Annotated in this window: 50 protein-coding genes, 1 tRNA gene and 1 pseudogene (1 of these 52 running past the window's edge); 10 read left to right on the top strand and 42 right to left on the bottom strand. The window is 56.5% G+C overall.

Features of this window, described 5'->3' with window-relative positions:
• The 11 genes from FYJ63_RS00265 to FYJ63_RS00215 all read right to left on the bottom strand — a co-directional run.
• Window positions 1-675 carry the 5' portion of a carbohydrate ABC transporter permease gene (locus FYJ63_RS00265; protein ID WP_154542634.1) on the bottom strand. 318 nt of this gene lie to the left of the window's left edge, so only the first 675 of its 993 coding nucleotides appear in the window; its start codon is at window positions 673-675; the stop codon falls past the left edge of the window.
• A gap of 77 nt (window positions 676-752) precedes the next feature.
• Entirely contained in the window at window positions 753-2,114 is a 1,362-nt protein-coding gene (locus FYJ63_RS00260) for a carbohydrate ABC transporter substrate-binding protein (RefSeq protein WP_154542632.1), read from the bottom strand.
• Between the two features lie 100 nt (window positions 2,115-2,214).
• Window positions 2,215-4,470, bottom strand: coding sequence for a 1,3-beta-galactosyl-N-acetylhexosamine phosphorylase (gene gnpA, locus FYJ63_RS00255; protein ID WP_154542630.1), 2,256 nt, complete (start codon window positions 4,468-4,470; stop codon window positions 2,215-2,217).
• Between the two features lie 121 nt (window positions 4,471-4,591).
• Entirely contained in the window at window positions 4,592-4,747 is a 156-nt protein-coding gene (locus FYJ63_RS00250) for a copper homeostasis protein CutC (RefSeq protein WP_277027519.1), read from the bottom strand.
• A 77-nt stretch (window positions 4,748-4,824) separates the two neighbouring features.
• The gene (locus FYJ63_RS00245) at window positions 4,825-5,532 is read right to left on the bottom strand and encodes an N-acetylmannosamine-6-phosphate 2-epimerase (protein ID WP_154542628.1); all 708 of its coding nucleotides are present in this window, start codon (window positions 5,530-5,532) and stop codon (window positions 4,825-4,827) included.
• 59 nt (window positions 5,533-5,591) lie between these two features.
• Window positions 5,592-6,524, bottom strand: coding sequence for an ROK family protein (locus FYJ63_RS00240; protein ID WP_154542626.1), 933 nt, complete (start codon window positions 6,522-6,524; stop codon window positions 5,592-5,594).
• A 54-nt stretch (window positions 6,525-6,578) separates the two neighbouring features.
• The gene (locus FYJ63_RS00235; RefSeq protein WP_154542624.1) at window positions 6,579-7,496 is read right to left on the bottom strand and encodes a dihydrodipicolinate synthase family protein; all 918 of its coding nucleotides are present in this window, start codon (window positions 7,494-7,496) and stop codon (window positions 6,579-6,581) included.
• Window positions 7,489-8,394 carry an ABC transporter ATP-binding protein gene (locus tag FYJ63_RS00230; protein ID WP_154542622.1) on the bottom strand — a complete coding sequence of 302 codons (906 nt, stop codon included), beginning with the start codon at window positions 8,392-8,394 and terminating at the stop codon, window positions 7,489-7,491. Before FYJ63_RS00230 ends, FYJ63_RS00235 begins: the two co-directional genes overlap by 8 nt.
• Window positions 8,391-10,379 carry a dipeptide/oligopeptide/nickel ABC transporter permease/ATP-binding protein gene (locus FYJ63_RS00225; RefSeq protein ID WP_420846005.1) on the bottom strand — a complete coding sequence of 663 codons (1,989 nt, stop codon included), beginning with the start codon at window positions 10,377-10,379 and terminating at the stop codon, window positions 8,391-8,393. Before FYJ63_RS00225 ends, FYJ63_RS00230 begins: the two co-directional genes overlap by 4 nt.
• A gap of 173 nt (window positions 10,380-10,552) precedes the next feature.
• Window positions 10,553-11,536 (bottom strand): ABC transporter permease, encoded by a 984-nt coding sequence (locus FYJ63_RS00220; protein ID WP_154542620.1) that lies wholly within the window; start codon window positions 11,534-11,536, stop codon window positions 10,553-10,555.
• Window positions 11,537-11,689: 153 nt separating this feature from the next.
• A complete protein-coding gene (locus tag FYJ63_RS00215; RefSeq protein ID WP_154542617.1) occupies window positions 11,690-13,288 on the bottom strand; it encodes an ABC transporter substrate-binding protein in 1,599 nt (532 codons plus the stop codon).
• A gap of 254 nt (window positions 13,289-13,542) precedes the next feature.
• On the opposite strand from FYJ63_RS00215, the gene FYJ63_RS00210 reads away from it, so the two are divergent.
• Window positions 13,543-14,244, top strand: a complete 702-nt coding sequence (locus FYJ63_RS00210; RefSeq protein WP_154542615.1) for a FadR/GntR family transcriptional regulator — start codon at window positions 13,543-13,545, stop codon at window positions 14,242-14,244.
• Here FYJ63_RS00210 and FYJ63_RS00205 read toward each other — a convergent pair.
• Entirely contained in the window at window positions 14,241-15,215 is a 975-nt protein-coding gene (locus tag FYJ63_RS00205; protein ID WP_154542612.1) for an acetylxylan esterase, read from the bottom strand. The two genes, FYJ63_RS00210 and FYJ63_RS00205, sit on opposite strands and share 4 nt — an antisense overlap.
• A gap of 12 nt (window positions 15,216-15,227) precedes the next feature.
• The gene (locus tag FYJ63_RS00200) at window positions 15,228-16,928 is read right to left on the bottom strand and encodes a glycoside hydrolase family 13 protein (RefSeq protein ID WP_154542610.1); all 1,701 of its coding nucleotides are present in this window, start codon (window positions 16,926-16,928) and stop codon (window positions 15,228-15,230) included.
• Between the two features lie 49 nt (window positions 16,929-16,977).
• Between FYJ63_RS00200 and treY the strand changes: the two genes are divergently transcribed.
• Entirely contained in the window at window positions 16,978-19,500 is a 2,523-nt protein-coding gene (gene treY / locus FYJ63_RS00195) for a malto-oligosyltrehalose synthase (RefSeq protein WP_154542608.1), read from the top strand.
• Window positions 19,497-21,446 (top strand): alpha-amylase family glycosyl hydrolase, encoded by a 1,950-nt coding sequence (locus tag FYJ63_RS00190; RefSeq protein ID WP_154542605.1) that lies wholly within the window; start codon window positions 19,497-19,499, stop codon window positions 21,444-21,446. The genes treY and FYJ63_RS00190 overlap by 4 nt, the downstream gene beginning before the upstream one ends.
• A 70-nt stretch (window positions 21,447-21,516) precedes the next feature.
• Here the strand turns inward: FYJ63_RS00190 and FYJ63_RS00185 are convergent, their stop codons facing one another.
• On the bottom strand, window positions 21,517-22,710 hold the full coding sequence (locus tag FYJ63_RS00185; RefSeq protein ID WP_154542603.1) for a glutamate--cysteine ligase: 1,194 nt from the start codon (window positions 22,708-22,710) through the stop codon (window positions 21,517-21,519).
• Window positions 22,707-23,450 (bottom strand): glutamine amidotransferase-related protein, encoded by a 744-nt coding sequence (locus FYJ63_RS00180; protein WP_154542601.1) that lies wholly within the window; start codon window positions 23,448-23,450, stop codon window positions 22,707-22,709. The genes FYJ63_RS00185 and FYJ63_RS00180 overlap by 4 nt, the downstream gene beginning before the upstream one ends.
• A 190-nt stretch (window positions 23,451-23,640) precedes the next feature.
• On the opposite strand from FYJ63_RS00180, the pseudogene FYJ63_RS00175 reads away from it, so the two are divergent.
• Both FYJ63_RS00175 and FYJ63_RS11050 read left to right on the top strand, forming a co-directional pair.
• Window positions 23,641-24,363, top strand: a pseudogene (locus FYJ63_RS00175) (lantibiotic protection ABC transporter ATP-binding protein).
• Window positions 24,350-25,342: an ABC-2 family transporter permease gene (locus FYJ63_RS11050; protein WP_229769820.1), complete on the top strand. Its 993-nt coding sequence runs from the start codon at window positions 24,350-24,352 to the stop codon at window positions 25,340-25,342. The pseudogene FYJ63_RS00175 and the gene FYJ63_RS11050 overlap by 14 nt, the downstream one beginning before the upstream one ends.
• Before the next feature lie 176 nt (window positions 25,343-25,518).
• Here the strand turns inward: FYJ63_RS11050 and FYJ63_RS00160 are convergent, their stop codons facing one another.
• The 11 genes from FYJ63_RS00160 to FYJ63_RS00110 all read right to left on the bottom strand — a co-directional run bounded on the left by FYJ63_RS00160 (window position 25,519) and on the right by FYJ63_RS00110 (window position 35,174).
• The gene (locus FYJ63_RS00160) at window positions 25,519-26,619 is read right to left on the bottom strand and encodes a RodZ family helix-turn-helix domain-containing protein (RefSeq protein ID WP_154542597.1); all 1,101 of its coding nucleotides are present in this window, start codon (window positions 26,617-26,619) and stop codon (window positions 25,519-25,521) included.
• A gap of 356 nt (window positions 26,620-26,975) precedes the next feature.
• Window positions 26,976-27,221, bottom strand: a complete 246-nt coding sequence (locus FYJ63_RS00155; protein ID WP_154542594.1) for a hypothetical protein — start codon at window positions 27,219-27,221, stop codon at window positions 26,976-26,978.
• Between the two features lie 149 nt (window positions 27,222-27,370).
• Window positions 27,371-27,444 (bottom strand) — tRNA-Pro (locus FYJ63_RS00150).
• 75 nt (window positions 27,445-27,519) lie between these two features.
• Window positions 27,520-29,046, bottom strand: a complete 1,527-nt coding sequence (der, locus tag FYJ63_RS00145; protein WP_154542592.1) for a ribosome biogenesis GTPase Der — start codon at window positions 29,044-29,046, stop codon at window positions 27,520-27,522.
• A gap of 83 nt (window positions 29,047-29,129) precedes the next feature.
• Window positions 29,130-29,855, bottom strand: a complete 726-nt coding sequence (gene cmk, locus FYJ63_RS00140) for a (d)CMP kinase (RefSeq protein WP_154542590.1) — start codon at window positions 29,853-29,855, stop codon at window positions 29,130-29,132.
• Window positions 29,856-29,916: 61 nt separating this feature from the next.
• Entirely contained in the window at window positions 29,917-31,125 is a 1,209-nt protein-coding gene (locus FYJ63_RS00135; protein WP_229769819.1) for a prephenate dehydrogenase, read from the bottom strand.
• Window positions 31,125-31,853, bottom strand: coding sequence for a pseudouridine synthase (locus FYJ63_RS00130; RefSeq protein ID WP_154542588.1), 729 nt, complete (start codon window positions 31,851-31,853; stop codon window positions 31,125-31,127). The genes FYJ63_RS00135 and FYJ63_RS00130 overlap by 1 nt, the downstream gene beginning before the upstream one ends.
• On the bottom strand, window positions 31,846-32,481 hold the full coding sequence (gene scpB, locus FYJ63_RS00125; RefSeq protein ID WP_154542586.1) for an SMC-Scp complex subunit ScpB: 636 nt from the start codon (window positions 32,479-32,481) through the stop codon (window positions 31,846-31,848). The genes FYJ63_RS00130 and scpB overlap by 8 nt, the downstream gene beginning before the upstream one ends.
• Window positions 32,478-33,335: a segregation and condensation protein A gene (locus tag FYJ63_RS00120; protein WP_154542584.1), complete on the bottom strand. Its 858-nt coding sequence runs from the start codon at window positions 33,333-33,335 to the stop codon at window positions 32,478-32,480. The genes scpB and FYJ63_RS00120 overlap by 4 nt, the downstream gene beginning before the upstream one ends.
• Entirely contained in the window at window positions 33,325-34,167 is an 843-nt protein-coding gene (locus FYJ63_RS00115) for a ParA family protein (protein ID WP_154542915.1), read from the bottom strand. Before FYJ63_RS00115 ends, FYJ63_RS00120 begins: the two co-directional genes overlap by 11 nt.
• A gap of 41 nt (window positions 34,168-34,208) precedes the next feature.
• Entirely contained in the window at window positions 34,209-35,174 is a 966-nt protein-coding gene (locus FYJ63_RS00110; protein WP_154542582.1) for a site-specific tyrosine recombinase, read from the bottom strand.
• An 88-nt stretch (window positions 35,175-35,262) separates the two neighbouring features.
• Between FYJ63_RS00110 and tkt the strand changes: the two genes are divergently transcribed.
• Entirely contained in the window at window positions 35,263-37,341 is a 2,079-nt protein-coding gene (tkt, locus tag FYJ63_RS00105) for a transketolase (RefSeq protein WP_154542580.1), read from the top strand.
• 37 nt (window positions 37,342-37,378) lie between these two features.
• Here the strand turns inward: tkt and FYJ63_RS00100 are convergent, their stop codons facing one another.
• The 8 genes from FYJ63_RS00100 to FYJ63_RS11310 all read right to left on the bottom strand — a co-directional run bounded on the left by FYJ63_RS00100 (window position 37,379) and on the right by FYJ63_RS11310 (window position 47,854).
• On the bottom strand, window positions 37,379-38,773 hold the full coding sequence (locus FYJ63_RS00100) for a sensor histidine kinase (protein WP_154542577.1): 1,395 nt from the start codon (window positions 38,771-38,773) through the stop codon (window positions 37,379-37,381).
• On the bottom strand, window positions 38,773-41,283 hold the full coding sequence (locus FYJ63_RS00095; RefSeq protein ID WP_154542575.1) for a hypothetical protein: 2,511 nt from the start codon (window positions 41,281-41,283) through the stop codon (window positions 38,773-38,775). The genes FYJ63_RS00100 and FYJ63_RS00095 overlap by 1 nt, the downstream gene beginning before the upstream one ends.
• 11 nt (window positions 41,284-41,294) lie before the next feature.
• Entirely contained in the window at window positions 41,295-41,933 is a 639-nt protein-coding gene (locus tag FYJ63_RS11400; RefSeq protein WP_277027582.1) for a response regulator transcription factor, read from the bottom strand.
• A 71-nt stretch (window positions 41,934-42,004) separates the two neighbouring features.
• A complete protein-coding gene (locus FYJ63_RS00085) occupies window positions 42,005-42,925 on the bottom strand; it encodes a hypothetical protein (protein WP_154542573.1) in 921 nt (306 codons plus the stop codon).
• Entirely contained in the window at window positions 42,922-44,790 is a 1,869-nt protein-coding gene (locus FYJ63_RS00080; protein ID WP_154542571.1) for a histidine kinase N-terminal 7TM domain-containing protein, read from the bottom strand. Before FYJ63_RS00080 ends, FYJ63_RS00085 begins: the two co-directional genes overlap by 4 nt.
• Window positions 44,723-45,592, bottom strand: coding sequence for a TPM domain-containing protein (locus FYJ63_RS00075; RefSeq protein WP_154542569.1), 870 nt, complete (start codon window positions 45,590-45,592; stop codon window positions 44,723-44,725). The genes FYJ63_RS00080 and FYJ63_RS00075 overlap by 68 nt, the downstream gene beginning before the upstream one ends.
• A 12-nt stretch (window positions 45,593-45,604) precedes the next feature.
• On the bottom strand, window positions 45,605-46,813 hold the full coding sequence (locus FYJ63_RS00070; protein WP_154542566.1) for a TFIIB-type zinc ribbon-containing protein: 1,209 nt from the start codon (window positions 46,811-46,813) through the stop codon (window positions 45,605-45,607).
• Between the two features lie 30 nt (window positions 46,814-46,843).
• Complete coding sequence (locus FYJ63_RS11310; RefSeq protein ID WP_154542564.1) at window positions 46,844-47,854, bottom strand: DUF4428 domain-containing protein; 1,011 nt, start codon at window positions 47,852-47,854, stop codon at window positions 46,844-46,846.
• A 261-nt stretch (window positions 47,855-48,115) separates the two neighbouring features.
• Here FYJ63_RS11310 and FYJ63_RS00060 point away from each other — a divergent pair, with 261 nt between their 5' ends.
• Window positions 48,116-49,312: an SPFH domain-containing protein gene (locus FYJ63_RS00060; RefSeq protein WP_154542561.1), complete on the top strand. Its 1,197-nt coding sequence runs from the start codon at window positions 48,116-48,118 to the stop codon at window positions 49,310-49,312.
• Window positions 49,313-49,474: 162 nt separating this feature from the next.
• Here FYJ63_RS00060 and FYJ63_RS00055 read toward each other — a convergent pair whose 3' ends face one another.
• From FYJ63_RS00055 to secG, 3 genes are all read right to left on the bottom strand, one after another.
• Window positions 49,475-50,848: a cell wall-binding repeat-containing protein gene (locus FYJ63_RS00055; protein WP_154542558.1), complete on the bottom strand. Its 1,374-nt coding sequence runs from the start codon at window positions 50,846-50,848 to the stop codon at window positions 49,475-49,477.
• Window positions 50,849-50,862: 14 nt separating this feature from the next.
• Complete coding sequence (locus FYJ63_RS00050; protein ID WP_154542556.1) at window positions 50,863-51,390, bottom strand: hypothetical protein; 528 nt, start codon at window positions 51,388-51,390, stop codon at window positions 50,863-50,865.
• A 203-nt stretch (window positions 51,391-51,593) separates the two neighbouring features.
• Entirely contained in the window at window positions 51,594-51,977 is a 384-nt protein-coding gene (gene secG, locus FYJ63_RS00045) for a preprotein translocase subunit SecG (RefSeq protein WP_154542554.1), read from the bottom strand.
• Window positions 51,978-52,049: 72 nt separating this feature from the next.
• Between secG and FYJ63_RS00040 the strand changes: the two genes are divergently transcribed.
• Together FYJ63_RS00040 and FYJ63_RS00035 are read left to right on the top strand one after the other, a co-directional pair.
• Window positions 52,050-52,583, top strand: coding sequence for a fluoride efflux transporter FluC (locus FYJ63_RS00040; RefSeq protein ID WP_229769818.1), 534 nt, complete (start codon window positions 52,050-52,052; stop codon window positions 52,581-52,583).
• Entirely contained in the window at window positions 52,580-53,026 is a 447-nt protein-coding gene (locus FYJ63_RS00035) for a fluoride efflux transporter FluC (protein ID WP_154542552.1), read from the top strand. Before FYJ63_RS00040 ends, FYJ63_RS00035 begins: the two co-directional genes overlap by 4 nt.
• Before the next feature lie 207 nt (window positions 53,027-53,233).
• On the opposite strand, the gene FYJ63_RS11455 is transcribed toward FYJ63_RS00035, so the two are convergent.
• Window positions 53,234-53,476 (bottom strand): integrase core domain-containing protein, encoded by a 243-nt coding sequence (locus tag FYJ63_RS11455; RefSeq protein WP_195839290.1) that lies wholly within the window; start codon window positions 53,474-53,476, stop codon window positions 53,234-53,236.
• A gap of 235 nt (window positions 53,477-53,711) precedes the next feature.
• On the opposite strand from FYJ63_RS11455, the gene FYJ63_RS00025 reads away from it, so the two are divergent.
• A complete protein-coding gene (locus FYJ63_RS00025; RefSeq protein ID WP_154542547.1) occupies window positions 53,712-53,867 on the top strand; it encodes a PIN domain-containing protein in 156 nt (51 codons plus the stop codon).
• Between the two features lie 325 nt (window positions 53,868-54,192).
• Here the strand turns inward: FYJ63_RS00025 and vapC are convergent, their stop codons facing one another.
• From vapC to FYJ63_RS00005, 4 genes are all read right to left on the bottom strand, one after another.
• Window positions 54,193-54,597, bottom strand: coding sequence for a type II toxin-antitoxin system tRNA(fMet)-specific endonuclease VapC (gene vapC, locus FYJ63_RS00020; protein WP_277028336.1), 405 nt, complete (start codon window positions 54,595-54,597; stop codon window positions 54,193-54,195).
• On the bottom strand, window positions 54,594-54,878 hold the full coding sequence (locus tag FYJ63_RS00015; protein WP_154542544.1) for a type II toxin-antitoxin system RelB/DinJ family antitoxin: 285 nt from the start codon (window positions 54,876-54,878) through the stop codon (window positions 54,594-54,596). Before FYJ63_RS00015 ends, vapC begins: the two co-directional genes overlap by 4 nt.
• 190 nt (window positions 54,879-55,068) lie before the next feature.
• A complete protein-coding gene (locus FYJ63_RS00010) occupies window positions 55,069-55,959 on the bottom strand; it encodes a PPK2 family polyphosphate kinase (RefSeq protein ID WP_154542541.1) in 891 nt (296 codons plus the stop codon).
• A gap of 117 nt (window positions 55,960-56,076) precedes the next feature.
• Window positions 56,077-57,267, bottom strand: coding sequence for an ATP-binding protein (locus FYJ63_RS00005; protein WP_229769817.1), 1,191 nt, complete (start codon window positions 57,265-57,267; stop codon window positions 56,077-56,079).
• Window positions 57,268-57,671 lie beyond the last annotated feature (404 nt).

The raw sequence follows: 57,671 nt of genomic DNA, 5'->3' as shown, positions 1-57,671 counted from the left end.
CGCTTCATAAATGGAAGAGTCTACCCCTGCCATTGCCGACATATACATCACCATGTAGTAGCCGCAAGACTGCCATAGCATCGCAAAAGCTACCGAATAGATTACTATACTCTGGTTGCCTAGCCACGACTGGGTGAGATTGCCCAGTCCGATTACCTGCAACACCGAGTTGAGCAGTCCGTCATTTTCGGAATAGATCGCGGAGAACATGGCGGCAATAATCACCATCGAAAGAATAGACGGCAAATAGAGAATGAAACGAATAAAGCCGCTACCGAGAACCTTAACTTGCACCAAAATAGCTGCAAATATGACTGCAGTCGGCAGTGTTACTGATGTCACCACCACCAGCAGCAGTACTGTGTTTTGAAAAGCCTCGATGAACTTCATATCCTCGAAAAGAATTTTGAAGTTATTCAGCCCAACAAATGTCTTATCTGGCGAATACCCACCCCATTTGAAAACCGACATTTGGAATACCTGTATAGTCGGCAGCACGATGAAAATAAACATCAATATCGCAGCAGGAAGGGAGCACAGAAAAGCAAAACGCTTCCTACCCCCGTTATTTCCAGGCTGTTTCGGCAACGTCGAATCAGTGTTCGACAAAACACCACTATTGCGCGGGGAATTTTCGACGGCTTCAACCGCTAACTCTCCTCCAGATTGCGTCATGAGCGACCCTCCCAAGCTGAGGGTGAACAAATGTCCACCCTCAGCTTTGTTTCAGAAGTGTTCAAACAGTGTGAGACTTACTTAGCTTCACGAAGTTTGTCGGTAGTTGTCTTGATATCTGCGCTCCATTCGTCGAGAGACTTTTTACCGGAAGCAACAGAATCAATTGCGACATAGACGGAGTCCTTGAAAGAAGCACCCTCAACAGTCTTGGCGAGCGGTCCACCAGCAACAGCCGAAACACCCTCAGCATTCATCATGTCAAAGAATGCCTTAACTCCGGGGTCAGAAGCTGCGGCAATAGCCTTTTCGGCAGCGCCATCCACCGGCTGAGCTGCACCAGCAGAAGCGAAAATATCTACAGCTTCATCAGAGTACAGGAAAGCGATGAAGTCTTTCGCGGCGTCAGCGTTCTTCGCCTGAGCGGGGATCCAAATGTTCTCTACGAAAGAAAATGCGTAACGCTCACCACCCTTTTCAAACGCGGGAGCGGGAATAACACCCCATTCGAAACCATCAGTACGCGGAGCATCTTTCATCTCGTTAACAATCCAGTTTCCGTTAGGCATGAAAATCGCGGTGCCGTCGAGGATAGCCTGTTGATTCTTGACGAAGTTCTCTTTGTTAGCATTACCAACAGTAGAACTCAGCAGGTAGTCACTCGAAACCAATTTAGACACAGTCTCCAGTGCTTTCTTAGCGCCATCGGTATCCCATGCGCCCTCCTTATAGTTGGCAATATCGCTCCACAAATCCGCACCGCCAGCATTTGCGATTAAGGAAGGCAGAGCCGAATCGAAGTATCCGGCCACGGGATAGGTAAACAAGGCAATTCCCTTTGCGCGAGCAGCATCGCCCAAAGCAAACATTTCATCCCATGTGGTCGGAACCTCCCAGCCGTTGTCAGCTAAGAGCTTCTTGTTGTAGACCAGGCCGTTAGGCGCAAAAAACAGCGGGGCAAGATAGGTATCTTCGCCGCCCAGAGGATTCGTTGCAGTACCGCCAAGCAGACCCGGAAGCAACTTATCCTTTACCGTGACGTCTTCACCAGGAACTTTCATGTCGAAGACATCATTAATCTTCATCACCGCACCTTCGGAGAGGAGAGTTTCGGTGAAACCGGATTTTTGCCCTGTTGAATAATAGACGACATCCGGATAGTCTCCAGCCTTCATGCCTGGGGCAATCTCTTCGTTGATGGTTTTAGAAATCGTCATGTCAACATCAACATCAGGGTTCTGCTTTTCGTAAGCAGCAACTACCTTGTCCCACACTTCTGTGCCGTAGCCGCCTTCAAATGCAGCGAACTTGAGAGTGGTTTTACCGCCCTCTGAACTTGTTTTGCCGCTATCCGTAGAGGAGCACCCAGAAAGTGTCATCACTAATGCTCCGGCGGCGACCAAAGCAGCCGCGGATTTAATTTTTGAGGAGAACTCCATATTGTTCAGCCTTCCCTTTCTCTTGAATGTGGACACCATAGCCACACGTTTTTACTTTACTCAACTAAGCCTCGAAAAACTAGGTTTTTACCCTGTTTTCTTAGACATCTATCCAGACCGAATCGCTGGCATTGACTTTAACGTTCATATAATGTTCGCCAGACAGAGATGATTCCACATTTTGTGCGCAATTGTTGTACACAAACAGTTTGCGCGCCTCGGGATAGTATGCAACTTCAAGGCGGGGATCCGCGGACAGATAGTTTTCTGCGACCCGATCCTCGGCGTGTCCCGCCCAGTAAATTGCACGGAAAAGTATCCGTGAATTGATGTCGTTGTAAGGCAAACCCGCTAAATACACAACACGACCGTTTCCAAAATCTCGTGCCGCGAGATCTACCGAGCCGTCAATGAACTGGAGGACCTCCGTGTCTCGGCAAACCGGCACCACAAACCCAACTCCGGGGCCGACATCCACCAGGGCCTGGTCGCGTCCGGGAAGGGGCTGCGGCTCAACCTCGAGAGCATTGATTTCTTCTAGTCCCCTGCCGCGACTGGGGCCATCATCAAGACCCTCAAGAATGAAATGGCTTTCCACCACATCGACATAGCGGTCTGTGGACAGAGAAAATCCGCGCTCTCTATCCACCCCGTAGACGTCTGACAACTGGAAGTAGGCTCCGCTTCCGGGAACATCCACTGCCGAGGGCTCCCCGATTCCAATCAGTCCGCCACCTTTCGCGACAAAGTTTCGCAAGGCCGCCGCGATTTCCGGGCGCGCCCAGTAGGACCCTCCGGAGAAGGCAGTTCCTGCCCCGCCGGCATTGATGACCACGTCTACCTGTTCGAGTGCTCCGTTCAAGACGTCGTCAAAGTTAATGAACTGGACGTCGAAGGGCAAGCCTGCTAGGGCTTCCAAAACTCCTTCATAGGCGTATGTCTGCATATAGGGCTTGGCGTGCGCCACCATCGAAGCCATCCAGGAGCGACGCTTACCCCAAGCATTCAATACCGCGACCTTCACCGAGGCATTCGCGGGACGCGCTCCCCCGCTCACCTCATGCAAGGAGCGAAACTCCTCGGTGATCTCTCCGACTCGTTCAATGAATTTCGGGAATTTCAAAGGTAGGGAGAGATAGCCGCCGTATCCCATCCGATCCAGGGGTGAGCGAACAATCGCGCGCCTCGCTTGGCTCCACCGCAGGTTCAGCTCCGGCACGGGATCTGCGCCATCGAAGAAAACATCCGGGAAAAAGTACGGCAGGAAACGCCCCTCGTGGTATTTCACTCCGGGAATGTCCGAAATCATGCGGCAGGTCGTGGCCGATCCAACAGATCCGACCACTGCATCAAGGCCGATAGAGGCAAATTTGTCGCAGTATGGTTCAGTGCCAATCCAGTGGTCACCGAGGAACATCATGGCCTCTTTGCCCGCAGCATGAGTCTTTTCAACAAGGACTCGCGCCCGTTCGGTCACGAAATCACCAAGGGAATCGATCCAATCGAGAAACTGTTTTCGCGGAACCCGGAAAGCCGAGTTGTAATACCCCTCGTCAACAAAATCTTCGGGCGTTAAAGCGTAGCCGTACTTTGCTTCAAAATCGCGCAAAGCTGCTTCCGACACTGACCCGAGGTAGCCGAACCATTCGACCATTTTTTCCTTCTGGCGGTCATTAAACAGCAGCGTGAATTGGTAGAAAAAGGTCGTGAACCGCACCACATCCACCTCGGGGTGTGACTCCAGCCAAGAGTCCATTCCAGCCTTGACATATTCCCAAGTCTCAGGATGCCTGATGTCGTAGGGTTGTTCGCGCACTCGATCCGGCTCATTCTCCCAGTGGTTCGTAATGTAGTTATACATTTGCACCGGATCCCAGTTTTGCCACGCCAGGAAATCTACTGTGTAGACGTGACCCTCCTCAGGCGCTGACACGGTAACTAACGCATCTGCGCCAGTTCCCGCGAGACTCCAGGCCGAGGCCGGTAGGGTCTCGCCGGTCGTACGGTCAATGACTTGCCAAAATTTCTCGCGGTCTGCTTCCGTAGCCGGTTCTACCTGCAGGTCAAGGTAGCCTTCCATGACGCGAATCTCCAGCGGGCCGCTATTAAGGGCGGGCTTCCGCTCACTCATGAGGAAAAATTGAGGGCGGTCTGCCGGATGAGCGTGAGCCCACTCGTTGTCTCCCCGCCCCACGAAGTACGTCTCATAGACTTTCGCGTCGAGTTCCTTGGCAATCGGCGGCAGACTGGTGCCATCCGAGTTTCGCACCGCGTCGGCTCCCCACAGGGAGGCCACCCGCAGCACCTTATCATCTATGCCGTTTTCTATCGGCAAAGTCACACGTCCGGTACTCATTGTTGAGTCCTTTCTCTCTAATCTATTCAGCAATGACCCAAAAACCGGGCTTGACGCACGTGAGTTTCTACGATTTCACGAAATGAGAAACCGGCACGATGGCATCAGGATCGGTCGCGGATTAACTCGAGGGGATTCCGGAGGCTTTCTCGACCATCCCAATGGAGGGGGTGAGCCCATCCAAATCCAGGCCGCTGGAGAGTTCCACCCGATCAATTTGGTTTTCTAAAGCCAATCTGACCCCGTGTAAGTCCTGAACCGAAAACTGTAGCTCCACGCTTTTACCTCCATTTTCGAGCGCTTGGTATCAGAATACCTTTGTCCTGGCCTTTTGAGTTTAAAATGGGTGAGAACTTACGGCTTTTTGAGGGCATCCACGTACCATCCGGTGATGCGCTGGGGGTGGGTGATGGCTGTTCCTACGCAGGCAAAATGAATCGGGAATTGGTAGACCTCTTTCAATTCCTCAGGCGAGTGGATTCGCCCCTCGACCACGATGGGCCGCTTCACGCCGAGACAGAGTTTCTCGATGAAATCAAGATCCGGACCCGAGGTTGAGGTGCGCGAATAGGGGTAGTCAGCGGGGGTGTATCCAGCCAGAGTTGTCCCAATCAGATCCGCTCCCGCGTCTTCCGCTGCCTTCGCGTCTTCCAGGGAGGCACAGTCCGCCATCACTGCGACCTGCGGGAATTCCTCGTGGAGAGCCGTGACGGCATCAGCAAAGGTCTCCCCTTGACCGCGCTGACGCAAGGTCGCATCAATGGCGACTATATCGGCCCCGGCGTTCACACAATTTCGGGCATGGGCAATGGAAGGCGTGATGTAGACTCCCTCGTGGCCGAACTTGATGAGGCCGATGATCGGCACCTCCACGGCTTGACGTACCGCGATCAAATCCGCTACCCCTTGAATCCGCACGGCGGCGGCTCCCCCCGCCACCACGGATTGCGCGACCGCGGCGGTGATATCGGCGCGCCGCATGGCATCGCCGGGATAGGCCTGGCAGCTCACCACAAGCTGTCCTTTGAGGGAATCAATGAGTTGTTGACGTGTCTCGTTCATGAGTTTTCCTCTTTTCTTTCTCGAACGTTTCTCGAGCCTTGCTCGGCTTCAACAATTGCTTATCCAAGAAAATCCCAAATATTCTTCGCCGCCCCCACTAGGGCGGCCTGGTTTCCGAGCTGGGCTTTTTCCACGGGAATATCCCGCAAGGCATCAACAAGCTGGCCGCGGTAGGCTTCGCGCAAGGGCTCCCACCAGATTTCTCCACTATTAGCCAGTCCCCCGCCGACAATAATCATCTCCGGGTCGAGAATGTTGACTAGAGAACCCAAGGCGCGACCGGTCTCCGCCCCGACCTCGCGGTAGGTTTCCGCGGCCAACTCATCACCGGCCAGCGCGCGCTGCTCGAGTTCTTTCGCGCCCCCAACTATCGGATCCCCGCCTTTTTCAAGGTACCACGCGTATAGTCCCGGACCGGAGGCCACCGCCTCCAGATGTGGGGTGTTTCTCCCGCAGGTGCAGGCCCTGCGGGTGGGCAGTAGCGTCGGCAGATGTCCAAAGTCACCAACGGTACCGTGGGGGCCAACAATAATATCGCCGTGAACCATGATGGCGCCGCCAATTCCGGTTCCAAGCGCCATCATGGCAAGGTTGGCCTTACCAGCACCGGCGCCTTTCCAGGCTTCCCCGCGAAGATGCGCATTAACATCGTTTTCCACCGTTACGGGAAGACCCAAAGCCGCTTCCACCAGGTCCGCTAGCGGAGTTCCGACCCATCCCAAGATGGCGTCAGTGGAGCCGATGATCTTTCTTCCGCCGGGGTCAACCACTCCGGCAGACCCAATGCCGATGCCGCGGACACTAACTCCGCGGACCTCCCCGACCTCGATAAGGGACTTAGCGAGCCCGATAACCGCATTAGCCACAGCCGTTCCGCCCTCACGGGAAGGAGTGTCAACACGGTCATGGTCGTGGAGGCTCCCCTCCAGGTCAGCTAGCGCTCCCGCGATCTTGGTCCCGCCAAGATCGATGACTGCTACCTGTGATTCCATGGGGAGCCTCCTACCAGTGGTGAATGCAATTTCTATAGTTTTGCGAGAAAGCGGTCAGTTCAACAAGTCAGCTTCACGAAGAACCGCGCGAACATGCTCGATGTTCTCGCCGCTAAGGGCCTTAACCGGTTGAGGCATTTGATTAGTTTCAAAAATCCCCAACAGCCACAGCGCCGTCTTGAACGAACCGATACCGGCACCAAAACCGCCGACACCTTTGACGTTCACGATTCGCATCAGCCGCGCGAGACGATCCTGCTCGGACCGAACGGTTTCCCAATCTCCGGCCTGATAGGCCTGCCATTGTTTGACGTAACCGGCAGGGTCAACGTTACCGAGTCCCGGCACGCACCCGTCGGCTCCCGACATATAGGCACCGTCCACCACGACCTCGTGTCCGGTCAACAGGCTCAAGGGGTGGCCTGCATCCTGATTATCCAAGGCAAGCTGGCGGAAGGCCACGTCATCTCCTGAAGAGTCTTTGACTCCCGCGAGAACCCCCTCTTTGCCGAGGCGAAGCATGAGGTCACCGGGGAGTTTCGTGTGGACACAGACCGGAATGTCATAGGCCCAGACCGGAACCGGAGAAGCCTCAGCCAACAGCCGGAAGTGTTCCTCGACTTCGGTCATGGTTTGCAGGGCATAGAAAGGCGCGGTGGCGACAACCGCATCGGCTCCGAGGTCAACCGCGCGTTTGATGTGTTCAATCACGCGGTTCGTTTCGGTGTCGATGACTCCCACGAGAATGGGGACCCGACCGCGGTTGAATTCCACTGCGGCCTTCACGATTTCGTCGCGACGGGCATCGGTGGAGAACACGACTTCGGAAGAAGATCCGAGGACAAAGAGCCCATCAACCCCGCCTCCAATCAGATGCTCGATGAGTTTCTCGTAGGATCCCTTGTCGAAACGGTAGTCCTCATGCAAGGGGGTAACGACTGGGGGCACAATCCCCCGAATGGTTTTACTCATGGTTTTCCTTCTTTTCTTCAATGGTTTGAGGAATAGTGGGCTCAGTTTCCGCAGACCCCAAATCAACACCCTTCGGGTGTAAGAGGCTCGGAGCGGCCCCGAGCAGGGTCTTGGTGTAGGGGTCTTTCGGATGGAAGAACAACTCGTCAGCGGGCCCTTCTTCCACCACCCGTCCGGCATTCATCACGGCAATCCGATCCGAAACATAGCGCACGGTTTGGATGTCGTGTGAGATAAACACCATCGCCAAGCCTTCTTCTTTCAGCTCCGTCAAAAGGTTCAAGATTTGGGCCCGCACCGACACATCCAAGGCGGAAGTCGGTTCGTCAGCGATGATGACATCGGGTTGCAGGCTCAAGGCGCGAGCAATGGCGACACGCTGGCGTTGCCCGCCGGAAAGCTGTCCGGGCAGGGCATCTAGAGCCGAGTTTGGCAAGCCCACCTTGCCGATGAGTTCATGTACCCGCGCATTTTGCTCCGCAGGACTGCCGCGGTGGTGGACCCGCAAGGGGTCAGCCAACTGGTCACGCACACTCATGCGAGGGTTCAAGGCGGTAGCCGGATCTTGGAACACGACCGAGACTACTTTCCCGATCATGCGCCGTTGCGCCGCGGAGCGCTTGGTGACTTCTTGTCCCTTGAAGAACACCCTTCCGGCGGTCGGTAACTGCAGCCCACACATCACGTTAGCGGTGGTGGACTTGCCGCAACCCGACTCCCCTACAATCCCGAGGGTCTTACCGGGGAGAACCTGCATACTCACTCCGCGCACGGCTCGAACCTTATTGGGGTGAATCAAAGAGCCGGTGCGGGTTTTGAAGGTAACCTCTATGTTTTGCAAGTCGATAATCGGGGTCACTCCCGAGGTGGTGTCTGGACTTTGAGTGACTTCGCTCATTTCGCGACCTCCTTTCCTTCGTGATACTCAGGCGCGGGCTCGTAGACCCCCGCTTTGGCCGGCAGTGCTGCGTAGACGTGGCGCGGGCCGACGGGACGCAAGACCGGACGGATATCCAGGCCGTAATCGGGGTGGGAGGAACGCGGCGCGAAACGGTCGCCGGAGGGGAAGTCCTTCGGGGAAGGCACCGTGCCGGGAACCTGGTGGAGCCGACCTTGACCGGATTCGATAGAAAGCACTGCGCCGAGAAGTCCGCGAGTGTATTCGTGAATCGGGTTCGTCAAGAGCTCGGAGGTGGTGGCTTGTTCCACCACTTGACCGGCGTACATGACGGTAATCGAGTGGGCGACTTCCGCCACGAGCGCGAGGTCGTGGGAGACGAAAATCATGGCGAAACCGAGTTTCTCGCGGAGCTCGTTTAGGAGCGAGACGACCTGTTTTTGGACTGTCACGTCCAAAGCCGTGGTCGGCTCGTCGGCGATAACCAGCTTCGGGTCGCGGGTCAAAGCCATAGCGATCAAGACACGCTGACGCTGGCCCCCGGAGAGCTCGTGGGGGTAGGATTCCAAGGTTCGTTTCGGATCCAGACCCACCAGTTCCAGCAGCTCCTCGGCGCTGCGGGTTCCACCGCGAGAAGTGAGCTGTTTCATCTGGGCTTTAATGAGCATGGCTGGGTTCAAACTCGACAGCGCATCTTGATAAATCATCGCCATCTCGTGACCGAGCAGAGCCTGGCGCTCGGCGGGTTTCATCTTCAAAAGATCTTGGCCCTGATAGAGGATTTCCCCGCTGAGCTCGGCTTTCGAGTCGATAAGTCCCATAATCGACAGGGCGGTAATCGACTTGCCACAGCCGGATTCCCCGACGAGACCCATGGTTTCTCCCGGGCGCACCGAGAAAGACACGTGGTCGACCACATTGGTGTCCCCGTGGCGCGGGAACTTGATGGACAGGTTCTTCACTTCCAGCAAGGGCTCCGCCGTGGAGGCTGCAATGAAGCGATCCTTTCGTCTTACTTCCACATTGTGTAGGGCATCAAGCCTGGCCTGGAGGCTTTCGGCTTGCGCCTGGTAGGCCGCACGCGGATCCATCAAGAGCCGGTCGGCTTCGCGCTCGGCAGAAGTCTGTTCCACCTTTACCGGAGCGGAGGCCGGAGCCGCCACCATCGCGTCGGTGATGCCTTCGGAGAGAATGTTCAAACACAATACGGTGATCATGATGAGCAGGCCGGGGAACAAGGCGGTCCACCAAGCTCCGCGGAGAATCGAACCGGAGCTTTGCGCCTCAGACAGGACATTGCCCCAGGTGGAGACCATGGCCGGTTGGAGACCGGAACCGATAAAGGTAAGCGAAGCCTCCAAGATAATCGCATCAGCCACCAGGACGGTTGCGAAAACCAGGACGGGAGCGGCCGTGTTGCGCATGACGTGTTTGATGAGAATCCACGGGGCTCTCGCTCCCGAGACAATCACTGCCCTCACGTAGTCCTCACCGTAAGCCGCCATGACATTGGCGCGCACAATACGCGCAATTTGGGGCGTATAGACGAAGGCGATAGACCCGATGATGACCCCCACCAGGCCAATCTTGTTGCCGGGATCGAACAGGCGGGAGAACACGAGAACCGTGACCGCGGCCATAGCGATACCGGGGACAGCCATGATGATGTCCAAGATACGCATGATAACTTCGGAAATCCATTTGCGGACCACTGCCGCGATGGAACCGATAATGGCTCCGAAAATCAGGGCAATCAGCGAAGACAACAGGCCGATAACCATCGAGTAGCGTCCGCCATACAGCAGGCGTGTAAAGATGTCACGGCCCGCATAGTCGGTTCCGAACAAGTGGTCGCCGTTTGGCGGAGCCAAAATTGCGTCTGTGGAGACGAAGTCCGGAGAGTACTTGGCGAAGAACGGCCCAATCAGGGACAGCAACACCATGAAAAGCAGGACAAAGACCGAGATTCTCGAACCCCAGGACATGGCGCGGAACCGATAGAAGTGTTGCTTCTTCGGGCGAGCTTCGGTCTCGGGCGCCAAGGGAGCAGCATTTGCGCCGTTGGCGGCGTTCGTTTCCACTGCGACAGCTTTCGCCTCGAGGGAATCAGCGTCTTTAGGATTAGAAATCGTGGGATCTGACATTTTATACCTCTCTTTCATACCGACCGGATTCGCGGATTAATCAACAGGTAGAGCATGTCTACGATGATGTTTACGATGATGAAGGCCAAGGCCACCACAAGGGCAGCGCCCTGGACAACCTCGACTTGGTTTTGTTGAATCCCTTGGACGAGAACCTTACCCATGCCTTGGATTCCGAAAATAATCTCGATAACGACCGCGCCACCCATCAGGTAGCCGACGCGAAGGCCGAGAACGGTGACGGGAGTGATAAGGGCGTTTCGCAAGACGTTGCGTCCAATCACGATGGGTTTGGGGATGCCCGCGCCGAGGGCGGTACGAACATAGTCGCGGTCGAGTTCTTCCACCACGGATGTTCTCACCACGCGAGTCATCTGGCCGATAACTGGAACCGCCAAGGTCAGAGCAGGTAAGAACATGCGGGAAAGCCATCCACCTAAGTCCGCTCCGGGACCGAAAAGCGGCGGCAGCGGACCGGCGACCATGCCGGGGAAAATCTGGAGACCGATCAAGACGAGCATGGCGCCAAGCCAGAAAGATGGGGTGCCGATAGACACCACGGAGAGCACCCGAATGAGCTGGTCGGGCCACTTGTCGCGGTAGATAGCCGCGAGGACGCCGAGCGGGAACGAAATAATCACGGCGATGATGAGCCCGAAGAAAGTGAGCTGAAGGGTTACCGGCAGGGCGGGGCCAATCAGTTCGCCGACTGAGTTGTTGGAAACCCCGTAAACTCCGAAGTTTCCGTGCAGTAGCCCCACGAGGTAGTTGAAGTAGCGAATCAGAAGCGGAACAGGGGTGCCATCGGCGTAGGTGTAGCCGTGGGCGATACGGAAAGCCCGAACTTGCGCTTCGTTAGTGGCGTTGTCACCAAGGGCAGCATAGGCGGGATCCGTCGGGGAAAGAGACATGATGAAAAAGACCAAGAAGGTGACACCGATTGCCATGATTGGCAGTGCAATAAGTCGCCGTCCTATTAGCCTTAAGAGATTATTCAAGGCTTCACTCCTTTGTGAGAAGACTACGGAACATGCAGGAAAATAACCCGATTGTGTGACTGGGAGGGGGCGGGGAAACCGTCCCCTCCCAGCGAACCGTTATTCAGTTGTAGTTCTCAGGCTGAGAACCGTGGAGTTTTATCCAAAAGAGATTTACTTGACGCTCACTCCGACCGCTTCCAAACCGGTCGTGCCGATGGCCTTGAAGTCTGAGACTTTAGCAGGGTTGTAGCCGGTAAGCATGGTGCGGTGGAACAAGGGGTAGAGCGGCACCTTCGCGGAGATGAGGTCTTGGACCTCGCCCCACTTGGCTTTCGCTTCATCTCCGGTCAACTGCTGGGCGGCTTGGATGCCGTCAGCAATCTGCTGGTAGCCTTCCGGATCGGACTTCTGGAAGCCGGTGCGCTTCTGGGTCCAGACATTGTCACCGTACCACCAGTTGATGATGATGCCGGGGTCGGTGCCGAACACGGAGGGATCCCCCGGAGCCAACACCACGTCGTAGTCGGTGCCTTCAGCATCGGTTTGAGCGTACACATCAGCCGAAGCCACGGAGGTCACGTTGACCTTCAGTCCGGCGGCCTCCAGGTTTTGCTTCACCAGCGGAGCCAACTGGGCAATCCACGGGTGGTCGGTGGTCAGCAAGTTGACGGTCTTTCCAGCGACACCAGCGTCAGCAAGCATTTGCTTGGCCTTCTCGGCGTCGTACTTGTACTGGGTGGCAGCTTCCTTGTAGTCAGGGTTGGACTTTGGAAGGAAGGAAGTAGAGACCTCAGCCTTGCCGTTCAAGGTCGAATCGATCAAGGTCTGCTTGTCGATAGCGTAGTGGAAAGCCTGACGCACTTCGGCCTTGTCGAAAGGCGCCTTGGTGGTGTTGAACATGAGGAACGGGTTGTTGTATCCCGGGACCTCATCAACCTTCCAGCCCGCACCCGTCAACTGGTCAATAAACGGGGCCGGAACGGATTCCATGATGTCAATCGTGTTTGCCAAAGCAGCGGTCAAGCGGGCGTTGTCGTCCTTCAAAACATCCCAGTGCATCTTGGAGACCTTGGCCGGATAGGGCCCGTTGTAGTTCGGGTTCGGTTCGGCGTCCAAAGCGGTTGGGGAGATGTTGGTGTACATGAACGGACCGGTACCAATCGGCTTGGAGGTCAGTTCATCAAAGGTGGCGGAAGTGGGAACCACCTTGATGTCAACCAGGCGTTCCTGCAGGGCACCAAAGGGGTACTTCGTCTTAATGGTGACGGTCGTGTCGTCCTTGGCGGTGATGGAATCGACGAAATCGAAGAACTGCTTGTAGATACTCTCTACCGGCTTTCCGTCGGCTCCAGTTTCACCTTCCACAATGCGCTTGAAGGAGCTCACCACGTCCTCAGCCTTGACGTCTGTACCGTCTGAGAACTTGGCTCCGTCGCGCAAAGTCACTTCGTACTCAGTGTCCGAAACCTTGGTAGGCTCTCCCTTAGCCAGCGCCGGATACACCTTGTAGTCCGCCATATCGAATTCATACAAACCTTCCACAATGTGCCAGTTAGTGCCCATGGCCAGAGCGGAAGACGTGTTGGAGGGGTGATAGTTCGTGGTTTCGTACATCACACCGAGATTTAAGGTGCCGGTGGGTTTACCATCGGAACCTCCTGCGTTGTCGGTTTTGGGGGCAGTTCCACCACCGCAAGCGGTCAAAACAAGGGAGCCAGCAGCAGCTAAGCAGGCTAACGCCACAAGTTTGCTTTTCTTAAATGAATTCATACAAATTCTCCTCGTCGAGTTCGTGGTAATCCCGAATCAGGATTAACATTAAACTACCACTTCTCCACTTGTCTGACAAGCATTTTAAGATAATCATTTAGAAACTGCTTAAAAGTGCCTATTTCCAACGATTTTTTCAAGGACTCGGCATTGAGTATCACCAAATAAATGTGAACCCACACCCGTTCTTTCACACAAGTCAGACAAATTTAGGTATATTTCACCTGTAAGGAACTGACGACAAGGAAGTCCTCATGGTGAAACCAAAAAAGCCTCACATCGAGTCAGCTAATGCTGCCGAGCAAATCAAATCTCTGATTTTGTCCCAGGGTCTTCACCCTGGCGATCCGTTACCGGCGGAGTCCGAGCTTTGCCAGACTCTGGGGATTTCCCGTTCCTCGGTGCGCGAAGCCTTGAAACACTTGGAAGCGCTCGATATTGTCCAGATTCGCCGCGGAGTGGGCGGTTTTGTAGGGCCTCTGTCCATGTCCGCTTTGGTGGAAACCTTGGCTTTCAAAACCATTCTGCTGGCAGGAAACGATCTCCAGGCGCTGCGCGAGGTCGTGGCGGTGAGACGCTATTTGGATATGGGACTTGCGGAACAAACCTGTAAGGCGCTGAAAGGGAACCCCCAGCCAGGACTGGAAACGCTGGTGCAACTCATGGTGGATAAAGCCGCGGCGGGCAAGACCTTCCCCGAGGAAGACTTCGCTTTCCACGATGGAATGCTGGCACTTTTAGGCAATGACCTAGTGCGACAGTTGGTAGCCGCGTTCTGGAGGGTTCACGTCGCCGCGATCCCTTCGATGGCTCCTCCGAGTGTCGAGAGTCTCACCGAGACGGCTGCCGCGCATTCCGAAATGTTGACTGCGGCGATAAACGGGGACGTAGAAGCCTACCTTCGGGCCGTCACCAAACACTACGCGCCAGTCTTTTCCGCCCTCAACCTCGCTTAGCTGAATTGCTCGAGCCAACGGTGTTGCTTCAGCAGATGGTGCAACCCCACGCCCTCGTGTTTCGCAAACGGATAGACCACAATCTCCTTGTTTTCATTAGCCCACACATTGAAGATTGAGTAGACGCAGGAGGCGGGAACGTACTCATCCATGAGGGAAACCGAGAAATAGGCCGGCGCTTTGGCGCTGCGCGCGAAGTTCACCGCATCGAAATATGACAAAACCTCGGTAACGAGCGCTACTTTGTCCGGCTTCACCCTAAGGTAGCGCTCCAACTCTCTGTAGGGGTTCTTGTCAGCAATGGTTACTCCGTGCATGAGGTTCCCCAAGAAAGCCACATCCGGCATTCCGGCGCGAACCGCAGGATGGGCCGCGCTCACAATCGACGCCAATCCCCCACCCTGGGAACGTCCGGCACAAAAAATCCGATCCTTATCGACAAACGGCAAAGAGAGCACAACGTCAACCGCCCGCATCGCGTCAGTGATGAGACGCCGATAATAGTAGGTACTTTTGTCCTCAATACCGTCAGTAAACAGACCCAACGCGTGGGGCAACACCGGATGCGGGTCGGGAGTGTCGCCACCGCTTCCCCAGTCCCCGCCTTGACCGCGGGTGTCCATTATGAAATGCACATAACCGCTCATGGGCCAAAACGGCATTTCCCCGGGGATTCCGCGACCGCCCCCGTAGCCAAGATACTCGACCACAATGGGCTCTCCCGAAGACTTCGTGAAGCCCGGTTTCCCCGCCAACCAGCCTTTGATGGGATCGCCTCCGAATCCGGGGAAAGTAACATCGTAGTATTCAATCGCCTCAATAGGCGTGTGCGCCCTCTCCAGCTCCATTTGTGTCGGAAACTGGCGGGCTTGCCGCAGGGTTTCAGTCCAAAAAGCTTCGAAATCCGCGGGCTGCTTCACTTCCTGGGGGTCATAGACTTCCAGCTCTTCTTGGGTTAAATCGGTAAACATGATGCTTCTTTCTCAAGATGCCAGCCCAGCTCCGGAGGTTTCCTCATTCCAGACCGTGGCTTCAGTTCGAAACCACACGGTGGCGTTAGATGCCAAAGTCACGGCTCCGGTTTCGCTGTTCTCCGGCAACACGTTATCACCAGAAGCGAGGATAATGTGCGCTTCAGTGGGGAGATCCAATCCCTGACCCGAAGCATTCATCCAACAGTGCAGCGAGCCATTGCTGAATCCCAAGATCCGCGGCGGCACCTCATCCCAAGAGAACTCGCCCCGCCCCAGCCTCATTTCGCGTCGAAGCTGCAGGGCCTCTCGATAGAGCTGCAGCGTCGAATTTGGGTCTCCCGCTTGCACATCGGCGCAAAGGTCTTCCCAGTCATGAGGTTGCGGCAGCCACGGCTGGCCCTTAGTGAACCCGTAGTGAGGCTCTCCGCTTTCCCACGGCAGCGGCACCCTAGACGAGTCCCGCCCGCGCACCAAGTGATTGCTGCGCTCCCAAGTCGGGTCTTGACGGAGGCTATCCGGCATGGTCGTGAAATCAGGCAGCCCCAGTTCTTCGCCCTGGAAAATATAGGCCGAGCCTGGCAGAGCCAACATCATCAAAGCGGCCGCCCGCGAGCGTTTGAGACCAATCTCCCAATCCGGTTGCGGGTCGGTCTCCCCCACGCCCCAGGCCAAAATAGCCCCTGGCGGATAGCCCATGCGGGTCCGCGATCGCAACTGGTCGTGGTTGGCTAAAACCCAGGTCGGACTGGCTCCCACGGAGCCTTCCGCCTGCATGGATTCATTAATAATTTGCCGGTACATCTTCGCATCAAAAGGACAATGCAGGAAGTCGAAGTTGAACACTTGATGCATCTCATCACTTCTCGCATACGCTGCCGCCCGCGTCCGCGGCCGAACCCAAACCTCTCCGACCATAACCCGCTGCGGCGAATACCGATCCAAAAGGTGACGCCACTTCCGGTACACGTCGTGAACCTCGTCGCGGTCATAGTAGGGCTGATTGGTGTAAGGGCCGTTCGCGTCGGGAAACTCCCAACGGTTTAACCCCAGGGCATCATCGGGATAGCCGGGGTCTTTGAATAAGCCATGAGCCACATCTACCCGAAAACCGTCTACCCCCTTATCGAGCCAAAACCGCAGAATAGAGAGGAAATACTCTTGAACCTCCGGATTTTCCCAGTTCAAATCCGGCTGCTGCTTGGCGAACAAATGCAGATACCACCAGCGCTGGTCCTCGGCTTTACCGGTGAGGTCTTGCACCCGCGTCCAGGCGCTGCCCCCAAACATAGAGCCCCAGTTATTGGGCGGATTCTCGGAATACCGAAACAGGTAGCGGGAGCGTGCCCTTGAGCCGGGGGAGCCTCCGAGGGCTTCTTGGAACCAGCGGTGGGACCAAGAGGTGTGGTTCGGCACCAAGTCGATGATGACTTTCAGCTCGTGGGTGTGAGCCCCCGACAGCAACTCGTCGAAATCCTGCATCGTGCCGAAACTCGGGTCAATGTCTTCGTAGTCCGACACGTCATAGCCGGCATCGAAAGCGGGGGAAGGATAGATGGGGCTAATCCAGATCGCATCCACTCCCAAATCCGCTAAATACGGCAGTTTTTCAATGATTCCTTGCAGGTCTCCGATACCGTCGTCATTGCTGTCACGGAATGACCGAGGGTATATCTGATAGATAACAGCATCTCTCCACCATTCTTTTTCCATGCTTTTAACCTATCGAACCTGTAGGCTAAAAGACGGAGGAAACCACTTTATGTCATCGCAACCGGCTTATGATCATCTTCCCCTTGAGGGAAAACGACGCCCCGTAAACACCTATCGTCTCCAGCTCACACCCGATTTTCGCTTCGAAGATGCTGCCGGGTTGCTGGACTATCTCCAGAACCTCGGGGTCACGGACCTATTTCTCTCCCCGATTCTGCAGGCCGCTCCGGGCTCCACTCACGGCTACAACGTGGTGGATCACTCGCGGGTTTCGGAAGACTTGGGCGGAGAAGAGGCCTTTATCGACCTCGCCACCCGCGCCCACGAGGCTGGCCTCGGGGTCGTGGTGGATATTGTTCCGAACCACATGGCCACGCCGAAACCGATCTATTACAACCGACAAATGTGGTCGGTGTTGCGCTACGGGCCGGACTCCCCGTTTGCCAAGTGGTTCGACATAGACACGGGTGGCGATCCGCTGTTGCTGCCGATATTGGGAAAACCCATCGGGAAAGTTTTGGAAGACGGGGAACTGGAACTCGTGGATCTAGATGCCGGTTTGGCTCCCGGGTTGGAGCCCCAACGCGTCTTGCGCTACTACGACCACGTTTTCCCGCTGGCGGATGGAACTGCCGACTTACCGTTGGAAGTCCTGTTGGAGAGCCAAAACTACCGTTTGGCCTATTGGGAAATCACCAATGAGGAACTGAACTATCGGCGCTTTTTCGACGTGGGAAGCCTCGTGGGTTTACGGGTCGAGGACCCGGAAGTTTTCGAAGCCACTCACGCTAAAATTTTTGACCTAGTGGAGCGCGGTTTTATTGACGGGCTTAGGATTGACCACTCCGATGGTTTAGCGAATCCGGCAGAATATTTTTCTCGGCTCCGCAAGGCCACCGGCGGACTCTGGACCGTGACAGAAAAAATTCTCGCTCCCGACGAGGAGCTTCCTCCTTCGTGGCAGATTGCTGGAACCACGGGCTATGATTGCGCGTTTCGGATTGGCCAGCTCGGGGTAGAACCCCGCGCCGCCCTGCCCTTAGGGGCATTAATGCGCCGCCTCACCGGCGATGTCGTGACCGACTATCCGGCAGTGGTTCAACAGGCGAAACGCGAGGTTTTGGAAACTTCCCTGCAAACCGAACTCTATCGGCTCGCCAACCTGGCCTACACCGTGTGCGACTCCGATATTCGCTTGCGCGACACGAGTTTCCGCGCTTTGCGAGACAGCCTCACGGCCCTCATCGTGGCCATGCCCCAGTATCGGACCTATTTTGTCCCCGGCGAGACCCTGTCTTCCTCCACCGAGGCCGTGTTGGCGACCGCAGGAGCAGCTGCTCGCGACGAGCTTCCTCCTGAAAGGCACGACGCCCTAGACATTTTGTTGGCGCTACTGATGGGCAAGCCGATTGGGGCGAACCGCGTCAGTGAGATGGAGGAGCTGGCTTCCCTCCAGATTGGTTTCCAACAAGTGTGCGGAGCCACGACCGCCAAGGGCGTGGAGGACACCGCTTTTTACCGCTGGACGCATTTGACGAGCCTGTGCGAAGTGGGAGGTGAGCCCGCCTTCTTCTCGATTAGCCCCGAAGAGTACCATTCTTGGGCTAAACAGATGCAAGAACAGTGGCCGTTAGGGATGACGAATCTTTCCACCCACGACTCTAAACGCAGCGAAGACGTCCGCGCCCAGATGAGCATCATTAGCCGCTATCCCCACGATTGGGCGACTTTGGTCGGAGAACTGCGGAAAGTGTCTTTGAGTTACCGGCCCGCAACCTTGCAGGGCGCGATTGAAAACTTGATTTATCAAACGGTGGGAGCCACTTGGAGTCCCGACGGCCCTATCGAGGCCGAGCGTTTAAAGGAGTACATTCGTAAATCGGCTCGGGAACAAAAGCAGTGGACCAACTGGGTCTCCCCCGCCGACGACCTCGAACGGGAGACTTTGGAGTTTGCGGCAAATCTCCTGGCCGACCCACTCGCCGAAGAGCTCTTCGAGGGGTGGTTTAGTTCCAATCGCGAAGAAATCCTCGGCGCGATTTTGGGAGCGAAAGCTTTGCAACTCATGAGCCCGGGGGTGGCCGACACCTACCAGGGGTGTGAGACTTTGCGGTATTCCCTGGTTGATCCGGATAATCGCCGTCCGGTGGATTTTGCTGCGCTTGCCAAACTGTTGTCGCGGTTGGATGACACGGGCGAATCCGCGTCTTTGCGCGAGAAAAAGCTCCGCTTGACCGCAAATTTACTGCGTTTACGCCGTGAGCTACCCGAGGTTTTTGCTTCCCCCGAGGGAACCTACCAGCCACTGCCCTCGACCTCGAGTTCCCTAGTGGCTTTCGGGCGGGGAAAATCCGCGGGTCTCCAAGTTTTGTGTCTCGTAGATTTGGATGGGCCTTCACCTCTTGGGTCAAAGGCTTCTCCGCGCTCTTGGCATAATGCCGGCGTGGTTCTCCCTGAAGGCTCCTGGATCTCGGTTTTCAGTGGGAAACATTTCTCAGCGGGAGAAATTTTGCTCGATGACTTGTTTGCCGAGTTTCCGGTGGAAGTGCTGCGTTTGGGGTCAACTTCATGAATCCTGCTTCCGGTTTCACCCCTCGGGTGTGGGCCCCCGAGAAAACCACCGTTGAACTCATCATCCAAGTCGCCGGTACCGGTTTGGGAGACCAAGCCGAACTCGCGGAGCCAATAAATCTGCCCCCGTCCTTAGCCTTTTCCGGAGAACACCGACGGGTGACGATGCACCCCATGGCAGGCGGCTGGTGGGAGTCTCCCGAGTCACTAGCCCCGGGTGATTTCTACGGGTTTTGTCTCGACGGAGGGCCTTTTCACCCCGATCCGCGTTCCCGTTTCCAACCCGAAGGGGTCCATTCCTGGTCGGAAGTGTGGATTCCGGATTCAGCTTCTCGGGAAGTTCCTAAATCCCCAGAGAGTTCGAAAGGTCCGGAGAATCCGGAGGTAAAGGAGGCACGGGAGGCACGGGAGGCACGGGAGGCGCCTCACCGTGCGACCACGACGGCTCCAGGCTCGGACTTTAGCGAATTGCTTGGCAAAGTGTTCTACGAGCTCCACGTCGGCACCTTTACGCCCGAAGGCAGCTTCGCGGCTGCCGCCACAAAACTAGCGGACTTGAAAGCTCTTGGCGTGGAAGTTGTGGAGCTCATGCCCTTGGCGGCCTTCGAGGGCGACCGCGGTTGGGGCTATGATTCTTCGGATTTCTTCGCTCCTTTCGCTCCCTACGGCACGCCCCCAGAGTTGACAGACTTTGTTCGCGCCGCCCACGAATTGGGCCTCGCGGTGTGCCTGGATTTGGTTTTGAACCACGCTTCGGCGCGCGGCTGCTACCTTTCCGCGTTTGGCCCCTATTTTTCCTTTGATGAAACCCTGTGGGGTGACGCTTTCGATATTCCAAAAGTTTCCGGAGAATCTAACGAAGCTCTGGCATTTTTGACTGATTCTGCCCTGTGGTGGTTGGAGGCGTACGGGTTTGATGCCCTGCGTCTCGATGCCATCCACGCTATTGATGCGCCGCGAAGAAAAGTCCTGTTGGACGCGATTGCAGCCCAGTTACCGGCTCTGGAAGCGCGCAGCGGGCGGCGGCGAACTCTCATCGCTGAATCCGATTTGAACGATGCCGGTCTCTTGGAGGAGCTTCACCTGGATGGGCTGTGGGACGATGATTTTCACCACGCCCTCCACTGTCTTTTTACCGGTGAGTCTGGCGGCTACTACGCGGATTTTGCGGATCGGGAGGCTTTCACCAAGGTCATGGCCGAGGTGTATTTCCACAATGGAACGTTCTCGACTTTTCGGGGACAAATCTGGGGCGAGCCAGTCTCTCCGCGCCTTCCCCGGGAGCATTTTGTGGTCTTTTCCTCCAACCACGACCAGGTAGGGAACCGTGCTCTTGGGGATCGCCCCGTGTCGTATCTTCCCTCTATTTCGGTAGCGGCCCTAGCGGCGTTGACCTTGCTTTCGCCGTTCACCCCGATGCTATTTATGGGAGAAGAATTTGGGGCGCTAACCCCGTTCCAGTTCTTTGCTGACCCTGAAGGAGAGTCGGATGCCATCGCGATTCGCGAGGGACGGGCGGAAGAGTTTTCGCGGATGTGGACCGATTCCCTCGGCTCCAAGGCCGGGGACACTTCGGTTCTAAATCTCCCCGACCCCACTGATATCGAGGCTTTTCGCGCGTCAAAACTGGACTGGAGCGAAGCCGAAACTCCGCGCGGTGAGGCTTTTCGGCGGTGGTATTTCGATTTACTAGCTCTGCGCCGCCGCCAACGAGCCGGAGAGTTCTTGTCAACAAGCGCAGCGCTGCCTTCCGCGCGCTGGGAGGGGGAGGTCTTGGTCATGGAAAACGCGGGGATTTCGGTTCTCGTGAATTTCGGCGAGATTCCCCTCGCGGCCCAAGATTCATTAATGGATTGGCAAGATTATGCGCCCGCCTCCGAGCCACCGAACCTCTCCCCCGAGGCCACAAAGCAAGCGCCCACGCAGCTCCTTGTACTAGCACTTTGATTAACCGATAAATAAAATATAAAGAATATAAAAGCTACGCTGGTTCCATGATGTAGGTACGCTTGGATTATCAGCTAGAGGTTTTTACTCCCACACCGTGGTCACCCGGTACGGTCAAATCCACAGTTGAGGGATCTAGCGGATGTCCGGCGCGGAATTCCTGCCGCATTAGCTCCACCACGGATTCCAGGTTCCCATTTAGCTGTTGGGCCGCGCGTTGCCGCTCATAGCCGACTCCGACAGCCACAATCTTCTCCCAGCTCCCCAATTCCTCCACACAACCCAGATTGGCAGCCACCGGCTCGAGCTCAGCCAAAAGCACCGGAATAGCTTCCCGAAGTGCCCTTTCTTCTCCTCGCGAGTTTTCGATTATCACCGCGTCTAAGCCATAGCGTGCCGCCCGCCACTTGTTTTCATCCACATACCAGGCCGGCAATTGTGGAAGTTCCTCCCCCGCGTCGATTCGCCGAGAACCCCACTCCACCAGGCAGTGAACCAGCGCCGTCAAGGCTCCCACTTCCAAAAGGTTCGTGGAGGCATCTGCTACCCGCACTTCAATCGTCCCGAATTTGGGAGCGGGGCGAATATCCCAGCGAATCTCGTCAAAGTTATCGACGATTCTGGCGCGTTTCACGTCCTCAACATAGTTTTCAAATTCCTCCCATTCGCGGAGAAGATGGGGTGTCCCTGCGGTGGGGAGCTGTTGAAAAACCATGGCGCGATTGTCGCAGTATCCCGTGTCAATCCCACCCCAAAACGGGGAAGACGCGCTCAAAGCCTGTATGGCACCAAGATGTGTGAGTAAAAATCCCAGGATCGGCAACACTTTTTTCCGGTCTTCAATCCCCACATGGACGTGAGTTCCGAAAAGCAGCATTTGCCGACCCCAGTATTGGGTGTGCTCAACGAGTTTCGCGTACCTTTCCGAGTCGGTGACTTTCTGATATATGGGGTTGGCAAACGGGTGGGAGCCAGCACTGGCAAGTTCCACGCGCATCGGTTCCAACACCGGAGCCAGCATCTCAATGCCCTCACTCATATCCTCCAAACATTCACGGACACGGCGGCGCGGCCTCGAATTGATCTCCACCGTATTGAGAAGCATCTCCTTGTGGAGACGTTTCTGTCCCTGATGTCTAGAATTGATTTCCTTGAGGACTGATTCCGCGCATTGACGCAGATTGAGGGTGTCTTTATCGATAAGTTGCAGTTCCCACTCCAGCCCCAGAGTGGACCGTTCCGATTTCGCAAAATCCAGGGTCATTGACGGTACCTCTCCACGAAAGCCGAAATAATCTGGTTCGCCCCGCTCACCTCGGCGGCGTCGCAATAATCCCAGAGTTCTTTTGCTTTGGCCGCGTCAAAGTAGCTACCGGTGTAGAACTCCAGACGAATGTGCATAGCCGTGTTGGTGATTTCGGGATGAAATTGGGTGGCATAGATGTTGTTTCCAATCCGCATCATCTGTACTGGACAAAAGTCCGCTTTGAGGAGCACTTCTGTGTTTTTCGGGAGTCTACCCACGGAATCCTTGTGGCCGATGAAGGCGCGCAACGAACTGGGCAGTCCTCTCGTAACTGGGTCAGAGAGTCCCTGCTCGGTTAGAGTGAGTTCCGGGGCGTAGATATCTTCAGCAAATTCTCCGGTCAGTGTGCCACCTCCGGCCAGAGCCAAGGCATGCATCCCGTAGCAAAATCCGAGAGTTGGCTGGTCTCGCTCAATCAGCCGCTCCCCCAGTCGCAGGGCGCGACGTTCGATACGGCGGTGATCTTCCGGTTTCCCCGTCTGTTCGTCGAGAAAGCCATATTTTGAACCGCTGATAAACACCCCCGCGTAGAGGTCCAAATCCAGGTCCTCAGGTTCCGGCGAGTCCGGTTTTCCCAACTCGATAATCTCAAAGTCTGTTTCCGGATTCAGCCCACCAAGGCGTGGAATCTCCAGTTTCTCGCTGTCAAGAATCGCCCCGGGTGGTCGGCACACCGCGAACAGAAAAGGCTTGGTCATGATTAAAAAATATCGGAATCTGGCTTCCCCTGCCAGCGGTGGCTAATCGCCGAGAGAATCCAGCAGAGACCGCGCTCTATCCCTTGAGCAAATTTTTGTTCCCCAAATGTTCGCCGTCTTTAGGGTTCCTTTAAAAACCTGCGTCACACTGGCAGGTGTCAGCAAAGGTTTCGAGAAATAGGAGCGAACCATGACAGACTTTATTCTAGAAACGCGGCAACTCGTCAAGAAGTTTGGACGCGGAACTCGCTCCCAAATCGCAGTAAACCAGGTCTCCCTGCACGTGGAGACGGGAAAAGTCTATGGACTGCTGGGACCAAACGGCGCCGGAAAGTCCACGACTCTCAAGATGGTCACCGGCATGTTGCACCCCACTGCTGGAGAGATATTATTCGACGGCCACCCCTGGGAGCGAAATGACCTCTACCGAATTGGGTCCCTGGTGGAGCAGGCTCCCCTCTACCCGAACCTCACCGCCAGAGAAAACCTGAAGGTCCGGACCATTCTCTGGGGCTTGCCCGAGTAATGAATCGATACGGTACTCGAGATGGTGGGACTTAGCAACACCGGCAAGAAACGTGCCGGACGGTTTTCGATGGGAATGAAACAGCGGCTCGGGATTGCCTTAGCGCTTCTAGCCGACCCGCAACTGTTGATTCTTGACGAGCCCACCAACGGCCTCGATCCGATCGGTATCGAGGAACTGCGCGGGCTGATTCGGAGCTTCCCGACAATGGGAATCACTGTCCTCTTGTCGAGCCACATTCTCGGGGAAGTTCAACAAACCGCCGACATCGTGGGGATTATTGTGGGCGGAAAGCTCGCTTATGAAGATGAACTGCACGCGGGACAAGACCTGGAGGCGCTGTTCATGGACGTGTGCCGGAAAGGAGCCCCAGATGAAATCCGCTAACGAAACTGCGCGGGTCTGGAAGCGGCCCGGCTTTGGCTCACTGCTCCGTGCCGAGGCCTTGAAATCTCGCCACGCCGCGCCGGGTAGGCTGGCAGTCATCCTCGCGCTGCCTTTCCCGCTCGCAGCCCTCGCCATAGCCATTTTGATTCCACCAATCGGGCTCATCTTTGCCCCGTGGAACTACTGGTATGCACTATTGATGCCGGTGACGATTTCCCTGGTCACAGCCCGCAGTCCCGTTTTGGCCCGCTTTTCCACCAACCGCCACCATCATGCTGCCCACCGCCTTCCTGCCGGTGCTTCCCAGCGGGGAACCCGCGAGCGCCGGGATGTCTCTTGCCGAGTCCGTATCCGACGTCGGATTAGTCGCAACGGCCCTTGTCGTTTCCGCGGTGTTCACGGCGCTGCTGTCGTTGGCGGGAGCGCGTTGGCTTGCGAGATCGGAGGAACTCCGATGAGAGAAAGTCAGCAAACTTCTGTCCAGAGCAGACCTCGAATCACTTTGGCCAGGGCTCTTCGCGCGGAAAACCTGCGCTTGCGCCACTCCCGCCTGATACCTTTGCATCTCGTCTGCGCCTTGGGAGCGGGAATAACTTGCGGGACATATTTCGCGATTTCACCATGGCATCCCGCCATGGGGTCAGATGCGTTTGTCCAACTTCTCGGCGCGATGATGCCGCTGATGGCGGGGATTATTTGCGGCCTGGATGCCGACACGGAAGGCACGGACACAGCCTACGCTAATTTACTGGCGATGCCCTCGCGGATCAGGATTTTTACTGCCCGCGTCGGGACATTGCGGCTGAGAAGTGCCCTCGCTCTCGCCCTGGCGGTCGCCACATTTGCCGTTATATTGTTACTGGCGGGTCGGCAAACGCTCGGACTAGAGGCCTGGGCGGGTGCCATCGCGGGACTGGCGTTTGGAAGTATTCCGCTCTTTAAAACCACGCGTGGAGTTGGGTACAAATGGCAAAGCTGAAACTCAGCAATATAGCGAGTGAATCGGGTCAGATCTTCGGCGCCCGTGCCGTGATTGCTTTGCCTCTATCCTGAAGCGCTACCAGAGAAGCTGAGCCCCGAATCAGCAATCGGGATTAAACGAAGAACCCGCCTCGCGGCGGGTTTTCGTATGGTCTCTATTTACAGGGAATAGAGTTACTCGGCATCAACCAAGTGAGAGTTACGACGGGTCGTAGCGATGGCACCTGCGAGGAGAGCCACACCCAGAATCAGGGCTCCTGCGGAAAGCAGGGAGGCGTACTGGGCAATGGAACCGGTGCGAGCCAAGCCGCGGCTCAAGGTGCCAGCTTCGTTGACTGCCTGGGCGCGAGCCGGAGCCACGTTTTGCTGCGGAGCCGTCTGTACCGCACCTTGCTGGACAGCAGTGGCCGGAACCACATTGGCGTTCACGGAGGCAGCCTCTTCAGAAACCGCCGCGTTCAGAAGCGGGGTGGCTTGGCCGGGAACCAAGGCCGGACCGGCCGGTTCGGGAAGTTCAAACCACACAACTTGGGATTCCCCGTTGGCATTCGGAGCCGGAGGAGCGGTTTCAGTCTTTGCCATGGTCAAGAGCGGCGCCTCAGCTTGAGGATCGGGAACCACGACTTCGACCGTGGTATTGGGAACGACAGTGCTGTGACGAGGAGCCACGTAGGTAACCGGAACCACGGGAGCAGCTTTGACTTCAGAGGGAGCCGCAGCGGTAGTGGTGGTTTCTTCATCGGGCGCTACTTCGAAAGGAGCGGACTCAGCAGGAGCCTTCTCAGCGGGAGCAGCTTCTGCCGGCGCGTTTTCGGCCGGAGCGTTTTCAGCGGGGGCAGCTTGAACAGGGTCTGCCGTAGTTTCCGCAGGGGTGGTGGGCTCAGCAACTGTGCTGGACTTCTCCGCGGGAGTAGCCGTGGTGTCTCCGGAAACATTAGCAGTTTCCACACTGGGCTCCACTCCCGGAGCGGATTCTTCCGGGACTACTGTCTCGGCGGGAGTTTCATCGACAGGAGCAGCTTCTGTGGGAGCGGCCTCGGTGGCGGGGTCTGCTGAAGCTGTTTCAGCGGGCGCAGTCGTCTCCTCGGGAGAGATACCTTCCAAGCTGAAAGTATCCTCGGTTGCCGAGGTTGGTGCCGCTGAGGTGACTTCGATCGGCTGCGTGTCCGCTGCGCCCACCGTAGGGGTGTCGTAAGCGAAAGCGCCGGCGTAGCCCATCAGCGCGGCAATCATTAGACCGCCGGTGGCTGCATAAAGCTTATGTGAACTTTTCATGATAGAGACCTCCATGCTCTGTCGCGATACCCTGTATATCGCCTCGGGATTGCTCGCTATTCGAAGCTCTCTTTTCGAGCTTGAGTCGCTTCACAACCCACATAAATTAGTATAGCGTTTTCCCTTGCAAAATCTAGGTTCTCCCGCCTTTACAATCCTCCGTTTGTGCTGTCAAATTTTTCGGTTCATGAAGTTTTAAGCTCAAACTCAAGAGAATCTGCTGAATTTCAAGGGTTTAAAAGTTTAACAGCTGGTAAGTTAATGTTTGATATTATGACTAATCTCACATTTTAGGGCCAGGTCAAAATCGAGTTTTGTCCGAACAATATTCTGCGGTTTTCATTCAATACTCGATACTAAATAGCTACGACTTCAGAGTATTCCCACAGTTCAGAGTCATTTTTGGTGAATTGAACTTGGCAATCCCAGGCTTTTCCCCTGTCAATCGAAAAATATTCCCGTCGTGTCGCATAATTTTTCGAGATTGCATCCAGCCAAATTTCGGTTGGAAAATTCTTTACAAAACCTCGGGAGTCTTTCCAGGTTTCCTTCAGTCGGATCCCGCTTGCTCTCCTCCACGACAAATTCCCAGCCTTTTTCATAACTTCCTCCTCTCGTTCACCAGACGAACACTAAAGGAGGAATTGTCGGAAGTTGCGTTTTGACAATCCGCCAAAAAGACCCGCGAGACTTTACAAAGATTTAACGTTCAAATCGCGAGGCAGAGAACTAACGGACATACCCAAAGCTGTCGGGCTGACAGGATTTGAACCTGCGACCACTTGACCCCCAGTCAAGTGCGCTACCAAACTGCGCCACAGCCCGAATTGCCTAAAAAGGCAACAGGACAACTTTACACTAAACGCCCCGCCGAGGGAAACTTCGGCGCGGGTATCGACCCTAGCGACGCCGTTTTTCCCTTACTCTGACGCCGATTCTTACCGGAGAACCCACGAAACCGAAAGTCTCACGCAGTCTGCGCTCTACGAAGCGGCGGTACTGGGGATCGAGAAAGCCGGTAGTGAATAAAACGAAACGGGGAGGACAGACTCCCGCCTGGGTGGCATAGAGGATTCGGGGTTGTTTCCCGCCTCGCAAGGGATGGGGATGCGCCGCCACCAATTCCCCGAGAAAGGCATTGAGCCGCGACGTCGGAATCCGGGTTGTCCATCCTTCCAAGGCCGCCTCCAAAGCCCGCACGATACGGTTCGTGTGCCATCCGGTTTTGGCCGCAATATTGATTTTCGGAGCCCAATCCACGTGAGCCAGATCCGCAACCTGCTCCCGTTTCAGAACTTGTTGACGGTATTCGTCAACTAAATCCCACTTGTTGTTGACGATAACCAAAGCCCGTCCGGCCTCAACGACCTGGTTCACCACCTTGACGTCTTGCTCGGTAAGGGGCTCTCCCCCATCCAGCAGCACCAAGGCAACTTCGGCGTTCTCAATAGCCGCCTGGGTTCGTAGAACCGAGTAATAGTCTGCCCCCACGGTTTGCTTTATCCGCCTACGAATTCCCGCGGTGTCAACAAAAACCCACTCCTTACCCTCAAGTTCCAAGACCTCATCCACCGGATCACGAGTGGTGCCGGGAACCTCACTGACCACGGCACGCCCCGAACCAGCGAGACTGTTCAACAAAGAGGACTTCCCGACATTGGGGCGACCCACTAGAGCCACCCGCGGAGTGGAATCGGAGGGACGCTCCACGCGGTTCTCCCCCACTTCCGGCAAGGCCTGCACCAGCACATCCAGCAGGTCTCCCACCCCGCGACCGTGCAGCGCCGAGATGGGATAGGGCTCGCCCAATCCCAGGTTCCACAGCGCCGCCGCATCGGCTTCTGCCCGCTCGGAATCCACCTTATTCGCCGCAAGAATCACCGGTTTTTTCGAAGACCTCAGCAAGCGCATCATTTCTTCGTCGCTGGCGGTAGCCCCCACATTGGCATCCACCACGAAGAGAGCCACGTCGGCAAGACTGATAGCGATCTCCGCCTGTTGAGCCACCGCTTTGTCGAGTCCTTTTACTCCGACGTCCCACCCGCCGGTGTCAACCAGGTGAAAATCTCGACCATTCCACTGGGCTTCATAGGTGACGCGGTCGCGAGTGACCCCCGGCTCGTCAAGAACTACGGCTTCGCGCCGACCGAGAATCCGGTTCACCAAAGTCGATTTACCAACATTGGGTCGTCCCACAATCGCCACGGTCGGCCAGGAACTCGTATCTGGAGCGCCAAATGACAAATCTGTCTCTCCGGACAGTAGTGCCAGGTCTTCGGGTTGGAGCTCGTAATCCTCCAGGCCATCGCGCAACATTTTTTCCTGGGCACTTGCCTTGGCTTCATCCGCCGCAGTCCAGCTCGTCGCATTTTCGTCGCGTTGCCCGCCGACCTCCGCGTTTGTTTCGTTCTTCTCGAGCTCTTCCATAATTTCCCCCTCTTATCTGCGTTAAATCTGGCACAGGCGATCCGCCAGCCTAACGGATGGCCAAAACCGGTTCCGAAAAACTCTTAGTTGATGGTCTTATCAATCAGTTTCATTACCGCGTCCAGAGTCTCGGACACGTTCGTGTTAGTGGAGTCGATGGTAGTGACCCCGGAACCGGCTTCGAGAAAGTCAGTAACTTTCGCATCTTTAGCATCCCGATCGATCACCAGCGCGCGTTCACGATTGAGAGCCTCCCCCTCGGCGCTCCCCTGGTCTGCAATCGCCCGACGCTGCAAACGGGTTTCGGGATCGGCGGTGAGGAGAATTCTCACTTCGGCCTCGGGAGCCACCACCGAAGTAATGTCTCGACCCTCCACCACAATGCCGCGGGTAGATTCCCGGGCGGTTTTGATGATTTCTCGTTGTTTTTCGATAAGTGTTTTCCGAACTCCAGGGAGCGCCGACACTGCTGAGACTATCTCGTTAATATGGTCGGTTCGGATAGCGTGGGCGACATCGATTCCCTCCACAAAAAAACGCGGTGCGTGCGGCACAGCGTTTACCCTGAGGTCCATCGTTGCCACACTGCGTTCCACGGTGGAAGAATCGTCCGCGTTCAAGCCCTGGTGGTCAATCCACCAGGCTGCCGCGCGATACATGGCTCCGGTGTCGAGATAACCCAAGTCGAGGGCGGCCGCCACGTTCCTGGCAATGGTTGATTTACCAGAGCCGCTGGGACCATCAATGGCCACTACCAGGCCGCGACCCAAAACTGTTTCTCGCAAATTCTCATACTTCTCGTATTCCATAAGACACTTTCCACTTGCAAGGAACCCGTCATTGGTCCCCGATAATGAACTCTATCTTAGTCTAGAGACTCGCTACACTCCACCCTGCTCCCTGGAGATGAGCGGTAAGGGGCTCCACCGAAGCGGGGATAACGTAGATAATTGCCAAGCCGCGAGCCTGTCCCAAGGAGTGTTCCAGCCTAAAATCTTCGATGTTGATGTTGGCTTGACCGATTTCTTGGAACAGACGCCCTAGGAAGCCGGGCTCATCGGGAACCAAGACTGCTACCTGTCCGTATTGAGAAGCGGCATCACCGTGTTTGCCAGGGATGCGTCCCACTCCTTCGTTGCCCCGAGTCATGACGGTATTAACCGCACCAACGGCTGAGGTTGACCAGGGATCCGTAGGGGTTTCCGAGGTCGTTTGACCGGAGTCTAATCCGGCAATGAGGTCTGACAGATTGCGTTGCAGTTCTTCAAGAATGGTTTTTACTGCGGGAGCATTTCCCGAAAGGATGGCGTTCCACAATCGCGGGTCAGACGCCGCCACTCGGGTCACATCGCGCAATCCTCCTCCTGCGAGCTCCAGGGCTGTCACCGGCGCCTCAATCAGCAGCCCACCCATCAGGGAAGACACGAGTTGCGGGACATGAGAGACCAAAGCCACGGCTCGGTCATGTTCTTGCGGGTCTAGCGCAATCAGGAACGCACCCACATCGGTACCGAGAGTCCGTGCTGCCAGCACGGCTGCGGAAGAAGTCTTTTCGTGAGCCACAATGACCCAGGGGCGTCCCGTGAAGAGATCGGCTGAGGCTGCCCCCACCCCGTTGACTTCTTTACCGGCCATGGGGTGAACCGAACAATAGCGTGCGGCTGCTTCAGCAGCACTGGCCAAGACGGCCGAGACGATCGGGGTCTTTACCGAAGAGACGTCGAAAACCATGGCTGCGGGGAATTCCTGTAAAGAAGCCTCGACCACGTTGGCCGTGACATCGGGAGGAGTGGCCACCACTACCAGGCGAGGCGCGGGAAGTCCGGATTCCCAAACTTTTCCAGCCCCGAGGCTAGCGGCTAAGGAAACCGCGGTAGGAGAGGCATCACGGAGGTAGACTTCCACACCTTGGCGTGCAAGCGCCATTCCGAGAGAGCCGCCAATGAGACCCGCTCCGATAATCAACACCGGTCCTTTTGTACCTACCGTTACAGTTATCGGGGATTTTGTACCTATCGGTAAAGTATTTTCTTGACCGCTTGTTCCAACTTCTTGGTTTTCTTTATCACCCATAGTCATCACAAATCCACCAGTTCCTGGAGCTTGGCTAACTCGTCACCGTCCAGCAGACGGAACTGTCCTTCTTTGAGACCTTTTAAACCGAGCGGTCCAATTGAGATACGGGTGAGGGCGGAAACTGGATGCCCGACTTCGGAAAGTAGTCGGCGCACCACTCGATTCTTTCCGGAGTGCAGGGTGAGTTCCACAATAGAGGAGCCTTTTCGGACCTCAATGAGGCGGAATTTATCGACCTTCGTCACCCCGTCTTCGAGCTCCACTCCGCGTTTCAAAAGCTTGCCCAGCCCGGGTTTGACCTGCCCCTGCACAATCGCCACATAGGTTTTCGGGACCTCGTAGGACGGGTGGGTGAGCCGGTTTGCCAATTCCCCATTGTTGGTCATCAAAATCAATCCGGCGGTAGCGGCATCGAGGCGCCCCACGTGGAAAACCCGCTCGGGAAGTTTAGTGGCCCAATCCCCCAAGGTCGGACGATCGTCCTCCGGTTGCATCGTAGAAACCGTGCCCACCGGCTTGTAAAACGCCCACACCTGGAGGGTCTGATCGGTGTGAATTCGCTCCCCATCAACCGTGATTTTTGATTCCGGCGAAACCTTCAGCCCCATTTCGGTCACCGTTTCTCCATCGACTTTCACGTGCCCGCGCTTGATGAGGTCTTCGCTGGCTCGCCGCGAGGCCACCCCGGCCTGGGCCAATAACTTTTGCAGACGTACCGGCTCTTCAGTCATGATTGTCTCCTTCTGTTTGAAACTCCTGGGAGGAACGTTGAGTCTGCGCGTCCAACAGGACTTCCTCCGTTTCCATGGCAATAACCCTCGACAAATCGGGATTGGCTGGCACATAGGGAGCCAGCGGCGGCAACTCGTCGAGAGTCTTCAAGCCCGTCTGTTCCAAGAAAGCAGTCGTGGTCTCATAGAGAATCGCCCCGAGATTGGTTTGACCGCATTCCCCAATCAAACCGCGGGCGGCCAAGTTGCGCATCACCGAATCCACGTTTACCCCGCGAATCGCCGCCACCTGCGCCCGAGTACAGGGCTGTTTATAGGCCACGACCGCGAGGGTCTCCAAAGCAGCTTGGGACAGTTTCCCAGAGGAACCGGAGGTCACGAAACGCGACACTACCTCCTGGAATTGGGGCGCGGCATAGATGCGCCAACCTCCCCCGACTTCTCGCAGTTCAAATCCGCGGGGGCGTCCCCCGTTTTCTCCGCGATATTCCGCCGCCAACTGTCCCAAAACGTCTAGGACCTCGTCAGCAGGAACTTCCAAGGCCGTAGCCAAAGTGGCTACATCCGCGGGCGTTTCTGAAATCATCAGGATGGCTTCCAGACCGGCCAACAAATTGGTGTCACTCATTCCCACTCATCCTCTTCCGTATCAGGGACCGGCGCGTTCGATTTCCCCACCCAAGTGATAACTAACTTACCTAAAGGGGTGTCTTGTGTGAAACTGAGGCTCCCGTTGCGATACATATCCAGTAAGGCCAGGAACCGAGAGATAATCACCGGTAGGGTTTTCGCGTCTTTGATGAGTTCTTTGAAAGTCAGCGTGCGAGCGCGTTTCAGTCTTTCCGTAAGTACCCCGGTTTGTTCCGAGACGGAAACCAGCGGATCATGCAGGTGTGTCACCAAGACTTGGGGCGGGGCGGTGAAAATTGTGCCGGCGGCGCGGCGTGCCAAGTCCTCGGGGTCAATGGTGGTTTTGAGGGAGGCCAAAACGCCTTTCAAGATGGGGTCGCTGCCAGGGATGCGCGGGGCGGTGGCGGAATTTTCCTCCCAACGGCCCTCAATAAAGGCAGCCGCCTCTTTATAGGTTTGATATTGAATCAGACGCGAAATCAAAAGATCTTGGGCTTCCAGGAGCTCCAGATCTTCTTCGGTTTCCGCCTGGCCCGGAAGTAACCGCGCCGCCTTAATATCCAGCAAAGTCGCGGCAATAACCAGGAACTCGGTAGCTTGGGAAAGATTCGGAAATTTGGCTATATACTCCAGGAATTCCCCCGTGACCTCCGCCAAAGCAAAAGCGGTGATATCAAGTTTCCGTTTCGCGACCAGGTCGGCCAGGAGGTGAAAGGGGCCAGTGTATTCGGGGGTGTTGACTTCAAAAGCGGGGTTTTCTCCGTCATGAAGCGGCTGTGCTTCCGAATCTTCTAGCGCAGCGGAGTTTTCGCCCTCTTTACGGGTGGGGACAGTGGCGGAATTAGGCGACATATCCCTTAGCCATGACTTCCCGCGCCAAGCGCCGGTAGGCCTCGGCTCCCTCATGGGTGGGGGCGAATTCCGTAATCGGCTTAGTGGCCACGGTGGAATCGGGGAATTTCACGGTTCGGTGGATGACGGTGTCGAACATTTTGTCCTGGAAGGCCTCAACGAGCCGGTCACGCACTTCCTTGGAATGCAGGGTGCGAGAATCCACCATGGTCGCGAGAATGCCGTCAAGTTTCAGACGTGGGTTCAACCGGTCACGCACCGTGTTGATGGTTTCCATCAAAAGCGCCACCCCGCGTAGGGCAAAAAACTCCGTCGCGACCGGAATCATGACCCCGTGGGCCGCGGTCAAAGCATTCACCGTCAGAAGTCCCAGGGAGGGCTGGCAGTCAATGATGACGGCGTCGTAGTCGCTTTCCACTTCCCGCAGAATTCTAGCGAGGATGGATTCGCGAGCCACCTCGTTGACGAGCTGGAGCTCCGCGGCGGAAAGATCAATGTTTGCCGGAATAAGATCCAGGTTTTCCGTCCCCGTGTGGTGGATAACATCGCCCGTGGTCAGGTCGTGATGCGGACCGACCATCAGTGAATAGATAGTGGTATCGAGTTCGTGGCCGTTCACACCCAGACCGACCGAGGCGGCCCCTTGCGGATCGAAATCCACGAGCAGGACTTTGCGGCCATATTCCGCTAAGGCTGCGGATAGATTGATGGCGGTGGTGGTTTTCCCAACCCCACCCTTTTGGTTACACATCGCGATAATCCGCGCCGGACCGTGTTCCTCGAGCGGTTTCGGCTCGGGGAAATCCTTATCCTCCGGAGGGACTGGCATCATAGCGGGTTGGGATGTACTCACAGCTTCATATTACCCAATGTCTAGGCTTTAACTGTGCGAGCACGCGGGTGAGCCGAAGCATATACCTCCAACAGCATTTGTTTGGAAACATTGGTATAGATCTCGGTGGTGGTCACGGAGGCATGTCCCAGCAGTTCCTGCACCGCACGCACATCAGCGCCGCCCTGCAGCAGGTGGGTCGCAAAACAGTGGCGCAGCGTATGGGGATGCACGGGTTTGGAGAGCTGGGCGCGTTTAGCTGCGGCTTGAATGATGGCCCAGGCGGTCTGCCGCGACATCGGCTTGCCCAAAGTGTTCAAGAACACCCGCCCATTGGACTTACCTTTCTCGACCAGTCCCGGACGCACCCTCACCAGATACGCCTCCAAGGCGGCCTTGGCTTGGCTCCCCAAAAGAGAAATCCGTTCCTTCCGCCCTTTCCCAAACAGCCTGACCAGCGGCAGCTCACTGTCCAGGTCGAGGTCATCAACCGCCAGATTCATGGCTTCGGAAATCCGCGCTCCGCTCCCGTAGAGAAACTCCAGCAAAGCCCGGTCTCTCCAGGCATTGGCATCCCCGGGGGCGCTGGCCGCCTCCAGCAGAGAATTCACTTCCTCAACGGTGAGGACGTCCGGAAGGCGTTGGGGCTGTTTCGCCAGTTTCACCTGCGCGGCGACATTCTCCCGTAGCTCCTCGGCCGCAAACAGATAGCGGTGCCAGGAACTTACTGCGGCAAAAGTCCGGCGAGTCGAAGCGGCGGACAGGGGGGCGAACTCAGCAAAGCCCTGCCGAAGAGCGCGAACAAAAGCCTCCAGATCTTCGCTGGTGACCTCCGCCAAAGATGCCCTGCCCAGGGAAGTCAAGAACGCCGTGTACCGCTGCAAGTCACGTTCATAGGCGGCGACAGTGTTGGCAGCAGCCCCGCGTTCCACCGAAAGGTAGTCAAGAAACGCCTGGGGGTTGAGGCCGCTGGGCCATTCCACGGGCTGTTTGGGACGCGCACCCATGAGCATTACCTCCTTAGACGTCATTTTTTATAGTATCGAAAGGGCAGGAAACAATCCCAGGCAACACGGTATTTGCGGAGGAGAAACGATGGGTTTTCAAGTTACTGATTTGGATCTGCAGGCGATTACTGCCGCCAAGGCGCTGGCAGCTGATGCGGTGGAGAACGCCGGAAACGGACACCCCGGCACGCCGATATCCCTAGCCCCAGCCGCGTATTTGCTGTATCAATACGTGATGAACACCGATCCTTCCGATCCGCAGTGGCTGGGACGTGACCGCTTCGTGCTGTCCGCAGGTCACGCCTCGGCTCTGCAATACGTGCAGCTGTTCCTCGCCGGCTACGACCTCGAACTCGAGGATTTCAAACAGTTCCGCCATCAGGGAGGCAGGCTGACGGGTCATCCCGAGTTAGGTCACCAGCCGGGAGTCGAAGTGACGACCGGACCGCTCGGAACCGGCATAGCGGCGGCCGTTGGCATGGCCATGGAGGCGCGTCGGCTGCGCGGCATGTTCGACCCCGAGGCTCCCGAGAACGAGTCTCCCTTCGACCACCGTGTTTATGTCGTGTCGGGAGATGGCTGTTTGCAAGAGGGCATCGCCTACGAGGCGTGTTCTTTGGCTGGAACCCAAGAACTCGGGAACCTCATTCTGCTCTATGATGAAAACCGGATTTCCATTGAGGACGACATCAATATCGCCTTCAACGAGGACATTCGTTTGCGTTTCGAATCCCAAGGCTGGCACTACCAGGAAGTGAATTGGCTCGGAGCCGACGGAACCTACCGCGAAGATCTTGCCGCCCTTTTTGCGGCTTTCGAAGAGGCTAAAGCGGAAACAACCAAACCTTCCATTATTAAGCTCCGCACGATTATCGGCTGGCCTACCCCGACAAAGCAGAACCGCGGCTCGGTTCACGGCGCTGCCCTGGGAGGAGAGGAACTCGCGGGCTTGAAACAGGCGCTGGGACTCGATCCGACCAAGATGTTTGCTGTCGATCCCGCCTTGGTTGAAGCGGTTCGAAGCCGCGCCATTGCCAGATCCCGAGCAGTGCGCGAGTCCTGGGACGCTCAGTTTGAGACCTGGACCAAGACTCATCCAGACGGCTCGAAGCTGCTCGCGCGCCTCCAAGCCGGGCAGCTGCCCGAGGGTCTTGAAGCCGCCTTGCCGCAGTTCGAGCCGGGGACAGCGATCTCTACCCGCGCCGCCAGCGGAAAAACGATTAACGCTTTCGCCGAGCTGCTTCCGGAATTGTGGGGCGGAAGCGCGGATCTTGCCGGGTCGAACAACACGGCGATTGCCGGGGCGCGGTCTTTTGCGCCCTCCGACCGAGGCACCAAAGCCTGGGAAGTGTCTCCCTATGGGAGAAACCTCCACTTCGGGGTGCGGGAACATGCCATGGCAGGAATCTTGAATGGCATTGCCACCAGCGGTTTAACCCTGCCCTATGCAGGCACCTTCTTCGTGTTCTCCGATTTCATGCGCGGGGCAGTACGTCTCTCGGCACTGATGGGACTCCCGGTGACGTATATCTGGACTCACGACTCGATCGGGGTTGGGGAGGATGGCCCGACCCATCAGCCGGTAGAGACCCTCGCCGCCATGCGTGCCATACCGGGACTCTCGATTGTGCGTCCCGCCGATGCCGAAGAAACCGCCTGGGCATGGCTGGAAATCCTGCGCAGACGCACCCCGGTTGGGTTGATTCTCAGTCGCCAGAACCTGCCCAATCCCGGACGCGCCGCCGCTGGACTGGCAGGGGCGCCAGGAGTGTCGCGCGGCGGTTACGTGTTGAAGGACTGTGGCGGCAGCCCGGAGCTGCTGCTGCTCGCCAGCGGTTCCGAAGTGTCCTTAGCGGTGGAGGCAGCCGAAACGCTCGCCGCCCAAGGCACGCCCACCCGAGTCGTGAATCTGCCATGTTTTGAATGGTTTGAGGCTCAAGATGAGGACTATCGCAACTCGGTTATTCCGCCGCAGATCCGCTCCCGAGTTTCGATAGAGGCCGGAGTGGCGATGCCTTGGTATAAATACATCGGCGACACCGGGGTGGCCTTGTCGATTGAGACTTTCGGGATTCCTGCCTCGGGCGCACAGAACTTCGAGCATTTCGGTTTCACCGTGGAGGGAGTCATCGCGAAAGCCCGCGAAACCCTGGCAAAGAACCGCTAAGCGACCGGGGGTCGAGTGTCCCTGCCGCCTCGCTGCCTCACACCGGGATGGAGGCGGTGAGGGTGAAGTCTCCGGACTCATTGACTTCGAGAGTGCCGCTGACCTCGGCGAGTCTGGTTTTCAGTCCGGTCAGCCCCGTCCCGAAAACAATCGGTCTGTTTACCTCCCCTGGGTTGGTCACGCTCAGAAAGTAGATTGCCTCGTCCTCCCAGATCCTCACCTTGACCTCGGAGGCCGAGGTGTGGATGAGGACATTCGTCAGGGACTCCCGCAAGACCCTCACAAACAGTTCAGCTTGAGCCTGGTAGGGAGGCAGACGCCCTTCCACCTCCAGGTTCACCCCCACCACAGCAGCGATATCAACCAGGGTTCCGAGCCAAGTCTCGGGGGTCGTGACCTGCCCGGCGGCGATGTCGACGCGCAGCGCCAGGAGGATTTTCTGCAGGGAATGCAGGCGCTGCGGACTATCCACCCCGTCTTCTAAGAAGCGGTGGACATAAGAAATCCGCTGCGCCAACACGTCGTGGATGTGGTTGCGGGTCGCGAGTTTCAAGGTCTCCCCCAGTTCCCGGTCCAAAGCCGCTGTCATCCGCAGCATTCTCGCCTGGTTTTCCCGCAACACCGCTATCTGGGAATCGAGTTTGCGACTGAGCTGAAGATCGGTGGTGACATCGGTGGCGACCAGTTGAGAGTCTGAGCGCGTTCCGTGCAGTTCCGTTTCTCTAAACAGCCACATCCTCCCCCTGGAGTCCTGCACCCGCAGCAGTTTATCGGCTTCGAAATGGCGCTGGGCTGCCGCGAGCTGCTCAAGAGCCCCGATGATGTCGCGACGCCGCAGCAAGGGATTGATGCCGATATCTCGGAGCAGATCGTTCATGGTGGTGTTGGTCAGGAGGGTTGCCCCGCTGCGGGTAAAGAACTGCAGCCCTTGCGGAAAGGAATCGAGAGCGGTTTTGAGGGAGAAGCGGGTGACATCCATGGTGATTTCACGCCACATCCGCCACAGCAGCATCCCGAGCCACACGCAAATGGCGATCACGGCCACGGCCGCAACTTTCCCGTAGCTGTGCAGAAACACCGGGCTGAGGAAACACAGCGCGATGAACAGCGGCAAGATTTCGAAGCGCACCTCTCGGCAACGCCACAGTGTCGCCAGCGCCAAGCCGAGCGTCACGAGGACGAACCAGCCAAAGTTGACGTCTTCGAGCAGGAAAATCCCGGCTCGAGAATTGATGTTTACGGTGGCTAGCGCCCACACGATATAGCCCATCTCGATGGCGACTGAAAGCTGGAAGAGCGCCGCCAGATAGTGGCGAGACACCAGCAGCTGCCCCATGACGAGGAGGGAGGCTTCCAGCACCGCCAGAATCGCCACCGTCGTCAGGACGGCCAGCTGCGAGGGAGAGAAGGAACTCAGAATCTCTTCAGCCATCACTGCTCCGTTTCGCCGATGCAAGTCGTTAGGTGGAAAGACTCATCGGCACGCTCCAGGGACGAGCGCGCCTCATCCCAGGTGAGAATCTGGGCGAGTTTCGAAAAAGCACTCGGCTCCACTTCCCACACCCAGCTCAACACGCCCTGGGTGCCGTGATTGGCAATCTCCAAACGTACCAAACCCACGGCTGTTTGCAGATCCAGGACAGAGTTTAGGGTGCGGTGCAGGGCTTCCAGAACAGAAAGCGCCAAATCTTGAGAGATAAACCCGCTGATCGGTCCCTGAATGGCGACGCTGACATTGCGGGAAGAGAAATCTGTGCAGGATTGGGACAGAAACGTCGTCAGCAGGTTCAAACTCACGGTTTCCAGTTCCGTGGACTGCGTCACCAGCAGACCTGCCCGCTTGGCATAGCCCAGGTTGAGCTTGATGGCTCTGAGGGTTCTCCACCGAGAGAAGTCATCAAGCGGCTCATCGAGGCTGACCGCCAGGTTTTCAACCTCCGCCAATGACCATTCCATCAGTCCATCGAGGCGGTTATACAGGGAGCTGGCGAGTCTGGAAACCCCTAAACGCCGCAAAGTCTCGTATTCATTGGTCAATAAATCGGTTTGGTGCTGCTCGCGGTTGCGCAAAGCGCGCAGCGTCGCTTCCAGGCTTCGCACCTCGGTCATGTCGGTGTCGAAGAGGATCTGTCCCGCCGCCAAGGGCTGTGCCTCGATGCGCCAGAGTCGTCCCGGGGAGTCGGACGGGGCATCCGGATCCGGGCGAGTCAACAGATAGGGATTGGTTCCTGCGCGGATTGCCTCCAACACCTGGCGATCCAAGGGATCGGCCGCAGCCGTAGCAAAACGGGTGTGCCAGTCGCGATCCAAGAGCCTGATCGGCACTTTCGCTTCCTGGAACAGTCGCACGTAGCCGATGTTGTGCTTCAAAGCCCCAACAATATAGAGCATCTCCCAGGCAGCGAGGAACATGAGGATATAGAACTGGACGTTTTCGGTCTCCCGAATCAGCGGTATCCGCAGGGTGTATGCCACCGAATAGAGCAGCCCCAAACCGACTAGGCTCAAAATCCCCAGCAGCACCTTAGTGCGCAGTCCCCGCAGTGAATAAAACAGGGTAAAGAGAATGGCTCCGATCATTAGGAGTGCCACTAAATAGTATCCGTAATACAAAGGACCATATTCATAATCGATTTTTGAATCGCCGTTTCCAAAGATCAGCAGTTGGTGGTGGATATCATTGGTGAACACCCCCAGCAGCAAGGCGAGCCAAGCCCCCACGGCGATTTTCGAGATCACGGCGTATCCGGGAATCTTTACCTGGGCCGAATGGTTAATCACCAAAAAAATAATCAGCAGTGACGTAATGATGGGAACATAGTAGAAATACCAGGCTATTCTTTCCACGACCCCGATGGAAGCGTGTTTGATGATGCGCGCCAGAATCCAGGCAGCGAAGAGCAGGGCTTGGAGGAGAACCCCGCGACGGACGAAGGCGGCGCTGGAACTCCAGAAATGCCACCCCGCCCAGAACACAATCACGCCCAAGGTGATGAGGAAAAAAGTCAGTTCGATGGCCTCATTGGCTTCTTCCCAGATGAGGGAGGAACCGTAGTTCTGGTTCACCAAGCCGATCCTCCACACGAATTCTTGGAAAGACTTGAGGTTCGTCACTGGCGAAGCCGAATCGAAACCTGCCGCAGTGCCCGGATTCGTCGGCGCGCCCAAGGGGGTAGCGTTCGCGTTTTCCCGGAGCTCCGCGGGCGGCTGGGGCAAAGCCCCCCTCCCTGCCTGGTTGTTGTCGTGGCGTTTCCAGATCCCTTTGCGATAGGTCACGCTGTGCGGCGCCTGGAGGCGAACCTGGTCGGGATGAGATTGGGCAAGCCCGGCGCGGATATCGGTCGTGAGACAGAGCTCTCCGCGTTCCAGGGCAGCCGCTAGTTCCGCCAGCGAACTGCCGATGTGCAATCTCTTCTCGGCTCGGATGCGGTTGACGATCTCCTCGCCGCGTTGCGCGTCGAAGCGCTGCGTTTTGCCTTGCGGTTCCAAAGACAAGGCTCCCATCAGTTCGAGCCGGGAGACTCCCTGATCGAGATAGATTGTCTCGCTTCTTGCGGTCAGCTCCGAAAAATCGCGCAGTTCCAGGTGTTGGCAGCAGGTCTCGGGCATCCAGGCGACCACCACCGTCTCGGGATACAGAGGGGTGAAGGTGGCGCCGAGCTTGGCTTGTTGAGCGCTGGCCGCGATCACGTCGGAAGTCACGACATAGGTCGATCCGGCACGCAAGAATTTCAACAGAGCCCATTGACTGTGTCGCTCCACCTTGAGCCCTTGAGCCGCATAGAAATCCGCCAGCCCGGCATCGAAATAGTCGGGCACAGCCATGGTGTCGGACTGCTGATAGTACAGGGATTTGAAGGGAGAAGCGAGCAAAGCCAATATCGAGAGAATGGCAACTGCTGGCACCAGGACCCACAGTATCCCGGCAGTGCGGCGACTCATGGTTGTCCTCCCTATAGTGAGGCGCTGTCGATGGCATCGGCATCGTCTACAAAGATGAAGCCGGAAGACACCGCCCACAGAGCCAGCCGAGCCACGGAAGTAAAGCCGGTTCTGGCAAGCAGGGAGGAGATATTGGACTTCACCGTGTTTTCACTCAAGAACAGTTTTTTGGCGATTTCTTTCCGGCTCAGTCCGCGGCAGACCAGACGCAACACATCGATCTCCCGCGCCGTCAGCCCCAGCTGTTCCAACCCTTCCACCTCTGATTTTACGGGGAAGCTCCTCGCCCCCTGGAGAGCGCGGCGCAGCACCTGCAACAGGTCGGTGGTCGAGACGTTTTTATAGACGAAAGAATCCACTCCGGCGGCTTCGGCTTCTTCCAAGAAAGCCACGTCCGGCATGGCGGTGAAAATCACGATGCGGAGCTGGGGATGACTGACCCGGAGTTTAGCAGCCTCCACCAGGCCGTTGGAGTTTTCAGTTTTGACATCCATCAAGACAATATCGGGAGCCTGGCGATGCACCGCCGCGTGAATAGCGGCAGCATCTGTCAGTTTACCGACGACTTCAAAATCTGTTTCCGCAGCGATTGCTCCCGCCAGGGAATCCAACAGGATGGTTTGATCTTCTACGATGATGATTTTCGCCACTTGTCCTCCTTAAATACCCTCAGGAGTTCAACAAAATTCTATCAATCATTCCCGGCATCGGGTCGGATTCGCTAGGAATTATTCTCGCCACGCAGCTCCGCTGAGCCAACCGCTTGACGCCACAGCTCCACTAGTTCGCTCACACTTCCCCCGCCCTCCCCCCGGAGAAACGCTGCCGTAGCCACCTGGGCTGTGTCCTCCTTCGCGGGGGGCGCTAAGGCTCGACGCAAAGCAGCAATCGAGACCTCAATCTCCCGCGAGGCTGCCTGCAGCTGTAGCTGTTTGTCCTGGAGCTGGCTAAACCGCTCCCTGTGGAGATCTAGTTTCCTGCCTATCTGGGAGGCTGCGGTGAGGTCTTCAGCGCGGGTCTCGCGAATCCCCTCCAGGTCCCCGGCCAGTTCCCTCGTCGAGAGGCTCCAGACTTTTCCGCTCTCGCTCCTCACCACCAGCGGATTGCGGAAAATCACTTGCCCCGCCGCTAGGTCGCCGGTATCCAAGGCTGCTAAGAATTCATTGAAGTTTCCCCAGCTCTTCCCGGTCACAGCGCACTGCATCTCCGCCATTTCGTAATTCCCCAACAGGAGTTCGCCCTGAGGAGTGGCGAAACCTAAACCGTCAGGGAGTTCATCCACGGCATTCTTGATGACATTCACGCTCAGCACTCGGTGTTTTTCACGCGCAATAATCAGCGTGAGGAGGAGCTCCCCCGCCCCGATCACGGCGAGACCAATCCACGCTGCCGCTGCCGGCAGTGTTGCCACGACGGGGCTCAAAGCAACGGGTTTCCCAAAAACAAGCGCTTCAGCCAAATCTGCTGCCGTCAACCCCACCAGCAAAACCATCAGGCAAGACGCGGCTGTCGCTAGCTGCAGTCGGCGGGAGGTGTGGAGATAGAAAACGGATATCACCGTGCTGACAGCCCAAAGGGTCAGTGCCACCACGGCACCTCCCAGGAGGTAGAGCTGCCCCTGCGTGAACTCGGCACAAGTCATGGCAGCACCTGCTCGAAGAGGCGAGAAAAACCGAAGCTAAAGACCACCGTGTCGGTCGTGAATAGCACCGAGGAAGTGACCGTATCTTGTCCGGGCGGGCTGACGGGAGGGGAGGTGATTTTCCACTCCGCCGCTGTTGGCAGTCCCGACACTTCCAGGCGCAGCGTCCAAGGCTCCGCCCCCGCGGTCGCGGCACTCCTTGCGGGTGGCGGCGCCGCCTCCTGAGTGGTTAGCGATGCCCCGACCCGCGCGGGTGGTGATGTTTCCAGCTTCAAGCTGATTCCTCCGCTCAGCAGATCTGCTACCACTCCCATGAGCAGTTCCAGTCCGACTAAGGCGCTGCCTAAATCGATGGCGCAGCGAGTCTCCCCCGCAAAGTCCTCTGCGCCCAGATCAGCCCCCGAAAAGGCTGCCGCCTCCAGACAACTCCGGATGACCTCGACAAACTCGGCAGTCGTGATGGGAGTATCCTGAGCCGCTAGGGGTTGGCGGGGATCGAAGTGGGCTTGGGCTGACTCCAGCAGCATCTTGAGGTTGTGCCAATAATTCCCCCAGAAACACAGCCGAGCCAGGTCATCTCCAGCGTCCTCGGAGTCCGCATCGAACCGGCGGAGGATACCTGCCATCTGCTGCCGGATTCTCCCCACCACCGGAGCCTGCAGCGCTTGAGCCTCTTGCAGCCAGTACTGACTGGCTTCCAACAGATCGTGTTCAGCCTGCGTGTCTTCGACGGTCTTTGCCAGCAGCTCCAAATCCGCAGCATTGTGAAGTTTCAGATTCAAGGTGTTCACGACGCTCACATCCTGAATCCAAAACACGGCGCCGCCGGGGATCTCCTGGGCGCGCAGATAATGGTTTGTCCCGAAAGGCACCGCTTCCTTCCGGAGCGCCCGCTGAAGTTCGGGGAGAGCCGGCACGGGGGCGCTCGCCGTCGCGTAGCGCAGGATTCCCTGCTTATCGACGATTCCCGCCGGCAGCTCCAGATTCTGCCAAAACTTTCTGTAACCCGTGTTCGAGGGGAGACACCGCATATCTATCAGCAGTTCTATGAAAGCCGCAATCACCACCACTGCCATTTCGGGGACTTTAATGAAGTTCTCCAGCCATCTCGCCCCCACTAACTGATCCAGGAGATAACCGAGCCCTGCCACCAGGGGAATGGCGAGAATCCAGAGTTTTCGGCGCTGTTCACTGTAGCTGGCTCGAATGAGTGCCACCGCAAAAGCCGCGAGGAAGAGTCCCGCGATCCACAGCATCACGAGGAAGAACAGCGGACCGTGATCGTAAGCTGGTGAGTCGTCCCCAAAAAAACGGAATACGAGGTGGTGGAGGTCATTGGTGAGCACCCCCGCCAGCAGCGCCAGGGTCGGGACGGTGAGCCACCACCAAGCCGAAGCTGTCGGCTCGTTGACGGGGCGCGATACCTGCAGCATCGCCAACAGCAGCACCAGGGGCAACACCAGATAGGGCAGGTAGTAGAGATACCAGGCGTATCTTTCCGCCACGGTTTCCGGAGCGGTGAAGAGATATTTCCAGGTTCTCAGCGCCATCCATAGGCTCAGCATCACGAAAGCCACGAACAGGTATCGGCGCAGGCTTTGCTGCGTGATTCGCGCCGCGACGTGCCGCATCCACAGCAGCATCGCGAAGAGGTAGCAGATGAAGATCAAGTAGTTCTTGGAGAAAGGGAAATCGAGGTAGCTGTCAATCCCGTGAGCGAGGCACGACAGTCCCACCAAGATCGCACAGATTATCAGGACGTGCTTGGTGCTGCGGCTCAAATACATGGTGTTACGCTCAGAACTTGGAAGAACCTCCGGTCCAACCGCCGCTGGAGTAGCTAGAGCCGCTTCCGGAATCATCATCGCTTTCGATGGTGCGGGTGGTGATGTAGCTGTGGCTCAAGACCTCATTAGCCGCGGTGATCTCAGCCGACCCCGGCACCACGTAATGTTTCGCTCCGGCTTGGAGCCGCAGGGTGTTGTGCTTCTTCTTCATCATCGACATGACACCTCCCCCGGCAGCCGCACCGCCGCCGGCAGCGGCTCCAACCCCAACCAGGGTGGACGTAGCCGTCATCTTGAGGGGACGCTTGTGATCAGTGTCGTAGGGAGTTCCAGCCTCCCACTGCTCCAGATACTCCCCGGACATCTCCAGGAAGAGATCCCCACCTCCGTTCCAGTCGTCATCACCCAGCGGTTCTTTCAGGGCTGACAGCAGCTCATCAACCCCGTAGTTGGTGAAGGCCTGCTCCCCCAATCCTTGACCGCCGATATGCATGTCGCGAGATTCGGGGCAAATCATGAGGATTTCTCCGCTCGCCTCCGCACCGATGCCTAGCTCGTGGCGGTGAAAGAAATCTATGGTCCAGTCGCGCGGATCGATGCCCTCCAAAGACGGGGTCGTCACGATATAGATGCCGATGCCGTATTGCGCGGAATACTGCGCAGAGCGCTCCTCCCAAGACTGGATATTGGAGTCAGAAAACAGTCCTGCCTCATCGAAGATGAACTGATCCTTCGCAACCCTCGCCTCGAGGATGGAGTCGGGGTGTGCCGCTGTGGCAGGAGCCCCGCACGCCGTCGGGAGACCGAAACCGATCGTCGACAGCACAGCCAAACCCAAGGCAGCCAGCGCGTGATACGTTTTGTGGCGAAAGCGTTTCATTGTCTCACTCTCCTAGTTCATCAGCAGCGGCATCAGGAACGGCACGAACAGCCCTCCCAGAATCGCGAACAAAGACACTGCGATGGCCGCAAAACCACCCCAGAACTTGGCTTTCGAAACCGGGAACTCTCCGACAAACTTCCCGGTTTGACCGTTCATCGCATAGTTGTAGTTTTTCCCATCCCAGCTAATGTTCATCAGCCACAGCGGCAAAAACACGTATTCGAGTGCGCCGAAGGTCGGAGCCACGGAACTCGAAATCTCTTGAACCGAATCGAAGCCCAGCACGGAATCCCGCATGGTTGCGATGGTGGAATCTTTCATCCGCTCCAAAGCCCGCGGATTGGCCTGTTCGGCTTCCACATCGTACTTATTCGTCATGAAACCCGTCAGGTAGGCGGGAGAAAAGTCGGTGGATTTGGAATAGTCGAAAGGCTCTATGGACTCGGTGATGTTCGCAGTGATTTTGGAGGTTCCCGCCACCGGCACATCGAGATAGTCCACCCGGCAGGCGCGGGAAACAGTGTAGACATTGTGCTCGGTGTATTCGGTGTCCCCCGCAATCCAGGTGCGGGTTCTGGAGCCCTCGAAAACGGCTTGCCCCGATACGGAGGCATCGTAGAGCCAGTAGGGGACGTAGACGCCTTGGATATCGTCGAGTTTCGCCCGGGTGAAAGCCCTGGGGAGCAGTTTGAGACCTTTCATCTTTTCCTTGAACGCCGCCAGCGCTTGTTCCTTGGTCATCCCGAAGGGAATCATTCGATCCGGGACGCGCGTGCGCGTCAACTGTCCGGTCGCCACGAAGTTATTGTTGCACCAGGGACATTTCGACGAAACCATGTCGGGACTGCCGATGATTTCGCCGCCGCAGGAATTGCACTGAAACTGCGCCATTTGCTGGCCAGTGGATTCATCCAGGTAGGTGGGAGGCGGTTCCACCCATCCGGTTTCCTCAGCGGATGGAACCGTTCCCATCTGGCCGCCGCCAGGATTCGGGATCGTCGCCGCTCCCTGCCCCGCAAGAGTCCGGGCAGCTGCACCCCCGGTTTGCTGTTCATGAGCCATCGCCAGTTCCGCATTGGCTTGGGCGATGCCGTTGAATTGATTGACTTCCTCAACGGTAAAAGTGGCTGTGCAATACCCACATTGCATTTTCCCACTCGAGACATCGAAGTTTATCGGCGCCCCGCAGCTCGGACACTTCAACTGCACATCACTCATGGTTCACTCCCTCACAGTGGCTGTTTCCCCTTATGACAGTTTAGTGCCACAGTTGGGGCAGAAGGCTCCGTTTACAGGCGCATTGCAGCTCGGGCAAAGACTCGGTGACGCCGGTGTCGCGGCTTGAGGAGCCATCCCCATGCCTTGCTGGGGCACCATCCCCGGTTGCGCCATCATCCCTTGCTGTGCCATCCCCATGCCTTGCTGGGGCACCATCCCCGGTTGCGCCATCATCCCTTGCTGTGCCATCCCCATGCCTTGCTGGGGCACCATCCCCGGTTGCGCCATCATCCCGGCACCCCCGCCGGCGCCGCCGCGAATCTGCATCAGGGCTTGAATGGTCTGTTGAGCATCTTGCAGACGCTGCTGATCCGAGCCGCCGGAACCGAAGTAGGCGCTGCGCAGCCGCACCTCCGGCCAGAAACGCGAAGTCGTCCCCACCACCATCGTGACGTCAGTAACTTCGGCAGGCATCCCGGCATCGTTGATTTGTGAACCAATCGAGCGGAAATACTGCGCTAAACCGGAGGCTTGGACAAACATATTGGCGGATTGCGAATTGAGTTCTCCCGCCCGCATCATGGCGCCCATCATCGTATTGCGGTTGCGATTGAAGTCCCGGGAATCGGGATCGAACTGGTCTGGCACCCCGTCATTGTCCTCGTCATCGGCATAGGCATCGTAGTGGATTTCGGCATAGAAATTACCCAGCTCGTTGAATCCAAAGACCTGGGCGTTGCCTTGCTGATAGTCTCTGCCGATCTTGAAACGAAACCAGCCATGGGCATCGTCTATCTCCAGGGAGCCTCCGGCACCGATGGCTCGGCTGACCTGGAACTGGGAGGATTTTTCTTTATTGGCTTCACGCAGCTGCAGATGTTCATTCACATCAGAGATCGTGCGCTCTTTCCAGCCGCTGGACAGATCCGAGAGTTTCTTTTTGCAGTCCCCGCAGAGGAAACCGTCTTGCAGTTTCTGTTTCGTGAACATGCCAGCTTTCTCGCCGCACAACGCGCATTCTTTCGAATCGAACAAACCCATGATGACTCCTTGAGATTGACTGCCCCGAGGGGACTCCTGCTTTGGTAACCCCATTGTGTCAATCCGCATGCAGGTTTGAATACACCCTTAAGGGTGAAAAAAGGGGGAGGACGCGGATGCCTCGTTTTTCACCCATTTGGGTGTATCCCCGCGGCGCAGTTTCTTGAAAGACTAGCCAATGTGCCCCACAGTCGGCTCCCGCCTGAAAGAATGGGAACAGACAAGGGTTCAACCAACCGATTATTGAAAAAGGAGGACATTATGGGTCTCATTCAAGCAGTGACCGGGAGCATCGGCGGAGCTATCCAAGACCAGTGGCTCGATGCGATTGCAGCTCAAGACATGGGTGAAGGCATCGTGTTCGTGCGCGGTCAGCAGTTGCGCGCTAACAATCGCGGAACTGGGGATATCATCTCCAATGGCTCGAAGATTCTCGTCTACGATAACCAAGCCATGCTGATCACGGACTCCGGCAAAATCGTGGATTTCTCGACCGAAGCCGGAGCCTACACCTTCAACTCGGAGTCGTCTCCTTCACTGTTTTCCGGACAGTTCGGTCAAGCCCTGCAAGACACGTGGGAGCGTTTCAAGTTCGGCGGAGCCCCCTCGGGCCAGCAGAAAGCCTACTTCATTAATCTCCAAGAGATTAAAGGCATCAAGTTCGGCACCCCGAATGCCATCCAATACTTCGACAATTTCTATAACGCGGAACTGTTCTTGCGGGCTCACGGCGTGTATTCGATTCGCATCGTCGACCCGTTGAAGTTCTATATGGAAGCAATCCCTAGAGACGCCGAGCGGGTGCACATTGATGACATCAAGGAACAGTACCAGGCCGAATTCTTAGAGGCTTTCTCGGTGGCGCTCAACAAGATGAGCGTCGACGGGATTCGCATCTCCCAGGTGCAGTCCCATGTCTCTGAACTCTCGAAGTATATGCGCGACGCGCTGGACGAGGACTGGGAACAACAGCGCGGCATCGAAGTCCAAGCGGTGGGTATCGCTTCGGTTTCTTATGACGAGCAGTCTCGCAAGATGATCGACATACGCAACCAGGGCGCCATGATGGGCGACCCAAACATTCGCGAAGGCTATGTCCAGAGCGCGGTAGCTGGCGGGATTCAAGCCGCCGGTTCCAACCCGGCTGGTGCGGGTGCGGCAATGATGGGGGTCGGCTTGGGAATGCAGGCAGGTGGCGGTTTCATGGGAGCCGCTTCGGCTTCCAACCAGGCCCAGATTCAGCAGCAAGCTATGGCTCAGCAGCAGGCCGCGGCTCCGACAGGCGCTGCCTGGACGTGTTCTTGTGGTGCGCAAAATACCGGCAAGTTCTGTTCCCAATGTGGCCAACCGCAACCCGCGGCTCCGGCCGTTGGCGGGGGGTTCTGTGCGAACTGTGGCACTGCGCTTGGTGACCCGAAGCCGAAGTTCTGCCCCCAGTGTGGAACTCAGGTTGGTTGAGGAAACACGTGAGGATAGGCCTGAGGGTGTCTCACTTCGCTTTGCTTCATGAGACACCATGACCCGTCCCCAGTGTTTCGTACAACCTATCCCCACTCGTCTCACTCATTAAATGTGTTTTGGCGGCTGAGAACTCAGCCGCCAAAACACATAACTAGTCAATCAAGCATTCTGGTCAGTCACGATGGCGTCATCCGCATGTACCGCATCAATCGGAAGCCGCACATCGGAAGGCCAGAACAGCGCCTTGGGAGCAACCTCCACAGTAACATGTTTGCCGTCAGAACCCTTCCATTCCAGGATGTCTTCCTTGGCGCCAACGGCGAGGCCGATAATCGAAACTGTCCGTGTTTCTGGGGATATCCCCGTACCATCGGAGGCATATGAAGCCGAGATGGCAGTGGGTTTATCCAGTACCAAAATCACGTAGTCAAAACTAGGGTTCCCCATCTTTTGGGCTTTCTCCAGGCTCAGATTCTGGAAGTCGGCGAGCTCGGTCAGGCTCATGTAACGAACCGTCCCGGTAAACTCAAGACCTTTGCCGTCGGCGGCTGCTCCATCATCGGAACCAGATCTGATCCCAGCAGCCATGGCCACGGTCGAATCGGGCAAAACACCTTCTCCACCAACGAAGACAATCTTGGTTGCACCCAAGGTGAGAATCTGGTCAAAGGTGCCTTCCCCGCTCGGAGGCGTCAAGAGAATCGGCCCGTCTTGAGCTGCCCCGGCAACCATAGCGTCTTTGAGTGCGGTGCCTGCCGCAACATAAACAGTTCTGCCCTTACCGGATGTTTTCGCAATCTCGAAAGCAGTAGCGTAACGGTTCGGGCCGGCAAGCCGTGACTTTTCAGGCCCGTCAACCGCCACATTGAGTACACCGGTTGGAACCGCCGCTTCACCACCCAATGCAACGACTTCCTGCAGACCCGGCACCATGCGTCCGAGATAAATCATGAGTTCGGTCATGGAGCCGTCGGTGGTAAAAGTGAGAATCGGACCGTCACGAAGTGCCGAAGCTGCCACCGCATCCGGGGAGCCAGTGTCAGCATTCCTGGTGATATAAGCCTTTTTGGCCATGCCGTTTACCTGCATCCACCGGTCGGCAATGGCCCGAGCAGTCATGTTGCGATCAGCCCCCGCGAGACGCTCCACCCCCGCGGTCGCAAGGCTTTGAGCCTGAACTTCAATATCCGCCGGAACCGCGCCAGTTCCTCCAAGAATCACGATCTTGCCGACATTCGCGCCGCCAAGATTCAAGTTGATGCCATCGGTCAAAACCACCGGGCCGTCACCAATCGCAGCTGCCGGAAGGGCATCAACCGGGTTGCGGTTGGAAGCCACATAAACGACCGGCCACTCGGTGCCCCAAGTGTATCTCGCGACCGCCAAGGAGGTCTCGACGCCCGTAGAGCCGGCGAGACGCTCGTAGGGAATCCCCTCGGCATAGGCTTGCGAGCCCACCATCAGACCACCCAAGCCAATCATGCCAAGAGCGGCAACACTTGCTAAAGCTGTTTTTCCTAGTTTCTGCAACATCTTGAGATTCCCTCTCACTGAGATAAAGCCTCGGAAACGGCATCGTCAAGTGCATCATCGAGGGCATCATCCAGCGCCGAATCCAAATCTGCCCCCATCATTTCAAAGGACTTATTGGTGACATTCTCCACCGCCGAGCCATAGTTCGAGGCAGCTATGCCAGTGGCAATGCCGGGAATGAACAAAACGCAGAGGAACACAATCAAAGCGAGGGTCTTCGGTTTGGAGCCGATCAGCGCCACCAAAGCCAGGATAAAGGCTACGAAGTTCAACAACCCGCCGATACCGAGAAGCGCAAATTTCAACATATCGGCGTTGGATTCATTGATTAATTGTTCATAATTTTCCGGTGTCAACTGCTCGGCGAGACTATTGAGCGAATTAGCCGCCAGAATCAGACCCAGGACACAGAGCACAGTAGCCACAGCGCACAGTATGGCAGCGGTTACGATGAGTTTTTTCTTGACTCCGCCCGAGGGGGAGGACGGTGCGGACACAGCATCCTGCAGCGGAGGAACATTATTCACGGTCATGCCAGTCACGGTTTTCTCCTTCGTGAGTTTAGTCGGTCACTTTTGCGACCGTGGCTCTAAGCTAGCAAGTCTGCTCCGTGTCGGGCTACACCCAAAAGGGTGAAAAATCGGCGAGAGCGGAAAGACGCAGCCCTAGAGAAAAACGTCTCGACCCGGATTCCCCAGGTCGAGACGTTTTCGAAGGTGAAAACCGCAGCAGAGTTCTTCGGAACTTAGTTTCCGCTCTCCGCTGGTGTCGAAGAAGTTTCGGAAGCGGCAGGGGTCTCGCTGGGAGCCAGGTTCGGAGCCGTAGTAGCCGGAGCCTGGGAGCTGCTCGAAGTGTTCGAAACCAGCGAATTGGCGTCGTCGACGGAAGGTTTTTCCATGGTGAAGGCGAAGAGAACAATCGCGAACACCCACACCAGAGAGGTAACCACTGTGGCGATATTGAGGTTGCGCTGTCCCACTCCGGAAGACGACATCGCCGAGGTCAGTCCCCCGCCAAACATATCGGACATACCGCCACCTTGACCTTTATGGAGCAAGATGGACAAAACAAGCAGCAAGGAGCTCAAGACAAGCAGAACCTGCGAGACGACATTCAATGCAAATAACATGGTTTCCTCATAGTTTAGGACACTTCAATCAGCCTCGCTATACTATCATGATTGAGGCGTTAGGCTTATTTCGTGAAAAAAGCGAGTCGGGATTTGCCGTGGTTTGTTGCCACACTGGCAGTCTTTCTCGGCGGCGGGGTTGGCTCGGTCCTGAGATGGGCAGGTTCGCTCTACGCCGGCAGTCTTAGTGCTTCTCCCGATTGCACCGGAATCTGCCGGATTATCGTGGGTGGTGGGGGTGTCAATATCGACACCTGGATTTTGAACCTCGTCTCGGTTTTCGTGCTGGCTTATGTCACGGGGAGGCTGGTGTCCAACCCGAATCGGCGCCGCTCCCAATCTTTGAAACTCGCGCTCGGAACCGGATTTTGCGGAGGGCTCGGGACGTATGGTGGGCCGGTGTGGCAGATTATTTCTTTCGGCAAGTTCCATCTGGGCTATCTTCTCGAACTCCTGGCCATGTTCGGTCTCGCCCTGCCTCTCGGCTTATTCGCCCTGTGGCTCGGGACGCGCCGCGCCTTTGTGGGAGGAGACCCCTACCGCGACTCCCCCGCCGACTTCACCCTCCCTAACGCCAACAACCCCGAATTGGGGGGCGAATCATGACTCCCCTCCTCGTGGCACTCTTCGGTGGTCTCGGTGCAGTCTCCCGTTTCGGAATCGATAAACTGGCCACGCTATTGCTGAATCAACTCCGCTCCCGCCGTTCTCGACTCCACCCGAGCGAAACCGAATCCGGCAAGCGGCTCTGGGGAGGCTGGGGAATAATCTTTGTCAACCTTACCGGCTGTTTCCTAGTGGGTTGGGCAGCAACTTCGCCCGCTCTCGGAGCCAGTTTTCTCTCCGTGCCGTTTCAGACTGGTTTTTTGGGAGGTTACACGACTTTTTCCACCGCCATCATGGATACCATCGGCTACACTTGGAAGCCTCGCTTTGCCTGGGGCTACGCCATGAAATCCACTTTGCTAGTCGGAGTGAGTTTATTTGCTTCCATCGGCTCCGCACTCGCCGGAGCCTCCCTCAACACCAGCTTGTTTCTTATCCCCTAAATAAGCGAGTTTTGCTCGCCCTCAAAAAATCATTTGCTGACTCAAATCCCCCACTGGCTAATCTTGTGGAGAACTGCCTCGTGGTTGTCTCCCCCGACACCGGAAAACTTGAGTTCATCGACAATCCCACCGTCTTTGAGGAAAATGACCCGTTGGGAATGCGCGGCTGCTCGCGGTGGGGTGGTCTAGGTTTTTGGTTCGTTTGGTTTAAGTGTTGGCTGTGTGTTGTTGTTTCCATTGTTCCGCGTATTGTCGTGGGCTGAGGTAGCCCAGTGAGGAGTGCGTATGGGTGTTATTGTGGCGCCGTGACCACTGGGTCACGAGTAGTCGGGCGTGTGCAAGATTCTCAATACAGTTATCTTCCAACAGCTCATCTCTCTCCGGGTTATGAAACGATCCCAAGAACCCGCTATGCCAGGGATCGCCCGCCGAGATAAACGCTTGAATCATCTCATCCTCCCTCGCCCATTGCTCCAGAGCAGCACAGACGGATTCTGACCCGTTATCCATCCGAATCGCACGCGGGCGCCCACCCCTACCCATCACAACAAAATCAAGCAGCAGACCGCTATTCGCGCCATTGAGGAAACCGAATGGCGCTATCCGCGCGTGCGGTTCCAGGATATCCCTCGAATTACGATTGATGTCCCACTGAGGAACTCGTCACAGACGCCCGGGGGCGATTTTGAAACGCATCTATATCGACACTTCCGCTCTGGTCAAACTAGTTATTGAAGAAGCGGAATCCGATCAGGTTGCAAAATTCGTTGATGCCGCAACCGAACGTGGCGATGAGCTAATCATTAGCCGCACCGTGTTGACGAACTTTACTGCACCCTAAAATGCGTCAACGGTATCGACAGCGCCTGGGAAGAACTCACCCGCATAGCCTTGCGAAATGTGAAAACAGTCGAAACCGAAGTTAGTGATTGGATGGGCGCGGCATACTCTCGCAACTCCCTGCGCTCCGCCGACTCGGTTCGTCTCTAGATGGCCCGCTGGATGCTGTGTACAGACATGCTGGTTTTCGACGAGGAACTCGCCGAGGCCGCCCGCGCCGTCGGGATGAATGTTCCGAGCTTTTAAGGCATCGAGTCCATGCAAAAGGTTCAGCGGAAGCCCTGTAAATTGTATAGTGCGACGCTTTGAACTGCGACTGCACCCCTTTACGCTTCTGTCCAATCAGCAACCGTAAGACCGGCAACTCGAGAGAATTCTTTAGTGTTGTGAGTGACGAGCGTCCCACCCTCCCCAAGGACCGTGGCAGCAATTACCAGGTCATTCGCACCGATAGTTTCCCCGCGTTTTTCTAGATCAGAGCGAATCTCCCCGTAGGTCGCAACCGCACTCGAAGAAAAAGGCACAACTTCAAAGGGGTCAATAAACTTGCGATACAACTCGATAGTTTTTGCGTAATCACGAGATTTACAAGCTCCATATTCAATCTCGCCAACTACCATCGACGGAATCACAATGGAAGTTTGCGGCACCTGCTCAAAATGCCGCGCCACCTCGGAATATTTGCCGTTGATGAAATAGATGATGATGTTGGTGTCTAGGAAATATTTCACAGCCTCATGTCCTCGCCGTCCAGAGGTAAGTCTTCAGGTTCTTCGTCAAAACCGAGATCAGCCCCGGCGCCGAATAGCTCAAAAAAGCCCTTCGGATAACTTGACTTTGCGCCTTCCCCAATCTCCAAGTCAAGACTCAAGGGATATTTCTGCTTCGAAACGGCCTGTCGCAAAAACATATTAATCGCCACGGACAGGTTCATCCCCAGCCCCTCAAACAGCTTCGTCGCATCGTTCTTCAGCTCAGAATCGGTTCGAATCGTAATCGTGGTCCCAGACATTTTCGACTCCTTCCTCTAGCTTCTATATTACCGCGCCTTACATGTAATAACAATGTCACACAAACTGGGTAATTTACAAGCCCCACAATAATCGAGGATGCAGGCACTGTGAGACCACTCGGCTAAGACACGAGAGTTGCCTTCTAAATCGCAAACAAGGTATTTTCCCAGCGCCAGTTGATGCATACTGCTACTCGGGCAGCGCGCTCACGCGGGCCTTCTCGGTGGCGATATCGAAGTCTGCGGCGGGCCAGCCCAACTCCATCTCCCGCATGGTCTCGATAAGGAGCTTTGCCACCGCCCAGTTGCGATACCACTTGCGGTCCGAAGGGATGACATACCACGGCGCGATCTCTGTGTTGCACCTGGTCAGCGCGATAGAGTAGGCCTCCATATAGGCATCGAACTTCGAGGCCGTGTTCACGTCGCCGGGATTGTATTTGTACAGCTTCTCCGGATCTTCCAGGCGCGTCATTAACCGCCCGCGCTGCTCTCCGCGCGAAACGTTCAAAAAGCATTTCACAATCTTCGTGCCCGACTCGGCGACGCGCGCCTCGAAATCATTGATGGCCCCGTAACGCCGTTCAATCTCCTCCGGCGGAGCAAACTGTTCGACCCGTTGGATCAACACGTCTTCGTATTGCGAGCGGTCGAAAATCCCGAGTTTGCCCGGTTTCGGGAGTTGTTTTTCAATACGCCACAAGAAATCATGAGCCAGCTCTTCCTCGGTGGGGCGTTTAAAGGAAGCCAGTTGGATGCCTTGCGGATCTACCATCCCGACCGCGTGGCGAATCACCCCGCCCTTGCCGGCAGTGTCGAGCCCTTGCAGAATCAGCAGCACCGAAGGCGCCTTCATGTCGTCGACCGTGGAAGCCGCATAAAGGCGTTCTTGCAGGTCGGAAAGCTCCGGATCCAGCGCTTCCAGTTCCTCATCGGCGTCTTTCTTGCCTTTGCCGGGGTAGCCGGGCGTGGCTCGCGGGTCAAAGTCTCGCAAAACATCGACTTCCCCTGAAGGCACCCTTAAGAGCTCCAACAGGGACTCAGCTTCGGAGGAGTCGGTTTTCTTATCTTTCTTAGCCATAAATCCATTATTCCCCAACCCGCTCCCCCGCACCCAAAATTTAGAAAATTGTACAAGCGCAAATCCTCATCGCGTTCTCTGCGATTTGACTGGTTCGAGCCCTGCGATTTGACTGATTCAATCAAAAAGCGGCACCTGACCTGCGAGGAAAGCTTCGAGGTCGACTGCGCCGCGTCCCCCGCCACCAACAACGAGTCGACGAGCCTCGGGATACAGCCTCAAGAACGCATCCATTCCGCCGCGCGGCTTCTGCCTTCCGCTCTTTACCTCCAATGCCACGAGGTCCTCATCGCGGCGCAACACGAAATCGACCTCAGCGTTTCCCTCCCGCCACCAAAAGATTTCAAAGCCTTCCACCGGTCCGCGAGCCAAAAGAGACGCTCCCACAGCGCTTTCCACCAAATGCCCGCGGGCTTCACTGTCCGCTAAAAAAGCCTTCTTGCTTGCCGTGCTCGTCGCCGTCATCAGGGCGGTGTCAAACACCATGAGACGCGGGGAAGACTTGCGCGAAGTCAGGACGGAGGGATGATATTTCGACAGTCCCGCCAGCATCCCTACCTTGCCCAAAGTGTCGAGGTAAGACGCCAAGGTCGTGGTGTTGCCCGCATCATGAAGCTGACCGAGCATCTTGGTATAGGAAAGTTCCTGACTCGAAAACCGCGCGCCCAGGCTAAACAAGGCGCGCAGCAGAGCCGGCTTGCGAATCTCCGCCACGGCAAAGGCATCCATTGCGATGGTCGGTTCGATAATTGAGTTGCGGAGATAATCGCGCCACCGCGCCTCATCCTTGACAAAACGCGCCGCCCCAGGGAAGCCACCAAAGAAAAGGAAATCATCCAGGTCAAATCCGAAGGCCTCCCGGCATTCCGCAAAACTCCAGTGGGTGGAACGCAACAGTTCAAAACGTCCCATCAACGACTCCTCGAGTCCACTTTGAATGAGCAAGCTAGACGATCCGGAAAGAAACACCTTCAAGTTCACGCCAGTTACTTGATCTTCATCCCACAGAGCCTTCACCGCACTGGACCACTTTGGCACCTTCTGGATTTCATCAACCACCAACAGTGCGCTCGGCGGGGTCTTCTTTGATGACGTTTTGGCGCCGCTGTCGGTATTGGAAGTCGCAAGGTGTCGCGCCTGCTGCCACTGTGTTTCCAACCACTGACGGCTAGGAATTTCGGCATCATCGGAACTCACAAAAAGGTACGGGAGATTAATCTCTTCAAGCGCTTGGGTCAGCATGGTCGACTTACCAGTCTGTCGCGGCCCAACAATGACTTGCAGCAAGGGATTGCCAACTTCACGCATTCGTTCGCGTATCTCACTTACCATATTTCGCTGAAACATAGCCATTACACTCCTTGGTCTCCCGAAACAATCATAACATTTTACTCAGTATACTGAGTATTTTTACTCAATACATTGAGTAAAATTCCCCGAAAAGGCTTCCGGGACTTATGCACCGTCCGCATCGCGGTTATTCAACACTCTGTGGTAGTTGAATGTTGTTTTTGGGATGCCTTTTCGAGCTTTGTATCAGAGGTGAACGATGTAACTCAGGAGAATTTGGCCATGAGTGGCATATATGCGGTGTCAGATGATGAGTGCAACGTTTTTTTGGAAGGGAGTTGCGCTCTTGGGTGGTAGGTGGTCTGGTTCGGCTGTGCGTGAGTATGCGTTGGAGTTGTTAGAGCTTGGGTGGACTGCGAAAC

It is taken from the genome of Mobiluncus porci, assembly GCF_009695935.1.
GTDB classification, from domain to species: Bacteria; Actinomycetota; Actinomycetes; order Actinomycetales; family Actinomycetaceae; genus Mobiluncus; species Mobiluncus porci.
This window is presented reverse-complemented; position numbering and strand designations above follow the sequence as displayed.

Bases quoted from the DNA above. Each gene is read 5' to 3' on its own strand.
- FYJ63_RS00085 (WP_154542573.1), bottom strand. From the start codon at position 42,925: ATGACTTGTGCCGAGTTCACGCAGGGGCAGCTCTACCTCCTGGGAGGT.
- FYJ63_RS11050 (WP_229769820.1), top strand. From the start codon at position 24,350: ATGAAATCCGCTAACGAAACTGCGCGGGTCTGGAAGCGGCCCGGCTTT.
- FYJ63_RS00245 (WP_154542628.1), bottom strand. From the start codon at position 5,532: ATGAACGAGACACGTCAACAACTCATTGATTCCCTCAAAGGACAGCTT.
- cmk (WP_154542590.1), bottom strand. From the start codon at position 29,855: ATGGAATACGAGAAGTATGAGAATTTGCGAGAAACAGTTTTGGGTCGC.
- FYJ63_RS00095 (WP_154542575.1), bottom strand. From the start codon at position 41,283: ATGAGTCGCCGCACTGCCGGGATACTGTGGGTCCTGGTGCCAGCAGTT.
- FYJ63_RS00210 (WP_154542615.1), top strand. From the start codon at position 13,543: ATGGTGAAACCAAAAAAGCCTCACATCGAGTCAGCTAATGCTGCCGAG.
- FYJ63_RS00115 (WP_154542915.1), bottom strand. From the start codon at position 34,167: ATGATGCCAGTCCCTCCGGAGGATAAGGATTTCCCCGAGCCGAAACCG.
- FYJ63_RS00005 (WP_229769817.1), bottom strand. From the start codon at position 57,267: ATGCGTGAAGTTGGCAATCCCTTGCTGCAAGTCATTGTTGGGCCGCGA.
- FYJ63_RS00225 (WP_420846005.1), bottom strand. From the start codon at position 10,379: ATGTCCTGGGGTTCGAGAATCTCGGTCTTTGTCCTGCTTTTCATGGTG.
- FYJ63_RS00060 (WP_154542561.1), top strand. From the start codon at position 48,116: ATGGGTCTCATTCAAGCAGTGACCGGGAGCATCGGCGGAGCTATCCAA.
- FYJ63_RS00015 (WP_154542544.1), bottom strand. From the start codon at position 54,878: ATGTCTGGGACCACGATTACGATTCGAACCGATTCTGAGCTGAAGAAC.
- FYJ63_RS00260 (WP_154542632.1), bottom strand. From the start codon at position 2,114: ATGGAGTTCTCCTCAAAAATTAAATCCGCGGCTGCTTTGGTCGCCGCC.
- FYJ63_RS00160 (WP_154542597.1), bottom strand. From the start codon at position 26,619: ATGAAAAGTTCACATAAGCTTTATGCAGCCACCGGCGGTCTAATGATT.
- FYJ63_RS11455 (WP_195839290.1), bottom strand. From the start codon at position 53,476: ATGATTCAAGCGTTTATCTCGGCGGGCGATCCCTGGCATAGCGGGTTC.
- scpB (WP_154542586.1), bottom strand. From the start codon at position 32,481: ATGAGTGACACCAATTTGTTGGCCGGTCTGGAAGCCATCCTGATGATT.
- FYJ63_RS00200 (WP_154542610.1), bottom strand. From the start codon at position 16,928: ATGGAAAAAGAATGGTGGAGAGATGCTGTTATCTATCAGATATACCCT.
- FYJ63_RS00010 (WP_154542541.1), bottom strand. From the start codon at position 55,959: ATGGCTAAGAAAGATAAGAAAACCGACTCCTCCGAAGCTGAGTCCCTG.
- gnpA (WP_154542630.1), bottom strand. From the start codon at position 4,470: ATGAGTACCGGACGTGTGACTTTGCCGATAGAAAACGGCATAGATGAT.
- FYJ63_RS00070 (WP_154542566.1), bottom strand. From the start codon at position 46,813: ATGAGTGATGTGCAGTTGAAGTGTCCGAGCTGCGGGGCGCCGATAAAC.
- FYJ63_RS00185 (WP_154542603.1), bottom strand. From the start codon at position 22,710: ATGACCCTGGATTTTGCGAAATCGGAACGGTCCACTCTGGGGCTGGAG.
- FYJ63_RS00080 (WP_154542571.1), bottom strand. From the start codon at position 44,790: ATGATGATTCCGGAAGCGGCTCTAGCTACTCCAGCGGCGGTTGGACCG.
- FYJ63_RS00135 (WP_229769819.1), bottom strand. From the start codon at position 31,125: ATGACTATGGGTGATAAAGAAAACCAAGAAGTTGGAACAAGCGGTCAA.
- FYJ63_RS00190 (WP_154542605.1), top strand. From the start codon at position 19,497: ATGAATCCTGCTTCCGGTTTCACCCCTCGGGTGTGGGCCCCCGAGAAA.
- FYJ63_RS00120 (WP_154542584.1), bottom strand. From the start codon at position 33,335: ATGTCGCCTAATTCCGCCACTGTCCCCACCCGTAAAGAGGGCGAAAAC.
- FYJ63_RS00110 (WP_154542582.1), bottom strand. From the start codon at position 35,174: ATGGGTGCGCGTCCCAAACAGCCCGTGGAATGGCCCAGCGGCCTCAAC.
- tkt (WP_154542580.1), top strand. From the start codon at position 35,263: ATGGGTTTTCAAGTTACTGATTTGGATCTGCAGGCGATTACTGCCGCC.
- FYJ63_RS00180 (WP_154542601.1), bottom strand. From the start codon at position 23,450: ATGACCAAGCCTTTTCTGTTCGCGGTGTGCCGACCACCCGGGGCGATT.
- FYJ63_RS00230 (WP_154542622.1), bottom strand. From the start codon at position 8,394: ATGAGCGAAGTCACTCAAAGTCCAGACACCACCTCGGGAGTGACCCCG.
- FYJ63_RS00055 (WP_154542558.1), bottom strand. From the start codon at position 50,848: ATGTTGCAGAAACTAGGAAAAACAGCTTTAGCAAGTGTTGCCGCTCTT.
- FYJ63_RS00100 (WP_154542577.1), bottom strand. From the start codon at position 38,773: ATGGCTGAAGAGATTCTGAGTTCCTTCTCTCCCTCGCAGCTGGCCGTC.
- FYJ63_RS00215 (WP_154542617.1), bottom strand. From the start codon at position 13,288: ATGAATTCATTTAAGAAAAGCAAACTTGTGGCGTTAGCCTGCTTAGCT.
- FYJ63_RS00205 (WP_154542612.1), bottom strand. From the start codon at position 15,215: ATGTTTACCGATTTAACCCAAGAAGAGCTGGAAGTCTATGACCCCCAG.
- FYJ63_RS00240 (WP_154542626.1), bottom strand. From the start codon at position 6,524: ATGGAATCACAGGTAGCAGTCATCGATCTTGGCGGGACCAAGATCGCG.
- FYJ63_RS00155 (WP_154542594.1), bottom strand. From the start codon at position 27,221: ATGAAAAAGGCTGGGAATTTGTCGTGGAGGAGAGCAAGCGGGATCCGA.
- treY (WP_154542608.1), top strand. From the start codon at position 16,978: ATGTCATCGCAACCGGCTTATGATCATCTTCCCCTTGAGGGAAAACGA.
- FYJ63_RS00130 (WP_154542588.1), bottom strand. From the start codon at position 31,853: ATGACTGAAGAGCCGGTACGTCTGCAAAAGTTATTGGCCCAGGCCGGG.
- FYJ63_RS00035 (WP_154542552.1), top strand. From the start codon at position 52,580: ATGACTCCCCTCCTCGTGGCACTCTTCGGTGGTCTCGGTGCAGTCTCC.
- secG (WP_154542554.1), bottom strand. From the start codon at position 51,977: ATGTTATTTGCATTGAATGTCGTCTCGCAGGTTCTGCTTGTCTTGAGC.
- FYJ63_RS00075 (WP_154542569.1), bottom strand. From the start codon at position 45,592: ATGAAACGCTTTCGCCACAAAACGTATCACGCGCTGGCTGCCTTGGGT.
- FYJ63_RS00235 (WP_154542624.1), bottom strand. From the start codon at position 7,496: ATGAGTAAAACCATTCGGGGGATTGTGCCCCCAGTCGTTACCCCCTTG.
- der (WP_154542592.1), bottom strand. From the start codon at position 29,046: ATGGAAGAGCTCGAGAAGAACGAAACAAACGCGGAGGTCGGCGGGCAA.
- FYJ63_RS11310 (WP_154542564.1), bottom strand. From the start codon at position 47,854: ATGGGTTTGTTCGATTCGAAAGAATGCGCGTTGTGCGGCGAGAAAGCT.